Annotated in this window: 61 protein-coding genes (2 of these 61 cut by a window edge); 26 read left to right on the top strand and 35 right to left on the bottom strand. The window is 63.1% G+C overall.

Annotated elements, in window-relative coordinates; all coding sequences use genetic code 11:
* The 7 genes from NXT3_RS05305 to feuN form a co-directional block, all read right to left on the bottom strand.
* Positions 1–214 carry the beginning of a heme lyase CcmF/NrfE family subunit gene (locus NXT3_RS05305; protein ID WP_104838895.1) on the bottom strand. Its footprint begins 1,772 nt before the window's first position, so only the first 214 of its 1,986 coding nucleotides appear in the window; the start codon lies at positions 212–214; its stop codon lies off the left edge, out of view.
* Entirely contained in the window at positions 211–663 is a 453-nt protein-coding gene (ccmE, locus tag NXT3_RS05300) for a cytochrome c maturation protein CcmE (RefSeq protein ID WP_037413594.1), read from the bottom strand. The genes NXT3_RS05305 and ccmE overlap by 4 nt, the downstream gene beginning before the upstream one ends.
* Positions 660–1,799 (bottom strand): c-type cytochrome biogenesis protein CcmI, encoded by a 1,140-nt coding sequence (gene ccmI, locus NXT3_RS05295; protein WP_037413584.1) that lies wholly within the window; start codon positions 1,797–1,799, stop codon positions 660–662. Before ccmI ends, ccmE begins: the two co-directional genes overlap by 4 nt.
* Positions 1,800–1,931: 132 nt before the next feature.
* On the bottom strand, positions 1,932–2,372 hold the full coding sequence (locus NXT3_RS05290) for an RT0821/Lpp0805 family surface protein (RefSeq protein WP_097526238.1): 441 nt from the start codon (positions 2,370–2,372) through the stop codon (positions 1,932–1,934).
* Positions 2,373–2,585: 213 nt separating this feature from the next.
* Positions 2,586–3,971, bottom strand: a complete 1,386-nt coding sequence (locus NXT3_RS05285) for an ATP-binding protein (protein ID WP_037413579.1) — start codon at positions 3,969–3,971, stop codon at positions 2,586–2,588.
* Positions 3,961–4,632, bottom strand: a complete 672-nt coding sequence (gene feuP / locus NXT3_RS05280; RefSeq protein ID WP_064241031.1) for a two-component system response regulator FeuP — start codon at positions 4,630–4,632, stop codon at positions 3,961–3,963. The genes NXT3_RS05285 and feuP overlap by 11 nt, the downstream gene beginning before the upstream one ends.
* Before the next feature lie 40 nt (positions 4,633–4,672).
* A complete protein-coding gene (gene feuN / locus NXT3_RS05275) occupies positions 4,673–4,924 on the bottom strand; it encodes a two-component system FeuPQ modulator FeuN (RefSeq protein ID WP_037379546.1) in 252 nt (83 codons plus the stop codon).
* Positions 4,925–5,547: 623 nt separating this feature from the next.
* Between feuN and NXT3_RS31900 the strand changes: the two genes are divergently transcribed.
* Complete coding sequence (locus tag NXT3_RS31900; RefSeq protein ID WP_162843174.1) at positions 5,548–5,688, top strand: hypothetical protein; 141 nt, start codon at positions 5,548–5,550, stop codon at positions 5,686–5,688.
* A 126-nt stretch (positions 5,689–5,814) separates the two neighbouring features.
* Positions 5,815–6,150, top strand: coding sequence for an MmcQ/YjbR family DNA-binding protein (locus NXT3_RS05270; protein ID WP_037413576.1), 336 nt, complete (start codon positions 5,815–5,817; stop codon positions 6,148–6,150).
* Positions 6,151–6,156: 6 nt separating this feature from the next.
* Here the strand turns inward: NXT3_RS05270 and NXT3_RS05265 are convergent, their stop codons facing one another.
* Positions 6,157–6,624, bottom strand: a complete 468-nt coding sequence (locus NXT3_RS05265; protein ID WP_037413573.1) for a YcgN family cysteine cluster protein — start codon at positions 6,622–6,624, stop codon at positions 6,157–6,159.
* 151 nt (positions 6,625–6,775) lie between these two features.
* Here NXT3_RS05265 and NXT3_RS05260 point away from each other — a divergent pair, with 151 nt between their 5' ends.
* From NXT3_RS05260 to NXT3_RS05250, 3 genes are all read left to right on the top strand, one after another.
* Entirely contained in the window at positions 6,776–8,977 is a 2,202-nt protein-coding gene (locus NXT3_RS05260) for a transglycosylase domain-containing protein (protein WP_097526239.1), read from the top strand.
* Positions 8,978–9,074: 97 nt separating this feature from the next.
* A complete protein-coding gene (locus NXT3_RS05255; protein ID WP_037413569.1) occupies positions 9,075–9,662 on the top strand; it encodes a DUF1214 domain-containing protein in 588 nt (195 codons plus the stop codon).
* Positions 9,655–10,203 carry a DUF1254 domain-containing protein gene (locus NXT3_RS05250; RefSeq protein WP_097526240.1) on the top strand — a complete coding sequence of 183 codons (549 nt, stop codon included), beginning with the start codon at positions 9,655–9,657 and terminating at the stop codon, positions 10,201–10,203. Before NXT3_RS05255 ends, NXT3_RS05250 begins: the two co-directional genes overlap by 8 nt.
* Before the next feature lie 88 nt (positions 10,204–10,291).
* On the opposite strand, the gene NXT3_RS05245 is transcribed toward NXT3_RS05250, so the two are convergent.
* The 3 genes from NXT3_RS05245 to NXT3_RS05235 all read right to left on the bottom strand — a co-directional run bounded on the left by NXT3_RS05245 (position 10,292) and on the right by NXT3_RS05235 (position 11,972).
* Positions 10,292–10,462, bottom strand: a complete 171-nt coding sequence (locus NXT3_RS05245; protein ID WP_172900164.1) for a hypothetical protein — start codon at positions 10,460–10,462, stop codon at positions 10,292–10,294.
* A 287-nt stretch (positions 10,463–10,749) separates the two neighbouring features.
* On the bottom strand, positions 10,750–11,034 hold the full coding sequence (locus NXT3_RS05240) for a hypothetical protein (protein WP_037379535.1): 285 nt from the start codon (positions 11,032–11,034) through the stop codon (positions 10,750–10,752).
* 149 nt (positions 11,035–11,183) lie between these two features.
* On the bottom strand, positions 11,184–11,972 hold the full coding sequence (locus NXT3_RS05235) for an SH3 domain-containing protein (protein WP_037413558.1): 789 nt from the start codon (positions 11,970–11,972) through the stop codon (positions 11,184–11,186).
* A gap of 261 nt (positions 11,973–12,233) precedes the next feature.
* On the opposite strand from NXT3_RS05235, the gene NXT3_RS05230 reads away from it, so the two are divergent.
* Positions 12,234–13,310 carry a DUF2336 domain-containing protein gene (locus NXT3_RS05230; RefSeq protein ID WP_179864770.1) on the top strand — a complete coding sequence of 359 codons (1,077 nt, stop codon included), beginning with the start codon at positions 12,234–12,236 and terminating at the stop codon, positions 13,308–13,310.
* Positions 13,311–13,333: 23 nt separating this feature from the next.
* On the opposite strand, the gene NXT3_RS05225 is transcribed toward NXT3_RS05230, so the two are convergent.
* The 3 genes from NXT3_RS05225 to NXT3_RS05215 all read right to left on the bottom strand — a co-directional run bounded on the left by NXT3_RS05225 (position 13,334) and on the right by NXT3_RS05215 (position 16,268).
* Positions 13,334–13,681 carry a DUF1491 family protein gene (locus NXT3_RS05225; RefSeq protein WP_037413778.1) on the bottom strand — a complete coding sequence of 116 codons (348 nt, stop codon included), beginning with the start codon at positions 13,679–13,681 and terminating at the stop codon, positions 13,334–13,336.
* A 69-nt stretch (positions 13,682–13,750) separates the two neighbouring features.
* Positions 13,751–14,734, bottom strand: coding sequence for a peptidoglycan-binding domain-containing protein (locus NXT3_RS05220; RefSeq protein ID WP_104838894.1), 984 nt, complete (start codon positions 14,732–14,734; stop codon positions 13,751–13,753).
* The gene (locus tag NXT3_RS05215; protein WP_199773342.1) at positions 14,706–16,268 is read right to left on the bottom strand and encodes a sensor histidine kinase; all 1,563 of its coding nucleotides are present in this window, start codon (positions 16,266–16,268) and stop codon (positions 14,706–14,708) included. Before NXT3_RS05215 ends, NXT3_RS05220 begins: the two co-directional genes overlap by 29 nt.
* 593 nt (positions 16,269–16,861) lie before the next feature.
* Between NXT3_RS05215 and NXT3_RS05210 the strand changes: the two genes are divergently transcribed.
* Together NXT3_RS05210 and NXT3_RS05205 are read left to right on the top strand one after the other, a co-directional pair.
* The gene (locus NXT3_RS05210; protein ID WP_097526242.1) at positions 16,862–17,293 is read left to right on the top strand and encodes a DUF5330 domain-containing protein; all 432 of its coding nucleotides are present in this window, start codon (positions 16,862–16,864) and stop codon (positions 17,291–17,293) included.
* Positions 17,294–17,459: 166 nt separating this feature from the next.
* Positions 17,460–17,882 carry a SufE family protein gene (locus NXT3_RS05205; protein ID WP_037413549.1) on the top strand — a complete coding sequence of 141 codons (423 nt, stop codon included), beginning with the start codon at positions 17,460–17,462 and terminating at the stop codon, positions 17,880–17,882.
* 162 nt (positions 17,883–18,044) lie between these two features.
* Here the strand turns inward: NXT3_RS05205 and mucR are convergent, their stop codons facing one another.
* From mucR to NXT3_RS05160, 8 genes are all read right to left on the bottom strand, one after another.
* On the bottom strand, positions 18,045–18,476 hold the full coding sequence (mucR, locus tag NXT3_RS05200) for an exopolysaccharide biosynthesis transcriptional regulator MucR (RefSeq protein WP_037379521.1): 432 nt from the start codon (positions 18,474–18,476) through the stop codon (positions 18,045–18,047).
* Positions 18,477–18,882: 406 nt separating this feature from the next.
* Complete coding sequence (gene mnhG, locus NXT3_RS05190) at positions 18,883–19,242, bottom strand: monovalent cation/H(+) antiporter subunit G (RefSeq protein ID WP_104838893.1); 360 nt, start codon at positions 19,240–19,242, stop codon at positions 18,883–18,885.
* A complete protein-coding gene (locus NXT3_RS05185; RefSeq protein WP_037413545.1) occupies positions 19,242–19,613 on the bottom strand; it encodes a cation:proton antiporter in 372 nt (123 codons plus the stop codon). The genes mnhG and NXT3_RS05185 overlap by 1 nt, the downstream gene beginning before the upstream one ends.
* Positions 19,610–20,086: a Na+/H+ antiporter subunit E gene (locus NXT3_RS05180; RefSeq protein WP_104838892.1), complete on the bottom strand. Its 477-nt coding sequence runs from the start codon at positions 20,084–20,086 to the stop codon at positions 19,610–19,612. Before NXT3_RS05180 ends, NXT3_RS05185 begins: the two co-directional genes overlap by 4 nt.
* Positions 20,083–21,642, bottom strand: a complete 1,560-nt coding sequence (locus tag NXT3_RS05175; protein WP_104838891.1) for a Na+/H+ antiporter subunit D — start codon at positions 21,640–21,642, stop codon at positions 20,083–20,085. The genes NXT3_RS05180 and NXT3_RS05175 overlap by 4 nt, the downstream gene beginning before the upstream one ends.
* A 5-nt stretch (positions 21,643–21,647) precedes the next feature.
* A complete protein-coding gene (locus NXT3_RS05170) occupies positions 21,648–22,025 on the bottom strand; it encodes a Na+/H+ antiporter subunit C (RefSeq protein ID WP_097539328.1) in 378 nt (125 codons plus the stop codon).
* Positions 22,025–22,444 carry a Na(+)/H(+) antiporter subunit B gene (locus NXT3_RS05165; protein ID WP_037413541.1) on the bottom strand — a complete coding sequence of 140 codons (420 nt, stop codon included), beginning with the start codon at positions 22,442–22,444 and terminating at the stop codon, positions 22,025–22,027. Before NXT3_RS05165 ends, NXT3_RS05170 begins: the two co-directional genes overlap by 1 nt.
* Positions 22,441–24,810, bottom strand: coding sequence for a putative monovalent cation/H+ antiporter subunit A (locus tag NXT3_RS05160; RefSeq protein ID WP_104838890.1), 2,370 nt, complete (start codon positions 24,808–24,810; stop codon positions 22,441–22,443). Before NXT3_RS05160 ends, NXT3_RS05165 begins: the two co-directional genes overlap by 4 nt.
* A gap of 493 nt (positions 24,811–25,303) precedes the next feature.
* Here NXT3_RS05160 and NXT3_RS05155 point away from each other — a divergent pair, with 493 nt between their 5' ends.
* Complete coding sequence (locus NXT3_RS05155; RefSeq protein ID WP_097526246.1) at positions 25,304–25,798, top strand: hypothetical protein; 495 nt, start codon at positions 25,304–25,306, stop codon at positions 25,796–25,798.
* Here NXT3_RS05155 and trhA read toward each other — a convergent pair whose 3' ends face one another.
* The 3 genes from trhA to NXT3_RS05140 form a co-directional block, all read right to left on the bottom strand.
* On the bottom strand, positions 25,799–26,461 hold the full coding sequence (gene trhA / locus NXT3_RS05150; protein WP_097526247.1) for a PAQR family membrane homeostasis protein TrhA: 663 nt from the start codon (positions 26,459–26,461) through the stop codon (positions 25,799–25,801).
* Between the two features lie 349 nt (positions 26,462–26,810).
* Entirely contained in the window at positions 26,811–27,155 is a 345-nt protein-coding gene (locus tag NXT3_RS05145) for a TraR/DksA family transcriptional regulator (RefSeq protein WP_097526248.1), read from the bottom strand.
* Positions 27,156–27,211: 56 nt separating this feature from the next.
* Positions 27,212–27,634 carry a universal stress protein gene (locus tag NXT3_RS05140; protein WP_104838889.1) on the bottom strand — a complete coding sequence of 141 codons (423 nt, stop codon included), beginning with the start codon at positions 27,632–27,634 and terminating at the stop codon, positions 27,212–27,214.
* Between the two features lie 351 nt (positions 27,635–27,985).
* Here NXT3_RS05140 and NXT3_RS05135 point away from each other — a divergent pair, with 351 nt between their 5' ends.
* The 3 genes from NXT3_RS05135 (at position 27,986) to NXT3_RS05125 (ending at position 31,637) form a co-directional block, all read left to right on the top strand.
* Positions 27,986–28,873: a VOC family protein gene (locus NXT3_RS05135; RefSeq protein WP_104838888.1), complete on the top strand. Its 888-nt coding sequence runs from the start codon at positions 27,986–27,988 to the stop codon at positions 28,871–28,873.
* A gap of 116 nt (positions 28,874–28,989) precedes the next feature.
* Entirely contained in the window at positions 28,990–31,098 is a 2,109-nt protein-coding gene (locus tag NXT3_RS05130; RefSeq protein ID WP_104838887.1) for a S9 family peptidase, read from the top strand.
* Positions 31,099–31,109: 11 nt separating this feature from the next.
* Positions 31,110–31,637, top strand: a complete 528-nt coding sequence (locus tag NXT3_RS05125; RefSeq protein ID WP_104838886.1) for a DUF1697 domain-containing protein — start codon at positions 31,110–31,112, stop codon at positions 31,635–31,637.
* Between the two features lie 14 nt (positions 31,638–31,651).
* On the opposite strand, the gene NXT3_RS05120 is transcribed toward NXT3_RS05125, so the two are convergent.
* Complete coding sequence (locus NXT3_RS05120) at positions 31,652–32,266, bottom strand: TetR/AcrR family transcriptional regulator (protein WP_037413529.1); 615 nt, start codon at positions 32,264–32,266, stop codon at positions 31,652–31,654.
* Between the two features lie 225 nt (positions 32,267–32,491).
* Between NXT3_RS05120 and NXT3_RS05115 the strand changes: the two genes are divergently transcribed.
* The 3 genes from NXT3_RS05115 to NXT3_RS05105 all read left to right on the top strand — a co-directional run bounded on the left by NXT3_RS05115 (position 32,492) and on the right by NXT3_RS05105 (position 37,724).
* Complete coding sequence (locus tag NXT3_RS05115) at positions 32,492–33,448, top strand: homocysteine S-methyltransferase family protein (RefSeq protein WP_037413773.1); 957 nt, start codon at positions 32,492–32,494, stop codon at positions 33,446–33,448.
* A gap of 136 nt (positions 33,449–33,584) precedes the next feature.
* The gene (locus tag NXT3_RS05110) at positions 33,585–35,090 is read left to right on the top strand and encodes a protein adenylyltransferase SelO (RefSeq protein ID WP_050988154.1); all 1,506 of its coding nucleotides are present in this window, start codon (positions 33,585–33,587) and stop codon (positions 35,088–35,090) included.
* A gap of 297 nt (positions 35,091–35,387) precedes the next feature.
* On the top strand, positions 35,388–37,724 hold the full coding sequence (locus NXT3_RS05105) for a glucose/quinate/shikimate family membrane-bound PQQ-dependent dehydrogenase (protein WP_097526378.1): 2,337 nt from the start codon (positions 35,388–35,390) through the stop codon (positions 37,722–37,724).
* A 30-nt stretch (positions 37,725–37,754) separates the two neighbouring features.
* On the opposite strand, the gene bla is transcribed toward NXT3_RS05105, so the two are convergent.
* Complete coding sequence (bla, locus tag NXT3_RS05100) at positions 37,755–38,645, bottom strand: class A beta-lactamase (RefSeq protein WP_097526252.1); 891 nt, start codon at positions 38,643–38,645, stop codon at positions 37,755–37,757.
* Between the two features lie 170 nt (positions 38,646–38,815).
* On the opposite strand from bla, the gene NXT3_RS05095 reads away from it, so the two are divergent.
* Both NXT3_RS05095 and NXT3_RS05090 read left to right on the top strand, forming a co-directional pair.
* Positions 38,816–39,229 carry a MerR family transcriptional regulator gene (locus NXT3_RS05095; protein WP_097526253.1) on the top strand — a complete coding sequence of 138 codons (414 nt, stop codon included), beginning with the start codon at positions 38,816–38,818 and terminating at the stop codon, positions 39,227–39,229.
* A gap of 202 nt (positions 39,230–39,431) precedes the next feature.
* Entirely contained in the window at positions 39,432–39,935 is a 504-nt protein-coding gene (locus NXT3_RS05090) for a GNAT family N-acetyltransferase (RefSeq protein WP_037379478.1), read from the top strand.
* 17 nt (positions 39,936–39,952) lie between these two features.
* Here the strand turns inward: NXT3_RS05090 and NXT3_RS05085 are convergent, their stop codons facing one another.
* The 3 genes from NXT3_RS05085 to NXT3_RS05075 form a co-directional block, all read right to left on the bottom strand.
* Complete coding sequence (locus NXT3_RS05085; protein ID WP_104839937.1) at positions 39,953–40,867, bottom strand: cytochrome c; 915 nt, start codon at positions 40,865–40,867, stop codon at positions 39,953–39,955.
* 78 nt (positions 40,868–40,945) lie between these two features.
* A complete protein-coding gene (locus NXT3_RS05080) occupies positions 40,946–41,392 on the bottom strand; it encodes a c-type cytochrome (RefSeq protein WP_037379476.1) in 447 nt (148 codons plus the stop codon).
* Positions 41,393–41,606: 214 nt separating this feature from the next.
* On the bottom strand, positions 41,607–42,245 hold the full coding sequence (locus tag NXT3_RS05075) for a LysE family translocator (RefSeq protein WP_097539319.1): 639 nt from the start codon (positions 42,243–42,245) through the stop codon (positions 41,607–41,609).
* A gap of 132 nt (positions 42,246–42,377) precedes the next feature.
* Here NXT3_RS05075 and NXT3_RS05070 point away from each other — a divergent pair, with 132 nt between their 5' ends.
* The gene (locus NXT3_RS05070; RefSeq protein ID WP_104838885.1) at positions 42,378–43,094 is read left to right on the top strand and encodes a helix-turn-helix transcriptional regulator; all 717 of its coding nucleotides are present in this window, start codon (positions 42,378–42,380) and stop codon (positions 43,092–43,094) included.
* Between the two features lie 96 nt (positions 43,095–43,190).
* Here NXT3_RS05070 and NXT3_RS05065 read toward each other — a convergent pair whose 3' ends face one another.
* Complete coding sequence (locus NXT3_RS05065) at positions 43,191–43,793, bottom strand: superoxide dismutase (protein WP_037413517.1); 603 nt, start codon at positions 43,791–43,793, stop codon at positions 43,191–43,193.
* Positions 43,794–44,022: 229 nt separating this feature from the next.
* Here NXT3_RS05065 and NXT3_RS05060 point away from each other — a divergent pair, with 229 nt between their 5' ends.
* Positions 44,023–44,433: a VOC family protein gene (locus tag NXT3_RS05060; protein ID WP_037413516.1), complete on the top strand. Its 411-nt coding sequence runs from the start codon at positions 44,023–44,025 to the stop codon at positions 44,431–44,433.
* A gap of 88 nt (positions 44,434–44,521) precedes the next feature.
* Here the strand turns inward: NXT3_RS05060 and NXT3_RS05055 are convergent, their stop codons facing one another.
* Together NXT3_RS05055 and NXT3_RS05050 are read right to left on the bottom strand one after the other, a co-directional pair.
* A complete protein-coding gene (locus tag NXT3_RS05055; RefSeq protein WP_097526257.1) occupies positions 44,522–45,070 on the bottom strand; it encodes a glyoxalase superfamily protein in 549 nt (182 codons plus the stop codon).
* A gap of 202 nt (positions 45,071–45,272) precedes the next feature.
* Positions 45,273–46,154 (bottom strand): branched-chain amino acid aminotransferase, encoded by an 882-nt coding sequence (locus tag NXT3_RS05050; protein ID WP_097526258.1) that lies wholly within the window; start codon positions 46,152–46,154, stop codon positions 45,273–45,275.
* 160 nt (positions 46,155–46,314) lie between these two features.
* Here NXT3_RS05050 and NXT3_RS05045 point away from each other — a divergent pair, with 160 nt between their 5' ends.
* The 5 genes from NXT3_RS05045 (at position 46,315) to NXT3_RS05025 (ending at position 50,516) form a co-directional block, all read left to right on the top strand.
* Positions 46,315–47,355 (top strand): zinc-dependent alcohol dehydrogenase family protein, encoded by a 1,041-nt coding sequence (locus NXT3_RS05045; protein ID WP_104838884.1) that lies wholly within the window; start codon positions 46,315–46,317, stop codon positions 47,353–47,355.
* Between the two features lie 69 nt (positions 47,356–47,424).
* On the top strand, positions 47,425–47,976 hold the full coding sequence (locus NXT3_RS05040; protein ID WP_097526260.1) for a phosphatase: 552 nt from the start codon (positions 47,425–47,427) through the stop codon (positions 47,974–47,976).
* Positions 47,977–48,135: 159 nt separating this feature from the next.
* Entirely contained in the window at positions 48,136–48,798 is a 663-nt protein-coding gene (locus tag NXT3_RS05035) for a haloacid dehalogenase type II (protein WP_037379455.1), read from the top strand.
* 12 nt (positions 48,799–48,810) lie between these two features.
* Positions 48,811–49,584, top strand: coding sequence for a trans-aconitate 2-methyltransferase (gene tam, locus NXT3_RS05030; protein WP_097526261.1), 774 nt, complete (start codon positions 48,811–48,813; stop codon positions 49,582–49,584).
* Positions 49,585–49,685: 101 nt separating this feature from the next.
* The gene (locus NXT3_RS05025) at positions 49,686–50,516 is read left to right on the top strand and encodes an aldo/keto reductase (RefSeq protein WP_037413501.1); all 831 of its coding nucleotides are present in this window, start codon (positions 49,686–49,688) and stop codon (positions 50,514–50,516) included.
* A 51-nt stretch (positions 50,517–50,567) separates the two neighbouring features.
* Here the strand turns inward: NXT3_RS05025 and NXT3_RS05020 are convergent, their stop codons facing one another.
* The gene (locus NXT3_RS05020; RefSeq protein ID WP_037379449.1) at positions 50,568–50,960 is read right to left on the bottom strand and encodes a hypothetical protein; all 393 of its coding nucleotides are present in this window, start codon (positions 50,958–50,960) and stop codon (positions 50,568–50,570) included.
* Between the two features lie 263 nt (positions 50,961–51,223).
* On the opposite strand from NXT3_RS05020, the gene NXT3_RS05015 reads away from it, so the two are divergent.
* Positions 51,224–52,777 (top strand): helicase HerA-like C-terminal domain-containing protein, encoded by a 1,554-nt coding sequence (locus NXT3_RS05015; RefSeq protein WP_037413760.1) that lies wholly within the window; start codon positions 51,224–51,226, stop codon positions 52,775–52,777.
* Between the two features lie 72 nt (positions 52,778–52,849).
* On the opposite strand, the gene NXT3_RS05010 is transcribed toward NXT3_RS05015, so the two are convergent.
* Positions 52,850–53,272, bottom strand: coding sequence for an organic hydroperoxide resistance protein (locus NXT3_RS05010; protein WP_037413500.1), 423 nt, complete (start codon positions 53,270–53,272; stop codon positions 52,850–52,852).
* Positions 53,273–53,387: 115 nt separating this feature from the next.
* Here NXT3_RS05010 and NXT3_RS05005 point away from each other — a divergent pair, with 115 nt between their 5' ends.
* A protein-coding gene (locus tag NXT3_RS05005; protein ID WP_104838883.1) for a MarR family winged helix-turn-helix transcriptional regulator crosses the window boundary here: on the top strand, positions 53,388–53,554 show its 5' portion. Its footprint extends 325 nt past the window's final position; 167 of the gene's 492 nt are visible here — the first part of the coding sequence; its start codon is at positions 53,388–53,390; the stop codon falls past the right edge of the window.

Below are 53,554 nucleotides of genomic sequence, written 5' to 3'. Positions count from 1 at the left end.
AGACGTTCCTGACGGAGAAGTCGGAGGTCACATAGGCTAAGGTCAGCACCGCAAAGGAGAAGGCGACGAGCAGGAAGGAGACGATGGCGGCACTGCCCGCGAGGTCGACCAGGGCCCGATCGCCGCGCCGCACGCCGAGGAGCGGCAGCACCGACTGGATGAGCGCGGTCGCGAGCGCCAGCACCAGCGCATAATGTCCGAGCTCGATGATCATTGAATGTTTTCCTTCCCGCCGAGCGTGACGCCCTGAGCCTTCAGGCGGTCGGCCACGTCCTTCGGCATGTAGGTCTCGTCATGCTTGGCAAGCACCGTATCGGCAACGAAAACTGAACTTCCAGCGGCGAAGCTCCCCTCCGCCACGACACCCTGGCCCTCGCGAAAGAGGTCCGGAAGTATGCCTGTGTAGGTCACCGGCACCGTCGCGAGCGTGTCGGTGACGCTGAAGGTGACGGTCTTGCCGTCGCCGCGCTTGACCGAGCCCGCTTCCACCAGCCCGCCGAGGCGGATGCGCGTGCCCGGCGCGAGATCCGCCTTGGCAAGGTCGCCGGGGACATAGAAATAAGCCACGGCCTGGCTGAAGGCGAACATGACCAGAAGGACGGCGGCCGTCAGGAAGCCGACCCCGCCGCCGATGATCGCCAGGCGTTTCTGCTTACGCGTCATTCTTTCGCTCCGCCGCCATCGATGCCGAGTTCGCGCCCGAGAGCCAGCAATTGCTGGCCCTCATCGCCGCTGGCCGGAAAGGCCTGCAAGCCGTCGCGTAGAGCATTCTCGGCCTTATCTCTTTGATCGAGGACAACATAGGCCCGGATCAGCCGCATCCAGCCCTCGAAGTTGTCCGGGTCTTCCTTCAGCCGGCCGGCGAGACCGTCGACCATGCCGCGGATCATCTCCTGACGATCGCCGGCGCTCATTCCCTCGGCGGCGGCGATATCCTCGGAGGTCGGGTTTCCCGGCGCTGCACCGCCGGCAACGGGCGTGTCGGCGGAGAGCTCGGCGATATGCTGGTTGACGAGCGGCAACCACGGCGCCCCCGCGGGCGACGTGTCGGCAAGCTTGCGGAAGGCCGCGAGCGCGTCGCCGCGCCTTCCCTCCTGCTTGAGGCCGAGGGCGAGATAGAATTCCGAGCGCGGATCATTGGCATCGAGAGCCAGCGCCTTCTTCAGGGCATCCTGCGCCGCTGCCGTCACAAGGCCGCCGGACTGCACGATGAGGGCCTCTGCATAGCCGCCAAACCTGGCTGCCGTCGGCCCGAGCAGGCGGAGGGCGCGGTCATAGGCGGCAACCGCGTCGTCGACGCGGCCGTTGCGCATGTAGATCGGCGCAAGCAGGTCCCACCCTGCCCCGTCGTCCGGGTTGAGGGCCAGGTGATTTTCCGCCTTGGCGATCAGGATGTTGACGTCTTCACCGGGATTGGCGAGCCGCGCCGCAAGCGGCTGCGCCGGCACGCCGGGATTGCCCGTCGTTAAGTAAAGACAGAGCCCGACGGTCGGCAGACAGAGGAGGATGAACACCTGCGCCAGGCGTTTCGAGCCAAGCCGCCTGGACGCCGCAGTGGAGGTGTCGGCGGCGTGGGCGGCGATCAGGCGGCGGCCGATTTCGGCCCTGGCGAGTTCCGCGTCTTCGTCGCTGATCAGCCCGGCCTCACGGTCCCGCGTCAGTTCCTCGAGTTGGTCGCGGTAGACCTCGATGTCATGGCTGTGAGGAGACGGGAGGGGCGGCGCCGCCCGCATCAGCGGGAGGACAAGTGCGACAGCTACAGCCGCCGTCAAGATGGCGACGAGGATCCAGAACAACATGGATGCGAAATACTATGAGGCTCCCGGCTTTCCAACTCGAAAACCGAGAATGACGGAGATTTGAGGCGTTTCGCCGCAAGCCGTGCCGGTCCTGCAAGGCAGTCCGCCTACGGGCAACGCGCCGCGTCCGGCTCAGGTCAGCGGCGACCAGGTGCCATTGCTGTTGCGGCATGCAGCACCACGGGCCGTCGAGGACTGACCCTTCACGACCACCGTGTGGCTGTACTGACGGCAATTCTGTGAGCCGACCTGATAGGGGGCGGCAGCAACAACCGAGCCGCTGACGCCGCGGCCTTCCCATGCCACCGGCTGGCCGCCGGGAGCCGCCTCGAGCGCACGATACTCCGCCTCGAGTGCGCGCTGCTGGTCGGATTTGCCGAGGTCGATCGTGCCGAGGCGCGCGATGACGCCGCCTTGCAGGGCCTCGATATAGGCGGCCGATGACGCTCCACCCGCACCCAGACTCGCAACGGCCACGCCCCCGCGCTGACCGCCCGAAGTCCCGCAGCCGGCAAGAGCGACGGTCGACGCGACGACCACGATTCTGCCGCTCAAGGCGACGGCTCGCCCCATATCTGCGTTAATCCTCATGATACGCGACAACTTAACCCTCGTTGACCGGTTGCCGCCCCGCGATCCGATCGATCGCGTCAAAGCGGCGGCGCTTTCGATTTTCTTTTTGCACCCCCAGCCTCGCTAGGCAACCGCGCGCCGTGGACGACGGGGTATTTTCGACTGCCGGTGTGACCGTCGGATCACGGCTTGAACGGAGGCACCCCACTCCCGCTAGACGGCCGCCGGCAGAACGAGTTTGGCCCTCAAGCCTCCCTCCTCGCGTCGGCTGAGTTCGACGCTGCCCTGATATTCGCCGACGATTTCGCTGACGATCGACAGTCCCAGGCCGGTGCCGGGCTTGCTTTCGTCGAGCCGCTTGCCGCGCTTCATCGCCAAAGCGATCTGATCCGGATCAAGCCCGGGGCCGTCATCGTCGATCTTGAGCACGATCCATTCGCGGCCGGACTCCTTGCTGCGCTCCTGGTCGGTGGCGGGCTCGACGCTGAGGACGACGTGATCCCGTGCGTAGCGCGCGGCATTTTCGAGCAGGTTGCCGACGGTTTCCTCGACATCCTGCTGTTCCATCGCCAGCACCAGCCCCGGCGGAATGATCGACAGGCTGAACTGTTTTTCCGGATTGAGCCGCCGCATCACCCGGACGATCCTTTCCAGAGCCGGCTGAGCCTCGGTCCTCGCCAGAATGGAACCGCGCTGCGCCGCAATGCGGGCACGGCTGAGATAGGACTGGACCTGCGTCTGCATCGCGTCGGCCTGGGTCCTGATCAGTTCGCCGTGGGGGACCTCGAGAACCCGCGCTTCGTTGAGCAGCACGGCGATGGGGGTCTTCAGAGAGTGGGCGAGATTGCCGACCTGCATGCGCGCGCGTTCGATGATGCGGCGGTTGCTGTCGATCAACGCATTCACCTCGTTGGCAAGCGGCTGAATCTCGCGCGGAAAGGCACCGTCCAGGCGCTCGCTCTGGCCCGTACGGATTTTTTCGAGCGAGCGGCGCACCTGGTCCAGCGGCCTGAGGCCGAAGAGAATGGTCAAGGCGTTCACCCCGAGCCCGCCGAGACCGAATATGGAGAGCGCGATCGTCAGGTTGCGGGTGAAGCGGTCGATGTCCGCCTCCAGGACGTCGCGGTTGCCGGCAACCCGGAAACGCGCCGTATGCCCCTGGATGTCGAGCACGACTTCCGTCTCGGCCACCTCGACCTCGTTTCCGAACGGATCCTCGGTGGTGTAGAAGCGCTCGTAGCGGATGTCGAAGGGAACCTCGTCGACGCTGACGATCGGCAATTTGGCGGATCCGAGAGACGTCGACAGCAAGGGCGGCGTGTCGAATTCGCCGATCGGCTCGACGATCCAGTACCAACCGGTCTGCGGCTGGGAAAAGCGGAGGTCGCCGAGTTGCGGGCTGCCGGTCAGGGCTGCCTTCTCGTCGACCGAGATGGAGTTGATGACGTTATAAAGCTGGGCGCGCAAGAGGTCCTGGAAGCCGCGTTCGGAGCCCTGCCGGTAGAGCGCCGAGATCACCACTCCGATCACGACGAGGGCGACGACGGCCCAGACGGTCGAAACCGCCAGAACGCGCGCCGTAAGGGATCTAATGGCCATTGCCGGGTGCTTGCATCCGATATCCGAGACCACGCACCGTCTCGATCAGGTCGTTGCCGATCTTCTTGCGGAGCCGGCCGATGAAGACCTCGATCGTATTGGAATCGCGGTCGAAGTCCTGATCATACATGTGCTCGACAAGTTCCGTGCGAGAAACTACCTGCCCCATGTGATGCATGAGGTAGGAGAGCAGCCGGAATTCGTGCGAGGTCAGCTTCAGCGCAACACCGCCGACCGTCGCCTTCGAGCCTTTCGTGTCGAGGCGGACCGGGCCGCAGACGATTTCGGAACTCGCATGCCCGGCGGCGCGGCGGATCAGCGCCCGGATGCGGGCGAGCACCTCCTGGACGTGGAAGGGCTTCGCAACATAATCGTCGGCGCCGGCATCGATCCCCGCCACCTTGTCGCTCCAGCGATCGCGAGCGGTCAAGATCAGCACCGGCATCGTCTTGCCGTCCGCCCGCCACTTTTCCAGCACCGTGATGCCGTCCATTTCCGGAAGGCCGATGTCCAGAATGATCGCGTCATAGGGCTCCGCATCGCCGAGATAGTGGCCCTCCTCGCCGTCATAGGCCTGGTCGACGACGTAACCGGCTTCCTTCAGCGCTTCGGCGAGCTGCCTGTTCAGATTGACGTCGTCCTCGACTATCAGGATGCGCATCTTGCTCTTACTTCCCTTCGCTGACGGGCGCTGCCGATGCCTACATCGGCACCTTGACCGTCACCTTCTTCGGCCGCCCGCCATTGCCCGGGATTAGCACGGTCACGACGCACTTGCCATCGGCTGTCGGCTGGGCGGAGAGCAATTCGCCGCCTGTCTCCGCCACGACTTGCGCCGCCGCGGCGCTGCAGTCACCCGCCACGCGAACAACAACCCTAGGCACGTCAACGGCAGGCAGCGAAAAACCTGCGAGGCCTGCGGCGAGCGCGACTATGGTCACTGATGAAGACATGAACGCACTTTCGACTTGGGAAGATCATGGCGACTTGGGAAGATCATGGCAAAATCATTAGCCGATGGAGGCTGAATGGCAAATGAATGTCGGCCGCCGGGTCCCGCGGCATCGCGCAGCAGGCATCGGCACTACAGACCCTAAAATCCACCGGAAATTGCAATGCCCGCGCAGCCGCGGCGCCCCCATCAGCGATCCGTTAAGACCTTTGCGTCACACTCTTGGGAGGACGGCAGGCCGTACTGAAGACGTGCGCCGAACTCCGGCTCGGCAGCGCCGTTTCGCGAGTCGGCCCGAATCCCTTGCGGCGTTTTCTTCAGAATTCGATTCCGGTTCTTCGGACGCCTCGTGAGAGAGCTCGGAAGGCGAATGCGGACAAGCTCGCAAATCTTTGGAGCAGCCTGCCTTTTTGGCTCTCAAATGGTTCTTCGGCCGATAGTTTCAAAAGCCAACGCGATTGTGAAGGCATCCGCGCCGGGAGGACACGAGCGGCTGTGGACGAGCGCGAAGTTAATCGATTTAAAGATTTTTCAATCGTTTAAATAGTTTAAGGCCCTGATTTACAAAGTATTTGCCATATGAAATGGTCCGCCTGACCCAATCGTCTTGCACAGGAGGACCGGATGCAGACACTCGCGAAGAAGCCGCTCGTAGCGCCGCAATCCAGGATTCCGCAATCGCTGCTCGATCGTTTCGAAAGCGAATGGCGCGAAATGCGTGTGGCCAGCGAAACTGCTCAGAAGCCCGTTCCGCCTGCAGAATAGCGCTCGCGCTCGGCGATCATTCGCCTCGATATAGCAGTCCCCACCCCATCCCAGCATCGTATCGCGCCCGCCCCAACGGCGGGCGCGAGTTTTTGTCAATTGGCGATTTCGTGCTACTCTTTTCGGATGCTAACCGAAGAGATCGAAAAGCTGGCGCTCAGCCTCCCCGGGACGCAGGAAAACGCCCATTTCGGCACGCGCGACTTCCGCGTGGGCAAGCGCATATTCATGACCCTGCCGGAAGCGGGGCGTGCCGTCTTCAAGCTGACCCCCGATCAACAGCGCATGCTGCTCGAAATGGAACCCGGCGTCTGTGCCGCCGTGCCCGGCGGATGGGGCGCCCGCGGCTGGACGTCGCTCTATTTCGTCGAGGCCGACGAGGAGCTCATTCGCCAATCGCTGGAGACCGCCTGGAGAAATGCCGCCCCGAAGAGCCTTGTCCGGAGAAACGGCGGCCACTGACGACAACTACTCGGCCGGTTCCAGTCCGACTTCCAGGGGCCAAGTAACCAGATAGTCTTCGTAATCTTCGATGTCGATGCCGTCCTCGGCGATGGTGCGCCCGCGCACCGAGATGCCGGCCGCGTGAACCGTTTCCGGATCGCCCGAGACGAGCGGGTGCCACCAGTACAAATCCCTTCCCTCGGCAACCAGCCGATAGCCGCAGGTCGGCGGCAGCCAGCTGATCTCCCGCACCGCCTTCGGCGTCAGTTGGACACAGTCGGGAACCGTCGCCTGCCGATTGTCGTAGTCCTTGCAGCGGCAGTTCTCGCCATCGAGCAGCGTGCAGCGGATCGAGGTCCAGGCGATCTCGCCCGTGTCCCAATCCTCCAGCTTGTTGAGACAACAGAGTCCGCAGCCGTCGCAGAGGCTTTCCCATTCGGCGTTGGTCATCTCGTCCAGGGTTTTCGTTGTCCAGAAAGGCATTTCGCCCATTGCGTCACACTTTCGTCACTTCCACGCCAACATCGGAAGTTTGCAGAAAATTGCCGGTTTTTTAAGGCCGACGGCGCGATATGCAAGTAGATTGGAACGTCGCGCCGTGCAAATATCATAAGGTGGCAGAAAGCTTCGGGACAGGAAAACCGTGCAGGACCCGCTAAAAGACGAAAACCGGCCGAAGAAGCGACACATCTTTCTGCGGATCGATTCCTGGATCGATTCCACCGTGTGGAATGCCGGGTTTCGCCTGGCGGAGTGGTGGGAGGACACCACCATCTTCTTTCGCCGCTTTCGTATGCGCGGCTGGAAAAGAGCGGTTTTCGAAGTCCTCGGCGAAGGGATGACCTGGGGCACGGCCGGCTCCGTGCTGATGCTTGCGCTGGCGCTCCCGGCCTTCGAGGAGACCAAGGGCAACTGGCGGGCGCAAAGCGATTTCGCCGTGACCTTTCTCGACCGCTATGGCAACGAAATCGGCCATCGCGGCATCATCCATGAGGATTCGGTTCCGATCGACGAGCTGCCGGATCACCTGATCAAGGCGGTCCTGGCGACGGAGGACCGTCGTTTCTTCGACCACTGGGGGATCGACTTCCTCGGCCTCTCGCGGGCCATGACGGAGAACGCCCGCGCCGGCGGCGTGGTCCAGGGCGGCTCGACGCTGACGCAGCAGCTTGCCAAGAACCTGTTCCTCACCAACGAGCGGACGATCGAGCGCAAGATCAAGGAAGCATTCCTCGCCGTCTGGCTCGAGTCCAATCTGTCGAAGAAGGAAATCCTCCGCCTCTACCTCGACCGCGCCTATATGGGCGGCGGCACCTTCGGCGCTGCGGCGGCGGCTCAGTTCTATTTTGGCAAGTCGATCACCGACATCGATCTCGCCGAGTCCGCCATGCTGGCCGGGCTGTTCAAGGCGCCGGCGCGATACGCGCCGCATGTCAACCTGCCGGCGGCACGCGCCCGCGCCAACGAGGTGCTGTCCAATCTCGTCCAGGGCGGGCTGATGACGGAGGGCCAGGTGCTCGCCGCCCGCCTCAATCCGGCGACCGTCATCGATCGCGCCCAGGTCAAGGCACCGGACTTCTTCCTCGACTGGGCCTTCGAGGAGGTCCAGCGCATCGCCGCCCCCTTCGCACAGCATTCGCTGATCGTCAGGACGACGATCGACATGGGGCTGCAGCAGGCGGCCGAAGATTCGGTCGAATCGAGCCTCCGGCAATATGGCGAGAGCTACAAGGTGAAGCAGGGCGCCCTGGTCATGATCGAAAACGGCGGTGCGTTGCGCGCCATGGTCGGCGGCCGCGACTACGGCGAGAGCCAGTTCAATCGCGCCACCCGGGCGCTTCGCCAGCCCGGCTCGTCCTTCAAGGTCTATACCTATGCGGCAGCGATGGAGAAGGGCATGACGCCCGAGACGGTGGTCGTCGACGCGCCGATCACCTGGCGCGGCTGGTCGCCGCAGAACTACGCCCGAAAATATGCGGGCCGGGTCACGCTGATGAATGCGCTGGCGAGATCGATCAATACCGTTCCGGTGCGCCTCGCCAAGGACAAGCTCGGCACGGAGATCATCGCCCAAACAGCCAAGAGAATGGGCGTCGAAACGCCGATCCGCACAGACAAGACCATGCCGCTTGGGACGTCGGAGGTGACCGTGCTCGACCAGGCAACCGCCTATGCCGTGTTTCCCGCCGGCGGATTGGAATCCCGCCGCCACGGCATCAGCCAGATTCTGAATTACGACGGCGATATCCTCTACGACTTCGGCCGCGACGCGCCGCCGGCTCGACGGGTCCTGAGCGAGCAGGCCACCTTGTCGATGAACAGAATACTCACCCAGATCCCGGTCATCGGCACCGGCCGCAGGGCCGCGTTGAGCAACGGGCTCGTGACAGGCGGCAAGACGGGAACGACGCAAGCCTATCGCGATGCCTGGTTCGTAGGCTTCACCGGCGATTACACGACGGCGGTCTGGTTCGGCAATGACGACTACACCTCCACCGAGGAAATGACCGGCGGCTCCCTGCCGGCGATGACCTTCAAGCGGCTGATGGATTACGCCGAACAGGGCATCGAACATCGCGCAATCCCGGGCATCGATGCTCCGCCGGCCGAAACGCCGAAGGAGCCGGAGGCCGCCGCTGAGCCGGATGAGAACGCCTTGCCGCCGCTTGTCCGGCCGCGCTCCCTGTCTGCCGACGTGACCCGGCTCTTGAAGTCGATCGGCAATACGTTCGAGCAGGCGCCACCGCTTAAGCCCAAGGAAAAAGACGGCGGCCGGGTTGCAGCGCTCGAGGGGCCTGAGGGAACGCCAGCCACGCCTCGGGTGACAAATGCCGCGAAGAATTGACTTCGCCACGACAAGTCCGTTTTCTGGCGGCCTGCAGCGCCGCACAATCGACTCACTGCCGGCAGGATAAACAAGACATCATTCGATAGAGCCCCCCTTGTTCCGCGTTCCCCTCCTCGTCGCCCTTGCACTTCTCGTCGCCTTCGGCGGCGGCATTACCTCAGCCATATGGGCGCTGAAGGCGACCGTCGGCTTCGGATCGATCGCAATCGGCCCTTGGGTGGCCTTCCCCGAGGCGCAGACCGTCGCGGCCGACCCTTATGCAAAGGCGCACCGCGCCCGGGTCGGGGAACTGCTCTATGGCGGTGCGGAAGGCTTGAAGTTCACGGCTGCCACCGACGATAGCGGTGCGCGCCTATCGGCCGCATGCTCCTATGACATTTCCGGGATCACACCGCCCGCCCGGTTCTGGACGCTCCACACGGCGAACACCGACGGTGCGACGCTGCGACCGGGCTCCGATCTACCTTCGGCGATCAATTCGTGGACGGTGCTGCGCGCCAAGGACAGCAGTTTCGTCATTCACGTCTCGCCGGTCGCCCAGCCGGACAATTGGCTCGCCATCCGCCACACGGGAAATTTTCAGCTCGTGCTGACGTTGCTCGATACACCGACGGCCGGCTCCTCCGGACTGATCGACCTCGCAATGCCGAAGATCGTCAAGACGGGGTGCGGAAATGCGTAGGGCCCTGTTCGCGTTTCTCGTCGGGCTGGTCGGTGCCGCGCTCCTGCATATCGTCCTCGTCCTCGCCCTGCCGCGGTTCACCGGCCGCGACGCCTATACGCGCGTCCTCGGTCTTCTCGAGATGGACAGTTTCTTTCCGCTCACCGCCGAGCCGGGCCCGACCGGACTGGACAATAGCGACCCGTTTCTGCGCACCGCCGTCTGCAGCTTCTCGATCGCGGACGCGCCGGCGCGTTTCATTGCGCGCGGTGCCGTGCCGTTCTGGTCGCTGTCGATCTTCGACAGCGGCTCGAACGAAGTCTTCAGCATGAACGACCAGACCGCCGTCAATGGGGATCTCGATCTCGTCGTCGCCACACCGATCCAGCTCGTGGAGCTTCGCAAGACGCCCCCGGAGGCGCTCGCCCAGTCGATCATGATCGAGATGAAGGATGAGGAGGGCTACGCGGTCCTGCGCGCCCTGGCGCCGCTCGACAGTTTCGAGGAGCAGGTCCGCGAATTCCTCACCGATTCGAGTTGCGCGCCGTTCCGACGCCAGTGACGAGTGTATAGGGGGAATTAGAGAGGCGAACGAGCCACGCAGCGATGTCAGCGGACCCGCGGCATCAGAGCCGATCACGCCGGACCGGCTACTGCTTCTTGACCTGCCGTCCTGTCGGAGCGCTTGGCTGCGGGCCGCGCCCGTCGAGCCGCTCGTAACGGATGCCCGTGAAGAACAGCACTTTGGCACTGCCCGCGGTGACGGGACGCCTCCGCGGCATCTTTACCTTGCGGTCCTGCAATCTGATTACGTCTGCCATGCTCGTCTCCATACTTGCATGAGACGGATGAACACAGATTTCACCCTGCCCGATGGCGGGCTGGCGCATTCCCGGCATCCCCGGGCAGACGCGCCGTTCTCAACTCACTCCTTCTTCCGGTCACCCGGATCTCGTCCGTTTCAATGCAAATCAGATGCGAACCAATAATAGCCCGCCTCCTCGGATTGAGCCATAGCCCGGTTAACCATATCTTAATCCAGACCACGTCGCCTTAACCAAGTGCAATTGCCATTTCTGGTGGTATTTTAGTTCGCGCCGAAATGCCTTCAGCGTCTCGCGAAGAGGCCGACCAGGAAGGCTACTCCCGCAACGGTCAGCAGCGTCGAGATCGGATCGTCGCGGACACGCTCCCTGAGCCGTTCCGTCATCAGTTCCGCTTCCCCCTGCACGACCGCCTTGGCACCGCTGCCGATGGCCGAAACCGTTTCCGTCAGGCGCACGATCTCCGCTCTCAACTCAGCGACCTGGGCCTGCAATTCCATCTGTGTGTCGGCCGCGGTCTTTTCCGTTTCCATATCGGCGCCCACCGCTGCCAGCTTCTTTTCCGCCATTGTCTCCGCTCCTTACCTTTCGCGCGAAATCAACGCGTCGAATAGGGATTGGTTCCCGCAAAGCGCCGCCAAATGCGGACAAGAAAAAAGCGGGCGGATGGTCGCCGCCCGCCTTCGCCACCATGATCGGAGCGGAACGTGCGGCTCAGTCAGTCGTTCTCACAGGCGAAATCGTTGAACACGCACTTCGGAACCGTTCTGACTTCGCCATCCCGGCGCAGTTCGCGGAGCTGACGCGCCCGCTCTTCCTTGCGAGCTCCTTGGTAGTTTTCGGCGGAACCGTTTTCCCGTCGCTCTTCGTCGCGGCCACGGTCCCGCCACTCGCGACGCTCGCGTTCCCGCTCGCGCTGCCACTGTTGGCGCTCTCTCGCCTCCTGCCGATCTCTCGCCTGCTCACGCTCCCTGGTCCGTTGGCGCTCCCAGTCGCGCCGATCCTGCTCACGCTCCCATTCGCGCCGTTCCGCCTGCTGCCGGCGCTGCCGATCCCGGCGCTCCTCTTCGCGCCGCCACTGCCAGTCGCCTTCTTCGATCCAGTCGGGCCCGCGGCGCCAGCGATCCCGGTCGCGATAGAAATCGCGTCCTCGATAGTTGCGATCCCAGTAGCGATCGAATTCGAAGACGACCGTCGGGATCCCGAGTGGCCGATAGTATTCCGGCTCCACATAGACCCGATTGCTGCGATAGAGCGCCTGGACGTATTGGCCGGCCACCCATCCGCGGCCGCCATAGAAGGAAACGTCGCACCAGGGGCGATCGGCCAGACAGCCATGGATTTCCACGGATTCGCCCGAGGGAATAACGGTGACGGCGGGATAGCGAGTACTCGGACCCGATCGCATGTTGACATTGGCGGTGGCAAAGCCTTCTGCGGCCTCGGCTACGACTGGCATGAGCGAAAGCGCACAGAGTGCCGCCGCCCCCAAGAACGTACTCTTCACAGATACTACTCCCATAAGGAGGCCATATGGCCTTCTGCTTCGGCGGGCGAAAACCGCCCTTCCGTCCAGGCAAGGAAATAGGCCTGCATGTGGAGTTTTTATGGCTGGGCTCGACGCTTCGGCGGTGGCCGCCCCGGCGGCCGCCGACACGCGGATGCCGCAAGCCTGAATAAAGCCTCAAGGTCCATAGTTAATTCTACGCTAACGATTTCGATCTATTTTTTGAGACGTGTGCCGTTCCGAGCCATCGGCAATGGTGTCATGCTTTTGCATCTGGGATTTGTCGTGACGAACCGGTTTCGTGAGTTGGAAAGGCCGCAGACGGGCCGGCTGAAGGACGTCGTGCTGATGGCGACCGTCACCGGCTTCGAAAGCCTTCGCATCCCGCGCAAGTCCGACCTGAAGCAGTTTGCCGAACTCTTCGAACCGCTCTTCCTCGGTTCCAGCAACGAAGCGCGCCGGCAGGCGGCAGCGGCGTTGTCGCAGTGCCCGCACGTGCCCGAATCGGTCGCACTGCTCATCGGCAGCATGCCGATCTCGATCGCCGCGATCTTTCTCACCCGCTCGAAAGCGATCCCCGACCGGACGCTGATCTCGATCATCCGCCAGCAGGGCTCAGCCCATGCGAACGCGATCGCGCACCGGGAGGATATCTCGCCGTCGATCGTCGACGCGCTGGTCGAACACCATCAGTTCAGCGCCGCCGCACCCCGCGCCGCCGATATGCCTCCAGCCGCAACGGCTGCGCCGCCTGCAGCTGCAGGAGAGGATCGCCTTTCCTCCGACCGCGTAACCCGCGAAGAAGAGCTGCGCGACGCAATCCGGGCGCTGGCGCGCGCCGGATCCAGGTCTCTCCAAGAAGTCGGCCGTCTTCAGCCCATCGACGAGCTGCATCAGGCGCTGCTCATGCGGTTTGCCCGCAGCGGCGAGGCAGTCCTTTTCGCGACGGCGCTTGCCGCCACCCTTTCCGCGAGCCGCGCGCTCGCCGAGAGAATCCTGCTGGATGTTTCCGGTCAGCAGCTTGCCGTCACGCTCATGGCGCTCGACTTCCCGGACGGGGAACTGCCCCCCCTGCTTCTGGCGCTCTATCCACATCTCTCCGAAAGGCTCGGCTCATGCAACCGTGCGGAGGCTCTGATCAGGAGCATCGACCGGAAGGCCGGCCTCGAACGGGTCGAATCTTGGCTGCGCGCCGACCGCGATGGAGCTGCCAAGCCGGCGCGCCACGAAAGCCACCTCGCCGAGAATCGCGCCGCCGATCCGCGTCGGCAGGAGAGCCGGACGGCGTCCGCCCCGCCGGCCGCGGCACAGCCGAAGCGCACCGTCGGGCGAAAATAGGGCACCGCCTAATCTTCGCGGGCTCAGCGGCCGGCCTCGACAACCTGTAAAAGATCGCCGACGTCGTCGAGTTCGATCTCGACGATCCAGCAATCTGGGTCGAAGCGGACTTCAGACGACAGCGCGCCGTCGATATTTTCCCCATCCATGTTCCGCAGGCGGACTTCGAACTTGCGGAGATCATCGCCTTCGTCTTCGAAAAAGCTCTGCGGCGCCGGCGCATAGAGCGTTTCGGTGCCGAGGCGGGTGCGGTGGCGGATGAAAATCGCGCCGGCCTCTTCCGCTCCCTTGCGTAGCACCGCCGCATAGCCGCCGCTCGCGAACACGCGGCGCAGGAGCGAAGTGACGAAGATATGGGTTTTCACGCGCATTTGCGGCAGATACACGCGTGATGGTGTATATGCAATGACCTTCCGCGGCGCCGCTTTTCGGTCCGCAGTTCAGAGCGCGCCGATTTCCTTGAGCTTCTCAAGAACCTTGCCGTTCGGTTCGCCGGTCTGCGGGAGCCGGTAGTGCTTCTCGAAATGGCGGATCGCCGCCCGCGTCTGATCGCCGGCGACGCCGTCGACGACGATATCGGCGTAAGCGAGATTGCTCAGCCCCTTCTGGATATTCATGACCAGTTCGTTCGATACCGGTATTTCGGCGGGCGGCATAAGCGTCGCGTCCCCTTCCGCGGTGCGGATCGCAGCGGCGACGGGATCGACTTCGGCGGCAGTCGATTTGGAATCGGCGTAGGGGCGGTTGCCAGGCGCTGCAACGGCCACTTCGGAACGCTGGGTTGCCAGGAGCGCCTGAAGGAGATCGGGGCTCGCCACACCCGATTCCGCGCGCCCGGCTCCTTTTTCGAAGCGAAGGATGGCCGATACGGTCTTTGGACCGCTGCGGCCGTCCGGCGTGCCGTCGTAAAGGCCGAGCCGGGCAAGTTCCTTCTGGACATCGGCGACAAGGGCCGACGGCAAGGCGTTGTCCGGATCCAGCACGGATTCCGCCGGCCGCGGCAAGCGTTGCGTGGAGGAATCGTCTTGCGCGGCGACCGCGTCGTCGTCGGCCTTTACCGGAGCCGCTTCACCTTCGCGCTCGATGACGAAGGTCGTTACCTTGCGCGGCTCGACGGGCTCGCCGTTGGCGGCCGCCAAACGCTCGGCAACCTCGGACCCGACCAGCGGAACTCGGGTGCGCAACAGCGGCGAAGGATGGCTGCCGTGCTGATACCACATGGCGTTCGCCGCCACGAAGCTGAATACAACGGCGAAGGTCGCCAACCCGCCGGCTCCCACCGGATGGTGCGCGATCACTCGCCCGGCAAGGACGGCACAGCGTCCGACGCCCAGGCCCGCCAGCGCCAGTCCGCGCAACGCGATGCCCTGCCGCGGCCGTCCGCCACGTTTCCGCTCAGGCTGTTTTCGCTTGCGCGGCGCCATGTCGCCTTTCCTTGACTGTTCCTTCGGAAGCCTCTGCCTGCAATCGCAACTCGCTCGCCTTTTCGTCGCGCAGTTTCAGTCGCGGCGGAAACTCCACAGTCCCGCCTATGCTCACCTGCTGACGCTCGCAAATTCCGGTACCGTCCCGCGGTATGGTGACCACGACCACTGTCCCCTCGCCTTCCGAACTGCGGATCGAAATCCTGCCGCCATGCAATTCGACGAGCCCCCTGACCAGCGACAGGCCGAGACCGGTGCCCTCGTAGCGGCGGGTATAGTCATTCTGAATCTGGACGAAAGGTTGGCCGAGCATGTCCAGCTTATCTTCAGCAATACCGATGCCGGTATCGCTGACAGTCAGCTTCAGCATCACGCCTTCGACCTCCGCATCGACGGTGACGAGCCCGCCCTTCTCCGTGAACTTCACGGCGTTGCCGACGAGATTGATGAGGATCTGCTGGACGGCGCGCTGATCCGCGTTGATTTCGCCCACCGACCGCATCACGCGGCTTGTCAGCCTCACACCCTTTTCGCGCGCCTGATGCGACAGCATCGCTTCACAGGCGTCAATCGCGTCGGCGACCCGGAAAGGCTCCGGCACCAGTTCGTAGCGGCCGGCCTCGATCTTGCTCACGTCGAGCATGGTATTGACGACGGAAAGCAGATGCGTGCCGGACCGGTGAATCAGGGAAACATACTCGCGCTGACGGTCGTTCTCCAGCCTGCCGAAATACTCCCCGGAAAGAACGTCCGAAAAGCCGAGAATGGCATTGAGCGGGGTGCGCAATTCATGACTGACGGCCGCAAGGAAACGCGTCTTGGCATCGTTGGCCGATTCGGCATGCGCCGCCTTGGCGGCAACTTCCGCCCGCAGGCGGGCCTCGTTCGAAACGTCTCGGGATTGCGCGATGATCGCCATCAGATGCCCTTCGGCATCGCGAAGGGGCGTCAACTCGCAGCGCATATGCACGAATTGCGCTCCATCGGCAGGGGCCGACGGACGCTCGAGGCGGATATCGACCGCCGAGCATTCGCCGTCCTGGCGCAGAGCATCGACCGCCTTCAGGAAGCTGATGCGGTCGGATACGTGGATCTGCTCGATGAAGCCGCGTCCGTGCGGATCGCGCATCGACTTCAAATAGTCGGCGGCATCGCGGCCGTGAACGGACAGCACCTGCCCACGCGGATCGTGAACGGTGACGAGACCGGCAAAGAGATCGTAGGCGGCAGCGAGATCGGGCAGGTCGGTCACGCCGGGCGGCTGCGCCGCCGGCACTAGGCGGCGCGCTGCGAGACTTGCGGCGGCGGCCAGCAAAGAGGCCGACGCCCAGAGCGCCGTCCCCGCCGGCAGGGCCACGGAAATGGGCAGGACCGTCGACAGGGCGAGCGGCACGATCGGCAGCACCGCCAGCGAAACGGCAGCCATGGCGCGCAGTCGTTTGAAATCATGGCGTCCTGCAACGGGCCCATCCGGACGGCGCGGCAACCATGCTGCGGCGGCTTCATCCACACGGGATGCCCATTTGCCAGCCATGTTACGCAATACACTCACGCCTTGCCCTGCCACCATTATTGTTTTTGCGAGGCGGGCGCAGCCCTCCTGCCGGCGTAAACCGAGCCACCTCGTAGTGGTTCGAATCTCGCATTCCCGACTTAATGAAAGAATAAGCGCGGTCCCTCCGCGGGCTGGCGAAACGGGCGAAAATTCCCATTTCGAAGCAAATCCGGCGGGCTTCGTCTCTTGTGGTTAACGGGGCGTAAGCAGCGGATTTTGGTGGATTTTCTGCTTTCCATTAACGATTTGGGCAGCGCCCGCCGGCGGCGGTGTCGAGCCGCTCGGGCGTGGCGGCGGCAGGGCTGCCACGATCCTTAACGCCGATCGTTAAAATGCCGGATAGTCGCCCTCCGGCAATGCCACAATCGGCCAGTTCGCTAAGATTTGAAGCAAATCCCCGCATTTCTGGAAAAGCAGTCTTGTGATTCCCGCTCTAGCGTTGCTCACGTCAAATGGCCCGAGGCGCAACAATTCGGCCACTGGGCAAAGCGTAACTAAAGGCGTAGGCAGTAGAGGGCTGAAGATCCATCCGGCGAAAACCGGGGCGGCGGCCTGACAGAGGATGGCAGACCATGTGGTTTCTCGTAAAGGCGGCGTTCTGGTTCTCGCTCGTGCTCGTGCTGCTGCCCTTCCTTGATCCGTCGAGCGGCGCCAAGCTGGAAAACGGACCGAAGGTGGAGATCGGCGACACCTTCTCCGCCGCCAATGAGGCCTTCCAGTACATCAGTGCGATCTGCATCCAGAAGCCGGACGTCTGCACGAAAGGTGCCGAAACCTTTGTCGCTCTCGGCCATCGCGCCCGTGAGGGTGCGCGCATCGCCTATGAATTCCTCGACAGCCAGTTCGCGGAGGCCGAGGCGCCCGACGCCAAGGTCATGACCGGCACTGTGGCGCCTGCCGAAAGCCTCTTGGCCGTGGAGCCGGCGAACGAAGCCATGCCGGTTTTCAAGCGCACGCCCGTCCCGGAAAAGCGCCTCGACCCCAAGGCGACGTCTGCCAAGTAAAGTCGGTCCCAAGGAACGAAATCGTCCCGGAAGCCATAGGGCTGTTCTCTTTGCAGCCCGTATCCCCTATATGAATGGGTGTACGGGACCCCGCCCTTGGGCACGGGACGGAAGCAGAGCGCAGGCGAGCGGCAGTCGATCGCAAGGCGCCACATTCGGATCAGCCATGGTTTCACTTGACCAGATCATCGACGACTTCGCCTTTCTCGACGAGTGGGAAGATCGCTACCGCTATGTCATCGAATTGGGCAAGAGCCTGCCGGAGATGCCGGAAGCCTGGAGGACCAGCGAGAACAAGGTTCAGGGCTGTGCCAGTCAGGTGTGGCTGGTAACGCATACGTCCGGCGATCCCGATGATCCGGTCCTGACCTTCGAGGGCGAGTCGGACGCGCACATCGTCCGCGGCCTGGTGGCAATCGCGCTTGCGATCTTTTCGGGCAAGCGCGCCTCGGAGATCGCCAGAACCGATGCTCTCGATATCTTCGGCAAGATCGGCCTTATCGAGCACCTCTCGTCGCAGCGTGCCAACGGTCTGCGGTCGATGATCCGGAGAATCAAGGGCGAGGCCGAGACGCGCCTGCCCGCGTAAGACCGCTCTGCAGCGGCGACCCGTCGGTCGGAGAGAGGCGGCGGCACCAAAAAGCCGGACTGAGACAGCCCGGCTTCCACCAAACACCAGATATTCTGCTGCCGTTCAGGCATCGGACTTCCGTACCTGAGACTTGCCCGGACGGTTGCCGGGCGAACCCGCTTATTTGCCGCGGCGCTTGCGACGCTGACCCAGCCCCATCTCCTTGGCAAGACGCGATCGGGCTTCCGCATAAGCCGGCGCCACCATCGGATAATCCGCAGGCAAATCCCACTTCTCGCGATACTCTTCCGGAGAGAGATTGTGGTGGGTCATCAAATGGCGCTTCAGCGACTTGAACGTGCCGCCGCATTCGAGGCAGGTGATCTGGTCATCCTGCACGGACTTGCGCACGGAGACCGCCGGCTTCGGCTTCTCGACCGGCACGATGACCGGCGCGGGAGCGGTCGTATTGTTGAGCGCCGAATGAACGTCGGCTATCAGCGTCGGCAGCTCGGCAACCGGAACGACGTGGTTGCTCACATAGGCGGCAACGATTTCCGCCGTCAGTTCAACCAGGAGTTCGTTGCTCGCACCGAGCGTATTTTCACTCATTTTTTTCTCCTATGGGAATCCAGCAACAAGTCCTGAAACGGTGTTTCAGGAGGGAGGAAATGCCAAAATGCCGCCGAACAGCGCTTTCCGCCTTGGAACTGAGCGATAACCGCGCAACGGGGGCATCGCCCCGCCGCAACATTAAGGCTCGATTCGCGACAGCGAAATCCGTTACCAAGGTGCCGCACCGTTTGGCACCTCAAAGCAACGGATAAGAATCACAACTCAAGCTGGAATTCCAGTTCAAAGTATTGATCACAACGACACTTTGCGGATACTGGCTTAACACTGATCCGCAAAATGTCAAAACATAATTTTTGGCAAAGAGCAGCATATCTATTTCAGGTCACTAAAACTGTCCGGAGTGGCGGAATTGTCCCGAAATAGAGAGTCAGATATGACGCCATCAATGCCGCCGTGGCTCTTCCTTTTGTGGGAGCTGATCTATAACCGATTGTTTCGTCATCCTGTAACCCGCCTGATGAGCGGCTTTCGCCAGCAAATGGGCCGAGATCGGCGCCGTCAGCACCAGGAATACGAAACCGGCAAGCGCGCGAACGAAAATGGCGGGATCGAGCGAGTGCAACCCGGAGGCGACGAGCAGCAGGCCGGAACCGACGGTACCCGCTTTGGAAGCTGCGTGCATGCGCGTGTAGAGATCCGGGAAGCGCAGGAGGCCAAGCGCCGCGAGCAGCGAAAAGCCTGCGCCTGCGACGATGAGGATGGCGACCAGAATTGTGATCCCAGCGACGAAAAACGTGTCCATCAGCGCCCTCCCCGGCGTTTGCGACGGGCCGTCTCGGGAGCCCGGCCCCTCTTCAAGACTGGTTTCGCGAAGGCGGCGCCTTGTTCCGCTTCCGGCGCGAGGCCACGTGTCAGGATGAAGCGCGCGAAGGCGACGGTTGCCAGGAAGCCGACCAGGCCGAGGGCGATCCCTATGTCGATATAGAGATTGAAGCGGGTCTTGATTGCTAGGACCGCAATGAACCCGATCGCGATCGCGACCAGCATGTCGAGGCCGAGCACCCGATCCGGCAATGTCGGACCGCGGATGATGCGCAGCATGGTCATCAGCAGCGCGAGCGAGAGGAGCAGAAGCGCAAGGCTGGTCGCCCCCGCCAGGATCGCGGAAATCATCGTTCGAAAGCCTCCCGAATGCGCCGCTCGAAGCCGCGTGCAATATCCTGGCGCAACGCACCCGGATCGGCACAATCGAGCGCGTGCACATAAAGGGTCTTGCGGTCCTCGGATATGTCGACGGAAAGCGTGCCGGGCGTCAGCGTGATGAGATTGGCAAGCAGAGTAATCTCGAAATCGCTCTTGGCGGTCAGCGGATAGGCGAGGATCCCGGGCTTCAGGCCCATCCGGGAGCGCAGGACGAGAATGGCCACCTTGACCGCCGATACGGCCAGCTCCTTGAAGAACAGAGCCGCCAACAGCGTCAGCCGCAATGGTCTCAGCGGATAGGTGACGGGCTGCAGCTCGCGGCGGATCAGCCACAGGGACACAGCGCCGACAGCAAAGCCGAGCGCGAGGTTCGCTGGCGTGAAACTGGCGCTGATGGCACCCCAAATAACGGTGAAAATCAGGTTGATCTGCAGGAATTTCATTGCGGCCCACCTTCCGGGAAGACCGAGTTCACATAGGCCGACGGCTCTGCGAGCCCCGCCGCCGCGTCCTGGATTACCGCCAGCAGCGGCTCGGGATAAAGGCCGATCAACAAAGTGAGCCCGGTGAGCACGGCTAGCGGGCCGAATGCCGCGGGCGACAGCGATACCGCCTCGCCGTCCGCAGGTGGAGCCTCGCGCCAAAACGCCAGAAGGAAAAGGCGGCCGGTGACGATCATTGTCAGGAACCCGGCAAGGAGAAGCGCGGCGGCGAGCCACCAGGCGCCGATATCGAGAGCTGCCTTTACGAGCATGACCTTCGGCCAAAAACCGGAAAAGGGAGGCAGGCCAGAGACGGCGAAACACAGCATCAGGGTAAGAGCGGCAAATCCGACATGCCGGCGATAGAGACCGGCGAGCGCCGCAATCGAGGAACTCGCGCCGAGGCGCATGGCGATCCCCGAGGCGAAGTAAAGGCCGGTCATCACGAGCATGGAATGCAGCGCATAAAAGATGACACCCCCAATGCCGCCCGGTCCGCCGACGGCGATACCGGCGAGCATCGAGCCGATGCCGGAGACAATGAGGTAGCCGAGAATGCGGCGGAAATCCGTCTGCGCCAAAGCGCCGAGCACGCCGACGATCATCGTCAGCGCCCCGGCGACCGCGAGGATGAAGCTCAGCTCCTCCCTTTCGACCGGGAAAAGCATGACCATCACCCGCACCAGCGCATAGATCCCGACCTTCGTCAGCAGGCCTGCAAAGAGCGCGGAGACGGCGACGCGGGGGGTATGGTAGGAAGCCGGCAGCCAGAAATTCACCGGGAAGGCGGCCGCTTTCATGGCAAAGGCGAGCATGAACAGCCCGGTGAGCGTCATCAGCGGCGCGCGGTCGCGCAATGCCTCGGCCTTCGTAGCGACGTCAGCCATGTTGAGCGTGCCGAAAACGGCGTAGAGATAGCCGGTCGCTATCAGGAACAGCGTCGTGGCGACGAGATTGAGGAAGCCGTATTTCACCGTGCCGTCTATCTGCTCAGGCTCGGAGCCCAGGACGAGAAGGCCGAAGGACGAGATCAGCAGCACCTCGAACCAGACGTAAAGATTGAAGATGTCGCCGGTCAGAAAGGCGCCCGAGACGCCGGCCATCAGCAACATCAGCAACGGATAAAAGCCGTAGCGGCGGCCGCTGTCGTTGATATCGGCAAGCGAGAAGACGCCGGCGACCAGCGCTACAAGCGCCGCGGCAAAGGCGAACAAGGCCCCGGTCAGGTCGGCAGTGAAGGCGATGCCGAAGGGAGGCAGCCAGCGCCCCATAACCATGGTCAGCGGACCGTTCTCGGCGATCTCCCTGAGCAGCAGCCCATCGATCAGCAAGAGCCCGGCGAGACCGCTCATGGCAATGGTCGGATGGAGGCCGATCGGGCGGCGCAGCATGACCAGCAGCGCACCGATCGCGAGGCACCAGGCGACCGGCAGGATCACCAACCATTCGGCAAGCGTGGGCGGCGCGGCAACGAGCGCAGCGGAAAGATCGACGGAAGGGGAGATCGTAGCGGCCATGCGGGTCAGTATCCAAGCGGAGGGAGCGGCTCGTCCGCCGGTTCGGCAACGCGCATTTCGTCCGTGTTGTCGGTCGCAAGGTCGCTATAGGCGCGCCAGGAGAGGACGAGCAGGAAGGCGAAGAAGGAAAAGGAAATGACGATCGCCGTCAGGATCAACGCCTGGGGAAGCGCGTTGGCCGCCGGCGCAGCCAGCGACTTGGCCCCTTCGGGTATGATCGGCGGCACCTCCCGCGTCAGCCGACCTCCGGTGAAGATCAGCAAATTCACCGCATTGCCGAGCACTGCGACACCCAAGAGCACGCGGATGATGAATTTCGAGAGCATCAGGTAGACGGCAACAGTGAAGAAGACGCCGACCAGTAAGGCAAACCAAGCCTCCATCACTCCCCTCCCCGCTCTTCGAGCGACAGCGCGATCGAACTGATGGCGCCCACGACGACCAGGTAAACGCCGCTGTCGAAGAGCAGCACGGTCGAAAGCGGGACCTCGAGGCCGAAAACGGCCGGATAGATCCAAAGTCCGGTCATGAACGGGACGCCTGCGAAGATCGCGATCAGGCCGGCAGAGGTGGCAGCGAGGAGCCCGGCCCCGGCGATTGCCATCGGGTGGAAGAAGATGGCCCGCCTGACCGTCTCGACACCGTGCGCCATGCCATAGATCGCCAAGGCCGAAACGGCGATTAAACCGCCGATGAAACCGCCGCCCGGCTCGTTGTGGCCGCGCAGCAGCACGAAGATGGAAAAGAGCATCATCAAGCTCGTCAGGACCGGGGCGAGCGTGCGGAAGATCACCGACTTCATGCCCGTTCCTCCACCGCCGTCTCATCGGCCTCCGCGACGACGGCGCGCTTCAGCGAACCGGCCCTCAGCCGCACGAGCGCCAGGATCGCAAGGCCGGTAATCATCACCACGGCAATTTCCCCGAGCGTGTCGGTGCCGCGGAAATCGACGATAATGACGTTGACGACATTCGCCCCGTGCGCAACCGACTTCGAATAGAGGTTGAAGAAGTCCGTGAGCGACCGGTCGAAGGGTACGGCCGTGGCCCGCAGCAGAAACAGGGCGAAGCCGAGGCCGCAGGCAAGCGCGATCGTCGCGTCGCGCGCTTTCTCGGGGAGTGGCCGATGGTCGGCAGGCGAGAGCCGCAGCCGGGTCATCACCAGCGCCAACACGACGACCGACAGCGTTTCGACCATGAATTGGGTGAAAGACAGGTCCGGCGCCCCATAGAGCAGGTAGATGACGGCGACTGCGAAGCCTTGAATGCCGAGCGAGACGATCGCGGTGAGGCGGTCGGAAGCAACCACGACGGCGAAGAGACCGCCGACGGCGATCGCGATGATCGCAAGCTCGTGCAGCGGAACGTCCGCGGAGAAGAACGGGGCGCGCGGGAACTCACCGTATCGCAGCGGCATTGCCAAGAGAATGACCGCAACCAGCGAGAAGGTGGCGGTCATATAGACGTCGAGGCGGCCGCCCTGCAGGCGCCGAGTGACGGCGACGGCAAGGCGCACGAGACCACGCATGAATTGGTCGAAGCCCCGATCGGGCCCCCAGCCGATGTCGACGAGGATCGCCGCCATCGCGGCGCGCAAGCGGGCGAGATTGAGGTAGAAGGCGACGCCGAGCGCCACCGTCAAGGCCGAAAGCACGAGCGGCAGACCAAGATGCGGCACGAGCGATATGTCGACCGTCCTTGGCTCGCCGGCGATCGCCGAGGCGGTGGGCGATGAGACGAACCGATGGGCGAGACCCGACAGGAGCGCGATGGAGAGCCCCTTGAGTGCGAGAACGGCCGGGCCTATCCATAGTAGCGGCGGCGCCTCATGGGCATGCTTCGGCGTGTTCACGCGCGGTCCCAGGAAAGGCTTCAGGACGACAGCGAAGGCTACGGCAAACATCAGGGCGTTGCCGAGGACAGCCAGTATCGCAAAGAGCGCGGAGCGCAAATTCGGCGCGGAGAAGGCGGAATAGAGCTCCTCCTTGGCGAGGAATCCGAAAAAGGGCGGCAGGCCACCCATGGAGAGCGCAGCGGCAAGGGCAATGGCAAAGGTGAGCGGCATGACCGAACGCAGGCCGCCGAGCTTCGTGAAGTCGCGCAATCCGGTTTCATGATCGAGGATGCCGGCCACCATGAACAGGGCGCCCTTGAAGAGCGCGTGTGCCACGAGATAGAGCGCGGCCGCCTCGATCGCGCGGGGCGAGCCGAGCCCGATCGACATCACCAGCAGACCGAGCGAGGCCACCGTGGTATAGGCCAGCATCAGCTTCATATCGGTCTGGCGCACCGCGAGCGCCGCGCCGATCACCAGCGTCGTCACACCGAAGAGCGGCAGAAGGAGCTGCCATTCCGGTGTTCCGCCGAGGACTGGATTGAGACGCATCAACAGATAGACGCCTGCCTTCACCATCGTCGCCGAATGCAAATAGGCGGAAACCGGTGTCGGCGCCTCCATCGCATTCGGCAGCCAGAAGTGAAATGGAAACTGGGCCGATTTGGTGAAGGCACCGCCGAGGACCAACAGCAGTGCAGCGAGATAAAAGGGGCTCTCCTTCACCTCGGAGCCGAAGGAAAGCAGCAGCGAAAGCTGCGCAACGCCGCTGACGTTCCAAAGGATCAGCAGCCCGGCGAGCAGCAGAAGACCGCCTCCGCCGGTGACGACCAGCGCCTGCAGCGCGGCGCGGCGCGTGGCCTCGCGGGCGTGGTCGAAGCCGATCAGCAGGAAGGAGGTAATCGACGTCAATTCCCAGAAGACGAACAGCATCAGGAAACTGTCGGAGACGACGAGTCCCTGCATCGATCCCATGAACAGGAGGATGAAGGCGAAGAAACGGCCCTGTTGCGGGTGCCCTTTCAAATAGCCGCCCGAATAGAGAACGATGAGCGCTCCGATACCGGAAATCAGCAGCATGAAGGTCAGCGACAAACCGTCGATCAGCCAGGAAAAGCTGACATTGAAAGACGGTATCCACGCATAGCCGCCTGTCACGATTTCGCCGCTCGCGACGTCCGGAAGGAAGCGCAGGAAATGCAAAAAGATTGCCGCGGGAGCAAGGGCCAGGACCCAGGCGGCATTGTGCCCGAGGAGCCTGGTCAGGCCGGGTGCGACAAGGGCCGCAGCGAAGGGAAGGCCGAGCGCCAGAAATGTTAGTGCCGTGACTTCCATCGCTTGGCGTGCTCCTTCGCCGTTGATCATCTGGTCAATTGATACCGGACATAGAAGAAGGGCTGGCTCGTCTCAAGAGAAATCGGTTGGAAGCTCAGTCAAGTGGACGGTTATACTGTGCAAAGGCAGCAAAGCCTCTGCCAAGCACCGCGCATCTACGCCGGCCGACAGCACGCGGCTGCGGTTCACTGTTCCCACAGGGGCTGCGTGGTCATGTTCCGCGGGGAACAGATAAGGAGTGGCGGCGGGACTATCGAATACGTGGTAATCCGGAGCGGCCGGGAAAGGCCAATGCGGCTGCCTCCGACCCGCAAGAGCCCTTTACGCGTCCAGCGAAAAGCGCCACTCTCCTACAGCGCCGCGCGTCTTATGAGACGCGCAATGTCGCTATAGGATTTTGAAATGCCGCATGTTTTGTCCTAAATCGGCTACGATTTAACGACACGTGCAGAAGGCAAAGCGGCAGGTAAATAACCGAAGGAATGCTCTGCGCATGCGCCGCGTCATATATGCATTCGCTCTCCTCTTTGGGCCCGCCCTGCCCGCTGCCGCGCAGGACGATTGGCATCCCTATTCCAACCCCCGTTTTGGCTACACGGTGGAGATTCCGCCGGGTTTCGAGATGCACCAGCAGGCCGACAACAACGACGGCGCGAGTTTTCATGCCGACGACAATGGCGCGACGCTGATCGTGTTCGGCACGCACCCGCCGGCCGGCGATTTCGAGACCGACGTCACCGACCGGATCGGCTACGAGAAAGACGACGATTGGAGAATCCTCTACTCGCGCGTCACGCCCGCCTGGGCGAGCTTCTCCGGCGCTCGAGGCCGAGAGGTCTTTTACACACGGGCGATCGCGCTCTGCGACGGCAGCGCCGCCTATTTCCGGCTGCAATATCGCAAATCGAAGCTGACAAGCTTCGATGGCGTCATCTCGCGGATGGCGTCGGCATTGCGTCCCTCGGACGATTGCCGGCCTCCGGAGTGATCAGGCGACGGCTGAAGCGCTGATGCAGTTGAGGACGGCGGAATAGTGAACGGCCGATCCGGCGACCACGAAGCCGTGCCAGATGGCGTTCTGAAAGCGAAGCCGCTCCCAGACATGGAAGATGATACCGATCGAATAGATGATGCCGCCAATTAGGACCAGAACTAGCGTCGTCGCAGTGAGGGCTGCGAAAAGCGACTTGGCGGCAAGAACGCCGCCCCAGCCCATGGCGAGATAGAGAAAGATCGCCAGCCGATCGAACCGTCCCGGCAGCAGGCATTTGATCGAGATGCCGAGAAGTGCGACGGCCCATATGCCGATGAGCATCCAAAACAGGAACGGATCATCCCAACCGCGCTGGAGAAAGGGCGTATAGGTTGCGGCGATCAGCACGAAAATGGCCGAATGGTCCAGGCGGCGCAGCAACCACTTCGTCCGGCAAATGGGATAGAGATTGTAAAGAAACGACACCGACAGGGTGAGGATCAGGCCCGCACCGTAGATCCACGCAGCGGCAAGCTGTCCTGAGGTGCTCCAGACCGTCGCATAGAATATGAGGGCTGTGACGCCGACGAGCGCGGCACAAAGGCCGATGCCGTGAACAATTCCGTCGGCAATCAGCTCCGACCGGTCATAGGTCCATTTAAACTCGCTGATATCCACGCGGCCCCTCCAGATCCCGCATCGATTCCGACATCGGCACCGTGTCCCCGAACCGCAGTGATCTGGTCGAACAGACTCGCCCCAACACCGTGGCCCCTTCCGACGGATCGATTTATCGTGCCACAGAGTTCTTTGACGGCAAAGCGCCTGTTTGGGGCGAAAGGATCAAATTCCGCAACGCATTACAACAGTCGAAAGGCGCCCCGCGACCGCGTCGCGTGGCAAGGCTGATCGCGACACTGCATGTTGGATTGGATCCGCGCCGAGGCCACGGCGCGCCCTGTTCGTCGGGTAGGTCCGGGGGCACGGGAGTATCAAAGCCCGCTCGGGCGGCGGCAATGCGCCGCCCTCATCGCGTGCGCGAGGCGACTTCGGCGGCGCAAGTCTGGCAGAGCGGAGCGTGGGGCACCGCATGCAATCTCTCCTGAGAAATCGGGTCTCCGCAGCGGGTGCAGATTCCGTAGGTTCCGGCCGCGATCCGGTCGAGCGCCGCATCGATGGCGCGGATCTCGCCCTGGCCGGCGAGCCCCAGCCCTTCGAGCACTTCATCGTTTTCCCGTTCTGTGACGCGATCCGGCACGTCGGCATTCATCGGCTGGTCCAGATCTTCCTCGATCTTCACCAGACGGCCGTAGAGCTCGTCCTTGCGGCGCAGAAGCTTGTCGCGGAAATCATCAAGCGCGTATTTGTCCATCATGGGGCTCCCTTGGGTCGCGGCGCGGCATGGCCGCACCGCATTCTTCTTGTTGATTAGCGGTCGACGAGAACGGCGCAGGGGCAGTGGCTGACGACGCGGCTGGCGGTCGATCCGATGAAATAGTCGATCAGCCCCGGACGGTGCGACGCAATGATCACCAGGTCCGCGTTCTCTTCCTTGGCGAGCGCATTGATGGTGCCGGCCGCCCCGCCGGTGCGGATCTCGATCCGTCCCTTGATGCCATGCTTGGTCTTCAGCGCGTCGAGCGTCTTGACCGCATGCTTGCGCGATTCCTCGATCATCTCGAGCGGGAAATCGACGATCATGTAGCCTTGAGCGTAGGCGTTGAGGTCCTCGACGACGTTGAGGAGGATGATCTCTCCACCCTCATCGATCAGCTTTTCGGCGATGCCGAGAACGGATTCACCGTGTTCGAGCTGATCCATCGCGATCGGGACGATAATCTTCCTGTACATACAGATACGCTCCTTCTGTTGCGTTCCGGTCGCCGGCTGGAAATCGGGCGATTCTTCGGATCCGAGGGCGGCACTCCGGCGTAACTTTCTTCCGCCTTTTCCCGCCATGCAGATCGAATTGAGCGGAGGCGGCGACTCCGACCATGATCGAGATCAATCGGCCACCGCTCCCGCGCTCGCACCATCTATGATGAGGTAGCGCGACAGCCGCGACCGTCAACGTTCGTCGAACACAACATCAAGTAATATAATGGCTTTCCCGAACGCCTTCACGTGCTCATATTGGGCTACGGTTCCGGCGCCCCGGCAGCCCGGAGCGCCTCCCGAAAGGCGTAGCTCAAGGAAAAGACGATGAAATCGCAGCTCGTGACCAACCTTCCCGCCGACCACGCGGTGGCGATGCCCGCCTATGTCGACCGGGCGCATCTCGTCGTTCAGGACCTGCCAATGGTGTCGAGCTGGTATCAAAAAGTGCTCGGTCTCGCTTCGATCGAAGCGAGCGCCAGCGGCGAGACGCTCGGGGTCGCCGGAAGGCCTCTGTTGACGCTGACAACCGATGCGCAAGCGACAAGGGCACCGCGCAGCGCGCCCGGTCTGTTCCACACGGCGTTCCTGGTGCCCGATCGCCGGGAGCTGGGACGCTGGCTTGCCCACGCGGCGAACAACGGCGTTCGCCTCCAGGGCGCCTCCGACCACCTCGTCAGCGAAGCGATCTATCTCGCCGACCCGGAGGGCAACGGCATCGAGGTTTATCGCGATCGGGCGCGCAGCGAATGGCGCTACGAGGTGGACGGTACGGTGGCGATGAACACCTTGCCGCTCGACCTGCAGTCGCTCTATGACGAGACGCCGGAGGAAGCTTGGAGCGGCCTTGCCGACGGCACCGTGATCGGCCACATTCATCTGCAGGTCTCCGCCATTCCACAGGCGGATGCCTTCTTCCGCGACGTCCTCGGCCTCGATCTGATGGCGCGCTATCCGGGAGCAAGCTTTTTCGCTACTGGCAAATATCATCATCACGTGGCCGCGAATATCTGGAATTCGCGAGGAGCGGCGAAACGCCAGGCCAAGATGACCGGTCTCTCAGACTACACGATCCGCTTTCGGGACACCGACAGGCTCGCGACGGCAATTCGCAAGCTCGACGAGCTCCAGATCCCCGTGCGCGAGGAAGGCGGCATCCATCATCTCACCGATCCGTGGGGCATCGGCCTCAATCTCGCGGCTTCGGCAGCCTGAGCTTAGCTGGCAATCCGTCGCTCTGTCCGCCGGCGCCCGGTGGCGCTTTCCGCTTGATCGCCGCCCGGACGCTCTCTATCTCATGATCTCCCACCGAAGAGATCCCGGAGAGACCCTTGTCCGTTTTCAGAAACCTGCCCGCCGCGCCCGTCGCTCGTAAGAAGCCGCTCACGGATACGCGCCACGGCATCAGCCGGACCGATGACTACGCCTGGCTGAGGGCCGACAACTGGCAGGCTATGTTCAAGAACCCGTCGACCCTCGATCCGGAAATTCGCCGGCACCTCGAGGCGGAAAATGACTACATGAACGCCGCGATGGCGGACACCAAGGATCTGCAGAAGGCGCTGTTTGCCGAAATGCGCGGCCGCATCAAGGAGGACGATTCCTCCGTACCGATGAAGGACGGCGCCTTTGCCTATGGCACGTTCTATGTGAAGGGCGGCGAGCATCCGCGCTATTTTCGCATCCCGCGCGACGGAGCGGCGGGCGACGAGACGATCCGCCAGGTGCTGCTCGACGGCGACAAGGAAGCTGAGGGCAAGGCTTACTTCCGCATCGCCGGCCTCGACCATTCGAGCGATCATGCCCGCGGCATCTGGGGTTACGACGACAAGGGATCGGAATATTTCACGCTGAAGGTGCGCGATCTTTCGAGCGGCGAGGACCTGGCCGACATAGTCGAGAATACCGGCGGCGGCGGTGCCTGGGCACCGGACGGCCAGAGCTTCTTCTACACCGTGCTTGACGAGAACCACCGGCCGTCGCGAATCTACCACCACGTCGTCGGCACGCCGCAGTCCGAGGATCGGCTCGTCTACGAGGAAACGGACCCCGGCTTCTTCATGTCTGTCGGAGGATCGCTGCTCGACGACTTCATCTATATCGACATCCATGATCATGAGACGAGCGAATACCGGCTGCTTTCGACCAAGAACCTGACGGCCGAGCCGCAGATCGTGGCGAAACGCGTCATCGGTCTCGAATATTCCATGACCGAGGGCGGCGAGGTCTTCTACATCCTCACCAATGCCGACGGTGCCAAGGATTTCAAGATCATGGAAGCGCCGGTGGAAGCGCCGCAGAAGGAAAACTGGCGTGAGGTGGTGGCGCACCGCCCGGGTACGCTGATCCTCAGCCACATGGCCTATGCCCGTCACCTCGTTTGGCTGCAGCGCCGCGAGGGGCTGCCGGAGATCGTCATCCGCGACCGGAAGACAGGTGAAGAACATGCGATCGCCTTTGCCGAGGAAGCCTATTCATTGGGGCTCTCGGGGGCGGCCGAATACGACACCGACGTCATCCGCTTCTCCTATTCGTCGATGACGACGCCCTCGCAGCTCTTCGACTACAACATGGCGACGCGCGAGCGCACGCTCCTGAAGACCCAGGAAGTGCCCTCCGGCCACGATCCGGACGATTACGTCACGCGCCGCGTCTTCGCCCCGGCTGAGGATGGTGCGTCGGTTCCGCTGACGCTCCTCTATCGCAAGGACACACCGCTCGACGGTTCGGCGCCGTGCCTGCTCTACGGTTATGGTGCTTACGGCATCACCATCCCGGCCGGCTTCAACACCAATTGCCTGTCGCTCGTCGACCGCGGCTTCGTCTATGCCATTGCCCATATCCGCGGCGGCAAGGACAAGGGCTTTCAATGGTACGAAGACGGAAAAATGGCGAAGAAGTCCAACACTTTCAAGGACTTCATCGCCGCGGCTGACCATCTGAATCAGCAGAAGTTCACATCCTACGCAAACATCGTCGCCGAGGGCGGCTCGGCGGGCGGTATGCTGATGGGCGCAATCGCCAATATGGCACCGGAGAAATTCCGGGGCATCATCGCGGCAGTCCCCTTCGTCGACGTCCTGAATACCATGCTGGACGACACGCTGCCGCTGACGCCGCCGGAATGGCCGGAGTGGGGCAATCCGATCGAGAGCGCCGAGTTCTACAACATCATTGCCGGCTACTCGCCCTACGACAATGTGGAAGCTAAGCCTTACCCGGCAATCCTGGCGCTCGGCGGCCTGACCGATCCGCGCGTCACCTATTGGGAGCCGGCGAAATGGGTCGCCAGGCTCCGCGAGAAGACGACCGGCAGCGAGCCGATCCTGTTGAAGACCAACATGGATGCCGGGCATGGCGGCGCCTCGGGCCGTTTTCAGCGGCTGGAGGAAATCGCGTTCGAATACGCTTTCGCCATCAAGGTCGCCGGCAGGATGTAGGAGGACCGCCTGTGCCGGTCTATGTCGCACTGCTGAGGGCGGTCAATGTCGGCGGCACCGCTACGCTTCCCATGGCGGAGCTGAAGGCCCTCTGCGAGGGCCTCGGCTTTGCCGATGTCAAGACCTACATCCAGAGCGGCAACGTGCTCTTCCGCTCCGAGCTTGCCGAAGGCGAGGTTCAAACGAGACTCGAGGAAGCGCTGACGGTAAAGATGGGCAAGACGCCGGGCGTCATTCTGCGCAGCCGCGGTGACCTGGAGGCGATTGTCGCAAAGGCGCCGTTTCCAGACGCGAAGCCGAATTTCCTGCTCGTCACATTCCTGCCGGAAGCACCCGCCGCGGACGCGTTCGACAAGCTCGTCGCACCGGACGGAGAAGAAGTGAAGATCGACGGGCGGGAGATCTATATCCACTATCCGAATGGATCGGGTCGGTCGAAGCTCAAACTGCCGGCGCTAAAATCGGGTACGGCACGCAACCTCAACACCGTATGCAAGCTGGCGGAACTCGCCGCGGTTCTCGAGGATGAAGGCGCGTGACCCGCCCCGCGGCCTTACGCGGCGGGCTGGAACAGCAAGCGCACGAAACTGCGGAAGACAAGGAGCTGGTCGGGCAGGCTTTTCGGCTCCTTCAAGGCTTTTGAGAGTACGATACCGCCTTCGAGGACGGTCGAGACCATGTCGGCGAGCTGATCCGCATCCAGCGCTTCCCGCGGCCGATAGACCTGCATGATGTCCCGGAACATGGCGGCGAAGCGCCGGCGCCACATCAGCGCCGCCTGGCGGTTCATCTCCTGGATCTCGCGGTCGAAGGCGCGCTCCTGGGTGCACATCGTGGCGACCAGGCAGCCCGGATGGCCGTTCGGCAAGTCGGAGAGCAATTCTGCAAGCAGCTTCAATCCGATCAGGAACGCCTGCAGCGGGTCGTCGGCAAGTTCGCGCGCCCGGCCGAAAATCTCGTCGTAGATGCGCTCGTCATTGTCGATGTAGCGCTCGAGCAGCGCCTTGGCGAGCTCGTTCTTGTCGCGAAAATGATAGAAGAACCCGCTCTTGGTGATGCCTGTCTCGACGATCAGTTCGTCGATCGAGGTGCCACCGAAACCCTTTGCCAGCACTGCGGCTTCGGCAGCATCCAGGATCTTGGCACGCGTTTCCTCGCCCTTTCGCATGGTGCACTCCTGTACCGCCGGTAAAGTTTTCTCTCTGGAAAGGACGGCGAGCCATTCGCCTGTCGCCTCGAATCTTACGGCAAGTTCCTGATGTAACATCGCTATGCGGCTTATTGGGTCATAGTGTACCGCAAGCCGGCTAGTTTAGCAGATGATAAAACGGCAGAAATTCCTCAGACCTCGCGCCGGAGCGTCCGCAAAAGGGAGGGAACGATGCAATACGAAATCGCCAAGTATCGACATGACCTGCCGCTTTTACGGGGTGGCACATTCCTCAGCGACGGCGGCATGGAGACGGCGCTGATCTTTCATGAAGGAGCCGAGCTGCCGCACTTCGCCTCTTTCGTCCTGCTGTCGACCCCGGAGGGCCGCCGGCAGCTGTTGCGCTATTACACGCGCTATCTCGAGATCGCGCGGCTCCACGACACCGGTTTCGTGCTCGACACGGCTACGTGGCGCGCCAATGCCGACTGGGGCGCGAAACTTGGCTACGACGCCGAGGCGCTCAGGCAGGTCAACCAGGACGCCGCCCACCTGCTTGCCGAACTGCGGGCGCAGTACGAGCGGCCGCAGGTCCCGATCGTGTTCAACGGCGTTATCGGTCCGCGCGGCGACGGCTACAAGGCCGGCCTGATGAATGCGAAGGAAGCTGAGGAATATCACAGCGCCCAGGTCGCGGCCTTTGCCGGCAGCGAAGCCGACATAGTATCGGCGGTGACCATGACGAATGTCGACGAGGCGATCGGCGTCGCAAGAGCGGCCAGGAAACACGGCATGCCCTGCGCCATCTCCTTCACCGTCGAGACCGACGGTCGTCTGGTAACGGGCGGCTCTCTCCAGGAAGCCGTCGAAACGGTGGACGCAGAGACGGAAGGCTATCCGCATTACTACATGGTCAATTGCGCCCATCCGAGCCATTTCGAAAGCAGCCTCGATCAGCGCCAGCCATGGGTGCGGCGGATCGGCGGCATTCGCGCCAACGCCTCGACCAAGAGCCATGCCGAACTCGACGAAAGCGAGACCTTGGACATAGGAGACATCGGCGATCTCGCCCGGCGCTATCGTTCGCTCACAGGCCGCATGCCGCATTTGCGTGTGCTGGGCGGCTGCTGCGGCACCGACCATCGCCACATCGCGGCGATCTGCGAGGTCTGCCTGCCCGCGACCGCACTGAGCGCTTGACCACCGGAAGAGCTCCTTCCGCCGTAGTGGCAGCAGGAGCTCCCAGTATTCCCGACGCTCGCGAAAACCGGATCGCTCGTGTAGACTTGTCGGGAAAGGGCGGCCGGTATTTGCTAGGCAGGGCCGCTGGAGTGTGATGAATTCCATACCGCCGCAACCGGGCTCGGCGACAGCCCCGTTTCCCTTCGACAACAGCTATGCGCGACTGCCTGGGAATTTCTACGCCCGGGTCGAGCCGACACCTGTTGCCGAGCCCTGGCTGATCAAGTTCAATCGGCCGCTCGCGGAAGAGCTGTGTCTCGATCTCGAAGCGCTCGAGCGCGACGGCGCCGCGATCTTCTCCGGCAGCATGGTCCCGGCGGGCGCGGAGCCGCTCGCCATGGCCTATGCCGGGCACCAGTTCGGCACCTTCGTCCCGCAACTCGGCGACGGCCGCGCCATCCTGCTGGGCGAAGTCGTCGACCGTGATGGAAAACGCCGCGACATCCAGCTCAAGGGACCCGGCCAGACCCCATATTCGCGCCGCGGCGACGGCCGGGCAGCGCTCGGGCCTGTGCTGCGCGAATATATCGTCAGCGAGGCGATGCATGCGCTCGGCGTGCCGACCACCCGCGCGCTTGCCGCGACGGTGACCGGCCAGCCGGTCTATCGCGAGCAGATCCTCCCCGGCGCCGTCTTTACCCGGGTGGCGGCGAGCCATATCCGGGTCGGTACGTTCCAGTTCTTCGCCGCACGCGGCGACATGGACTCGGTCAAGGCACTGGCCGACTACGTGATCGACCGCCACTACCCCGAACTGAAGGCAGACGAGAACCCTTATCTGGGCCTTCTCAGGGCAGTCTCGGAGCGGCAGGCAGCGTTGATCGCGCGCTGGCTGCACATCGGCTTCATTCACGGCGTGATGAACACCGACAACATGACGATTTCCGGCGAAACGATCGACTTCGGTCCCTGCGCCTTCATGGATGCCTACGATCCGAAAAAGGTCTTCAGTTCAATCGACCAGTTCGGCCGCTACGCCTATGCCAACCAGCCGGCCATCGGCCAGTGGAATCTCGCCCGGCTCGCCGAAACACTCGTGACGCTCTTCGATCCGACGGCAGACGTGGCGGTGAACCTCGCCAATGACGCCCTCGGCGAGTATGGCGCTATCTTCCAGAACCAATGGCTCGACGGCATGCGCCGCAAGATCGGGCTCTCAACGGCGGAAGAGGGTGACCTGGAGCTGGTGCAGGCTTTGCTGGCGCTGATGCACAAAGGGGGCGCGGATTTCACCCTCACCTTCAGAAGGCTCGCTGCGTCGGCGGAAGACGCAGGCGCCGATGCCGAGCTTGCCAAGCTCTTCCAGGCGCCCGAGGCACTGTCGCCATGGCTTGGGGACTGGCGCCGCCGTCTCGAGCGCGAAGCTCCCGGGCCGGTCGAAAGAGCGGCAGCGATGCGCGCCGTCAATCCGGCCTTCATTCCGCGCAACCACCGCATCGAGCAGGCGATCGAAGCGGCGACCGAACATGCGGATTTCTCGCTTTTCGAAGCGATTCTCGAGGTGACCTCCAAACCTTACGATGATCAGCCGGCACATGCCGCCTTTGCCGAGCCGCCGCAACCTGGCGAAGAAGTGCTGCAAACCTTCTGCGGCACCTGACAAGCCGCAGCCCCGCCTCGGCCTCCGCGGCCCAATGGGCCGCCAATTTGAAATACTCCCGGGGAATCAAAGTCCTGCCGCGACGTCTGGCGTATGCAAAAGGCGCTTGCGCCGAAGGCGGCAACATTGAAAGGCACCTGCGTCGCGTTACCTTCGCAAATGATGCTGTGGATGAGGCGCACAATTTGCGAGGGAGAATTGTCGCGAAATCCGCGCTCGTTCTTCGTCTGCCGTTCCGTGCGGCCCGGCGGGCCGAAGGTGCCGCCGTATCGTTCTTCAATTTGGGAGTTCGAATTCATGCCGATTGTCCTGACCGCCCTTTTCTTCGCACTGATAGGTCTCGTGCTCGGTGCGGGAGGGACAAGGCTCGTCCTGCTCGGCGGCAGTCCATACTACATCATCACCGGCTTGGCGTTCCTGCTCACCGCATTGCTGCTCTACCGCAAGAGCGCGGCGGCGATCTGGGTCTATACGCTGATGGTCCTCGGCTCGCTTACCTGGGCCGTCTGGGAGGTCGGGCTTGACTGGTGGCAGCTTGGTCCGCGCGGCGGTGTGATCATCCTGCTGGGCCTCTGGCTGCTTACGCCATGGATCCGGCGGCCGCTCGGTTTCATCAGCCCGTCGGGCGAACACTACAGCGCAGCCGCCTGGCCACTTGCGCTCGCCAGCCTCGTCGCGATCGGCGTCGCGCTCTATTCGATGACGCAGGACGTCCATGACATTCGCGGCGACCTGCCGGCTGACGTCGCGGCGGGCAACCCCAACCTCGGCGGCAATGTGCCGGCCGGCGAGTGGCATCACTACGGCCGCACGCTGTTCGGCCAGCGCTATTCGCCGCTCGCCCAGATCCACCGGGAGAACGTCGCGACTCTGAAGGTCGCGTGGCAGTACCAGACAGGAGACGTCAAGCTGCCGGAGGATATCGGCGAAACCACCTATCAGGTGACGCCGCTGAAGGTGAAGGACACGCTCTATCTCTGCACGCCGCATAATTGGGCGATCGCGGTCGATGCTGCGACCGGCCGGCAGAAATGGAAATATGATTCGAACTCGGGTCTGAACCCGGACCGCCAGCACCAGACCTGCCGCGGCGTCACCTATTGGGCCGATCCGGCGGCGGCCGCCGGCAGCGCCTGTGCCGAACGCGTCTATCTGCCGACATCGGACGCCCGCCTGATCGCGCTCGATGCCGCGAACGGCACGGTCTGCACCGGTTTTGCCGACCAGGGCGTTCTGCACCTCGAACAGGGCATGCGCTACAATCCCGCCGGCTATTACTATTCGACATCGCCCCCGGTCGCCGTCGCCGGTAAGCTTATCGTCGGCGGCGCCGTCAACGACAATTACTCGACCCAGGAACAGTCCGGCGTCATCCGCGCCTTCGACATCAAGACCGGGGCGCTTATCTGGAACTGGGACAGCGGCAACCCCGATCAGACGGCGCCGCTGCCGCCCGGCCAGTTCTACACGACCAATTCGCCGAACAGCTGGTCGGTCTCCTCCGTCGACGAGGCTCTCGGGCTGATCTATGTCCCGCTCGGCAATCAGGTTCCCGATCAACTCGGCATGGGGCGGAGCGAGCATGTGGAGAAATACTCCTCCTCGATCGTCGCGCTGGACATCAACACGGGCGCGGTGCGCTGGGTCAGGCAGACGGTGCATCACGACCTCTGGGACATGGACGTGCCGGCGCAACCGGCCCTCCTCGACATCACCAGGGAAGACGGGAGCGTCGTGCCGGCGCTTGTCGGGCCGACCAAGCAGGGCGACATCTATGTGCTCGACCGGCGCAGCGGAGAACCGATCATTCCGGTGGAGGAGGTGCCCGCCCCCGGCGGCGCGATCGCGGAGGATTTCACCGCGCCGACCCAGCCGGTCTCCGGACTCACCTTTATGCCGCCGCCGCTTCAGGAGCGCGACATGTGGGGAATTACCATGTTCGACCAGCTCGCCTGCCGGATCGAGTTCCTCTCGTTGAAATACGAGGGCCGCTACACGCCCCCCTCGCTCGAAGGAACGCTCGTCTATCCGGGCAATTTCGGCACCTTCAACTGGGGCTCGGTCGCCGTCGACCCGGAGCGCCAGGTGATGTTCGGAATGCCAACCTATCTCGCATTCACCTCGCGGCTCGTGCCGCGCGAGGAAATCCCGCCGAAGGGCGAAGGCGAAAAGGGCAGCGAGCAAGGGCTGAACCGCAACGAGGGAGCACCCTACGGCGTCTATATGGGTCCGTTCCTCGGTCCCTTGCGGATTCCCTGCCAGGCGCCGCCCTGGGGCTATGTCGCGGGTGCCGACCTCCGGACCGGCAAGATCGCCTACAAGCACAAGAACGGCACGGTCTACGACATGACGCCGCTGCCGCTTCCCTTCAGGCTCGGCGTGCCGGGCATCGGCGGACCGATCATCACCAAGGGCGGCGTCGCCTTTCTCGGCGCCACGGTCGACAATTTCCTGAGAGCCTATGACGTCACCACCGGCGACCAGCTCTGGGAGGCGCGGCTGCCGGCCGGCGGCCAGGCGACGCCGATGACCTATATGGTCGGCGACAAGCAGTATCTGCTGATGGTCGCAGGCGGGCACGGCTCGGTCGGGACCAAGCCGGGCGACTATGTGATCGCCTATACGCTGCCCTGATGGTCATCGGCGGCCCGCCTGCTGAAGCGCTCAGACCATGCCGGCGACAATTTTGCCGACTTCGGCGAACAACGGATTGAGCTCTGCCGGCTCCACCTTCGCTTCGCCGGTATAGACGGTGATGAGGATCGGGCCGCGCCCCTTGGGCACCGCAAAGCCGATATCGGAGACTGCGCCGGTCGAACTCGTGCCGGTCTTGTCACCGATCTGCCAATCCTTCGGCAGTCCGGCACGAAGCCGCGCGTCGCCGGTCGTGTTGGCGACCATCCATTCGACGAGTTGTCGACGCGAGCTCTCCGCCAGGACCGATCCGAAGGCAAGCTTTCCGATGGTCTCGAGCATCGCGACCGGCGTCGTTGTATCGCGCGGATCGCCGAATTTGGCTTCGTTGAGATCCGGCTCGGTTCGGTCGAGGCGCGTCGTCCCGTCGCCGATCGACCGCAGCCAGGAGGTCAGCCCGGCCGGGCCGCCGAAGCTTTCGAGCATCAGGTTGGCGGCCGCATTATCGCTGATGGTGACCGCGGCGTCGCAGAGTTCGGCGACCGTCATGCCATTGCCGCCGACATGCTTTTCGGCGACCGGCGAATGGGGCAGCAGGACATCCTTGCCGAAGGTGATCCGCCGGTCGAGTTTTTCTTCGCCCCGATCGACGCGCGCGAGCACGCATGCGGCGGCGAGCGCCTTGAAGGTCGAGCACATGGCGAAGCGCTCGGTCTCACGGTGACCGAAGGAGATGTTGGTTTCGGTATCGAGCACGGCCACGCCGAGGCGCCCGCCGGTCCGCTTTTCGAGCTCCGCGAGCAGTTTCGTCACATCGTCACCGGTCGCAGTGGCGGCACGCGCCGCACCGGCAAGCGCCAGTGCCGGATAAAGCATTGCGGTGCCGATCAGCATGTTGCGGCGATTGATGAGCAGGGACATGTCTTTCCTCCTTTTGGCGAGCGAGCAGCCGCTGAGGTTAAATTACTGATCTCGAATATTAATTTCGTCCATGCGACGCTCTGACTCGCTAGGCAGGGAATGTGGCGGCCTTGTGCCCTGAGGGAGCGGTATCTATATAGCTCCAGAGACTATAGCTATGGAGCGCGCCTATGTACTCGATCGGAGACCTCTCCCGGCGGACCGGCGTGAAAATTCCGACGATCCGCTATTACGAGCAAATGGGTCTCATTGCGGCGCCGGAACGTTCGGAGGGCAACCAGCGGCGCTACGAGCGGCGCCAGCTCGAGCGGCTTGCCTTCATCCGTCACGCGCGCGATCTCGGGCTTTCGATCGAAGCGATCCGGGAATTGCTGGCGCTCAGCGAACATCCGGAACGGCCCTGCGGCGAGGCGGACCGCATTGCCAACGAACATCTCGCTTCGGTGCGGGAGAAGATCGCCCGCCTCACTAAGCTCGAGCAGGAACTGGAGCGGATCGTCGCCTGCCACGGCGATCACACGATCGGCGACTGCTATGTCATCCGGGCCCTTGCCGACCATTCGCTGTGCGACAGCGAGCACTGAGGCATGTTTGTACCAAGTATCCCCGTTGACAAATTCGCGGAAATGAACAATCTACGCGCATGATCAAAAACGCACCCATCTGCCGCGCGTATTTTTGGCTGTTCCGATAGGAGCGGCCTGCTGATCATTTTCAACAAGGCCGCCATCAGGCGGCTTTTGTTTTTCACGGCACCTGATGGCGGGAAACCCATAGGAGCCGAGAATGCTGCAGACTGCCACCCCCTCCCTTCATCCTATTCCGTCGGTCCGCGCTCCGATGGTGACGATCCGCTGCGCCAAGTTGCGCGACCTCGCCGAACTGCGTGAGATGATCGCGGAGCTTTCCGCCCATCACGGCGATGCCGCCCCGCTTACCTCGGAGCAGCTCGAACGCGACCTCTTCGGCCGCACCCCCTGGATCACCGCCCTTGTCGCCGAGGCCGGCGGCCAGCTGATCGGCTACGCAATTCTCGTTCCCCAATACCGGGCAGCCGAAGGCGCGCGTGGCATGGAGCTGCATCACCTCTTCGTGCGCCCCGGCCATCGCGGCACAGGCATCGGCCGCCATCTCGTCGCCAAGGCGCGGGAACAGGCGAAGATGGCCGGCTGCGATTACCTTGCCGTCAGCGCTGCAACCGGCAATTTCCAGGCGCATCGTTTCTACGAGTCGGAGCGCTTCGTGCCGCGGCCGGTGACCGGCATGCGCTATATGCAGAAGCTAGGCTGAGCGAAGGAGGCGATAGCCTATGACGGGGGCAGCGCCTTCAGGTAGGCGGCAATCGCCTCGCGCTCGGAGGCCGGAAGCTTTGCCATGTTCTTCTGCACCTCGACCATAGAACCGCCGACTGAATCGAATTCGGGCGTGAAACCCGTCTCCAGATAGGAGGCGATGTCCGATGCGCTCCAGCTGCCGATGCTCCTGGAGCCCGGGGTGATGTCGGGAATCCGACCCTCGCCTTCCGGGTTCGGGGCGCCGGCTAGCCAGCGGCCCGCTTCGAAGCCGCCGAGTGCGTCGCGCGGCGTGTGACACTCGCCGCAATGGCCCGGGCCTTCCACGAGATACTGTCCGCGGGCGAGCTTCGGGTCGGCGCTGTCGACCTGAACCCGCGGCTCGTCAGTGAGATACATCAATTTCCAACCGCCGAGCGCCAGACGGACATTATAGGGAAAAGACAGATCATGCGGCGGCACCACATTGGCGCTCTTCGGCAAGGTCCGCATATAGCCATAAAGGTCGTTGATGTCCTTGGCGGTCATCCGCGCATAGGAACCGAAGGGAAAGGACGGGTAGAGATGCTCGCCATTCCTCCCCACCCCGCGCGTCATGGCGTTGCCGAACTCGGCGAGCGTCCAGCCCCCGATGCCGGCTGTCTCGTCCGGCGAGATATTCGGGGGAAAGAAGGTGCCGAAGGGGCTCTTCAGCGGCCGGCCCCCCGACAGCACCAGTCGGGCATCATCCTCGGCACGGGGTGCTGCATGGCAGCTGGTGCAGCCGCCCGCCCAGAAGACCCGCTCGCCATTGGCGAGATCCGGCTCGCCCAGGCCCTCCCAATGGGCGGCATCCCAGGGGGCGGGCTTCGTCAGCCACCAGAAGGCGCCGGCGCCGACCGCTGCAAGTAGAACCAGACCGGACAAAAGCCGCCCCGCGCGCGCCCTCATCATCTCTCCTTCGTCTTCAACACAGAAATAAATGCGCCGGTAGACCGGCGCATTGAACTGACCAAGTAGTGGCGTCCGCTACTCTTTCTTCAGACGATAGCTCTCATGACAGCTGGCGCAATCCTTGCCGAGGACGCCGAGTGCGGCGCCGACGCCGGCCTGGTCGGCGGGCAGCTCGGCAAGAATCTTCTCGGCATCGCCACCGAGCTTGGCGGCCTTCGCCTTGAAGTCATCCATGTTCTGCCAGATCTTCGGGCTCGCCTCCGTTTCCATACCGGTCTCGGAGCCGGCCGGGAAATGATTCGGGAAGACTTTCACCGTCTCGCTGATCGTCGACAGCGACGCTTTGACGATTTCGGCATCATAAGGCTTTTCGCCCTTGGCGATCCCGCTCAGCGCGCCGGCAGCCTGGCCCACCTTCTTCATCAGTTGCTGGCGGACCGCCTGAGGTTCACCGGCGGCGGTGACGGCGGTCACACCCAAGCCTGCGAGGACGGCTGCAAGCATAAGAGCTCGTATCTTCATCATGTTCTCCGGTCGTTCGAACCCGCTCGCGCGGCTTCCTGTTGAAGGCGCCGGCATGATGGCATCTTGGCTTTTCGACGGAAGTAACATTTTCTTGATGTGCTTGTCATTTCAGCACAATTCGCCGCGCTATACCTGAAGGCGCGGCAGAACTTGTGCGAACAATAACATGAATTCCTTGTTCATGTTTAATACTTGAAGGGAGCACAGCAAATCACCGGGCGGCGCTCCAACCCTGCCATACGGTGAAGACGGCGATTGCGACAAGCAGCAGGCCGGCACCGCGGCCGATGGCAACTGTCGCTACCGGACTGCCGACCAGCAGGTCGCGGCCGCGGCCGGCGGCGAGCGCCAGCCCGCCATAGACGGCAAGCTGCGTCACGGCGATCATCAGCGCCATGACCGCGGCCTGCGACCAGACTGGACCGAATTGCGGCTTCAGGAACTGCGGATAGACGGCGAGCATGAAGAGATAGGCCTTGGGATTCATCAGGCTCGTCAGTGCCCCCTGCCGGAAGCTTGCCCAGCGCGACAGCCGCCTGCCCTCCTCGACACCGCCGATGGTGATCGAACTGCGCAACAGCGCGACGCCGATCCAGGCGATATAGGCGGCGCCGGCGACAAGGAGCACATTGAAGAGCTCCGGCACGAGATGCAGCACGACGCTGACGCCGAGCGCGGCATAGAGCGTATGCAGCACGCCGCCCGCCATGATGCCCGCCGTCGCGGCCAGCCCGGACGTCCGGCCGCCGGTTATCGCATTGGCCAGCACGAAGACCATGTCCATGCCCGGGACGATGATGATGCCGAACAGAAGGGTGAAGAAAAGCCAGAGATTTTCAGCGTAGGTCATGTCAGTTGCTCATTGTCGTTGTATGGGAGTTCAGGTCCGAATTGCCGATTTATCAATCCGTTGACGCTTGCTATAGCGCCGCGCAACTGACAAGGTTCTGTCAGGAGCGTTCGGACTTCCGGAGTTTTCGCCATGCGCAAGGCGGCGCGTCTTTTCGAGATCATCCAGATATTGCGGCTTGCCCGTAAGCCGATCACGGCCGCCGAGATTGCCGAGAAACTCGAGGTCACGCCGCGCTCGATCTATCGCGATATCGTCGCCTTGCAGGCGATGCGCGTGCCGGTCGAAGGGGAGCGCGGTCTCGGCTATATCTTGAGGCCCGGCTTCGATCTGCCGCCGCTGATGTTTTCGATCGAGGAGACGGAAGCGATCGTCCTGGCGCTGGCGCTGCTGGCGCGTACCGGCGACGAGGAATTGAAGACCGCAGCCCAGCGCGTCAACCGCAAGATCACCGGCGCCGTGCCCCAACCGCTGCGCCAGGCGTTCCACTCGCAAGCGCTGCATGCCTGGGGCACGATCGCCGCCCCGCCGCCTGCGGTCGACCTCGCCATGATCCGCCGCGCGATCCGCGACGAGCAAAAACTCGCGCTCGACTACCGCGACGAACTCGGGCGGACAACGGAACGCACGGTGCGGCCGCTGGCGCTGATCTACTATTCGGAGCATGCGATGATGGTCGCCTGGTGCGAATTGCGCCAGGACATCCGCAACTTCCGCGCCGACCGGGTGGAGCATTGCGAGCCGATCGGCGCCTTCTTCCGCGGTGAAGGCGAGAAGCTTCGGCAAGCGTGGATCGCCGGCTGGAAGATAAATGCCGTTCGATCTTTCGCTTCTTCGGGCACAGTGTAAATGATCGCGAAGCAAATATCAGTCTCGCCGGCGGACCGACAACGAAAAGGCCCGACGCAAGCGCCGGGCCTAATTTCGTGCATAAGAACCAAATGGTTACTTCGCCGCTGCCTCGTACATTTCGAGGACGTAATCCCAGTTGATGAGGTTGTCGACGAAAGCCTCGAGGTATTTCGGACGGGCATTGCGGTAATCGATGTAATAGGAATGCTCCCAGACGTCGACGCCGAGGATTGGCGAGGCGCCGTGCACGAGCGGGTTTTCGCCGTTCGGGGTCTTGGAGATTTCGAGCTTGCCGTTCTTGACCGAGAGCCAGGCCCAACCGGAACCGAATTGGGCGGTGCCGGCGGCGATGAAGTCGGCGCGGAACTTGTCGTAGCCGCCGAGATCGGACTTGATGGCCGCGTCGAGCTTGCCCGGCAGGCTGGTGCCGCCGCCGCCCTTCTTCATCCACTTCCAGAAGTGGACGTGGTTGTAGTGCTGGCCGGCATTGTTGAACAGCGGCTGATTGGTGCCGTAGGACTTCTTGACGATTTCCTCCACCGAAAGGTTCGACAGACCGGCTTCCTCGGCGAGCTTGTTGCCGTTCGTCACATAGGCGAGGTGATGCTTGTCGTGGTGGTATTCGAGCGTCTCGCGCGACATGTAGGGCGCGAGCGCATCGTAGTCATAGGGAAGGTTCGGCAATTCGAAAGCCATTGTGGCATCTCCTCTTGGCATTAGATTTCGTGACGGAAATCAGTGAGCGGGAACATAGGCACCGCCTTGGCGGGAGGCAACCGATGCGGTGCCAAAAATTCCCTGAGCCGCGCAAAATACTTTCATTCGGCGCTGGGTGCGCGTTTGACGCGAATGTCGACGCTGAGGATTCCTGTCCTACCTTACGGAGACGAGCCAACTGACTTCGCCATCGGCACAGGAGGAAAGAATGGAGTTCCATCAGGGCCGTCTCATTGACCACGTACATCTGCGCGTCGAGGATCTCGCCGTCAGCAAGCGCTTCTATCAGGCAGTGCTTGGCGCCCTCGGCCATCGACCAACCCACGAGACCGACGCGTTTTTCGCCTTCGACGAGTTCTTCGTCGACCAGGCGGACGACTATCGTACCCGCGTCCATATCGCCTTCCAGGCCTCCGGGCCGGACGCGGTGCAGCGCTTTTACGATGTCGGTCTCGCCAATGGCGGCACGGACAATGGCGCACCCGGCGAGCGTCCCTATCACCCGGGCTACTTCGCCGCCTTTCTGCTGGATCCCGACGGCAACAATATCGAGGCGGTTCATCATGGGCCGACGACGCGATCGGCCGCCGATGTCGTCGTCCGGCCGGTCGAGACTTGAGGTCGGAGTGCGGTTCATAGTCGGGAGACCGTTCGATCCGGCTAGCGCCGGGCATCGCTGCGGCCTCCCGATCAGATAGGCGGCCGACCTATCCCTCCTTCAGCTCCATGAAGCGGATGCGGTTGTTGAACGGGTCGATGACTGTCACCTCGAGCCGCGTTCCTTCATCCTCGAGACCCGGCCGCATGTAGCGGTAGTTCTTGGCGATGAGTTCCTTGTGGAACGCGCGGATGCCCGTCATGTAGACGCACATGTTGCCGCCGGGCGTCGCGTCTCCCGCATGCTCGGATAGATGCAGCTTCAGTCCGCCTCGCGAGATCTGCGTGTAAAGCGGGAAATCGTCGCCATAGCGGTGTTCCCAGTCGACCGTGAAGCCCAGGAACCCAAGATAGAATTCGTGGGCCTTTGCCACGTCGAAGATCCGAACGATCGGCACGGCCTGCTCGAACGCGATCTCGGCGCTCTCTCGAGCGGCTGCCGCGGCTTCGAGTTTCGCCGACAGGATGTTCCAGGTGGCAAGCCCGAACTGGCGGGCGACGATCTCAAGCGCCTCGCTGTGGGCGATCGTCATTTGATGGTCGGCAAGGGCCTCACGCAGGGCCTTCGCCATGGCCTTGGCATCGCGATAGTCGCGCATTTCCGTTCCTCGTCACGGCGAAGCCTTCGTCAGCGCCCGCATTACCAACGTCTTCGCCCGACTGTCGAACGGGTGAGCAAGGATCAGTGGAGGCGTTCGCCATGCCCTTGTCGGACGCGGGCTGCCGGCCGCCTCCGGCCGAGCATCAACCTATCCGGTTCACACCGCCTTTGTCAGTCGGAATATCCCGTCTTGAACCCTCCTAGACGTCGCCGCTCGAATGCGCCCAGTCCATGTAGAGATCGCGCGCCTTGGCGGTGATCGGACCGGCCTGCAGATCGCGGTCGTCAAGGCGGGTCACCGGCAGCACCTTCGAATAGTTGCCGGTGGTGAAAATCTCGTCGGCAGCCTCGAAATCGGTCATCGTCAGCGTCGTTTCGATCACCTCGAAGCCAGCTTCGCGCAACAGGCTCATGACGCGCGAGCGGGTGATGCCGGCGAGGAAGGTGCGGTTGGCGGCCGGGGTGAAGACGACGCCGTCCCGGACCATGAAGATATTGGAAGAGCCGGTCTCGGCGATGTTGCCGAGCATGTCGCGCACCAGCGCATTGTCGAAACCGCGCGAGCGCGCTTCCTGGAGGATGCGGGCGTTGTTGGGATAGAGACAGCCGGCCTTGGCGTCCGTCGGCATGCATTCGAGCGTCGGGCGGCGGAAGGGCGAGAGCGTCAGCGCCGAACCGGCATGGGCGTTGCCCATCGGCGCCTCGAACAGGCACAGCGCAAAGCGGGTCGATTCCGGATCGACCGCCACGACGCTCCAGGACCCATGCTCGCCCCAATACATCGGCTTCACGTAGATAGCCGTCTTGCCGTCGAATTTCTTCACGCCCTCGAAGGTCAAAGCCTCGATCTCCTCGGCGGCCATGGTGGGCTTCAGGCCGAGCGCCTCCGCGGAACGATTGACGCGCTGGCAATGGAGGTCGAGGTCCGGGGCGATGCCGTCGAACCAGCGGGCGCCGTCGAACACCGTCGAGCCAAGCCACATCGCGTGCGACGTCGGGCCGATCAGCGGCGGGTTGCCGGAAAGCCATTCGCCGTCGACATAGGTCCAGGTCGTGGATCGGGGGGATGTATCGACGGCCATCGGACTCTCCTCTCGTCTCGCTGTGCGCTCCTCCTGCTCTAGCCGGAAAAAGCAGCATCAGGGTGAATGGGTACATCAAAAAATGTCATGGCGTCCATTCTGGAGCCTCCCCGAACTGCGTGCCAGAATGGCGAAAATAGAAAATGGAGACCGATCGCCGATGAAAGCGATGTATTACGATGCCTTCGAGAAGACGCCGGAAATCCGGACGCTGCCCGATCCGACGCCCAGCGAATACGGCGTCGTCGTCGAGGTCGAGGCGACCGGGCTCTGCCGCAGCGACTGGCACGGCTGGATGGGGCACGACCCGGACATCCGCCTGCCGCATGTGCCCGGCCACGAACTGGCCGGAACGATCGCCGCCGCCGGGCGCGGCGTCCTCAACTACAAGATCGGCGACCGGGTGACCGTGCCCTTCGTTTCCGGCTGCGGCCGCTGCGGCGAATGCCGCTCCGGCAACCAGCAGGTCTGCGAGGCGCAGTTCCAGCCGGGCTTCACCCATTGGGGTTCCTTCGCCGAATATGTCGCACTCGACTTCGCCGACCAGAACCTCGTGCACCTGCCGGAGAGCATGGATTTTGCGACCGCCGCCAGCCTCGGCTGCCGCTTCGCCACATCCTTCCGGGCGATCGCCGACCAGGCCCGCGTCCGAGGCGGTGAATGGGTGGCGGTGCACGGCTGCGGCGGCGTCGGTCTTTCGGCGATCATGATCGCCGCGGCGCTCGGCGCCAATCCCATCGCCATCGACATTTCCGAGGAGAAGCTCGCATTCGCGCGGACGCTCGGCGCCGTCGCCGCGATCAATGCGCGGGGGACGGAGAATGTCGCCGACGCGGTCAAGGAGATCACCGGAGGCGGCGCGCATGTCTCGATCGACGCGCTCGGCTCGCCCGTCACCTGCTTCAACTCGATCAGGAACCTCCGCCGCCGCGGCCGCCATGTCCAGGTCGGGCTGATGCTGGCGGAACAGGCAACACCGCAGATCCCGATGGCGCAGGTGATCGGCCACGAGCTCGAAATCTACGGCAGCCACGGCATGCAGGCCTGGCGCTACGACGCAATGCTGTCGATGATCACCAGCGGCAAGCTCGTTCCGAAGCGGCTGATCGGCCGCGAGATATCGCTGGAGGAGGCGGTGCCGGCGCTTACGACGATGGACCGGGCGACGGACCTCGGCATCAGCGTGATCACGGGGTTCTGATCGGGGATTCCGATCGTTGCGGCGCGCTGTTATTCTCAGCCTAGCAAGACGAATCAGGGAGGTGTCGTCATGGCGCTTGCGGCTCGGGCCACGGAAGACGAACTCTATCGGCCGGTTCTTAACACGAACCCGGCCCATCCGAGCGGCTGGCCGGTGCGGGTGATCGTGAGCTCGCAGACGGAGGCGCGGCACAACCGCCAGCACTGGGCGCCGACGCATCTCGTCTCGATCCGGGCGCCCGCAACCCGTCTGCTTTCGATGATCGACCTGCCGCCGGAGCGGCATCTGGAGCTCTATTTCGGCGATACGACCGACCCGGATGCGCCGGATGCGGCGCGCGCCGAGGCGATCCAGGCGACCTTCGCCTTCATCGACGGGCTGCCAAAGGACGCGCATCTGCTGGTCCACTGTCTGAGGGGCATCGGCCGCTCGACGGCGCTGACGCTCGGCATATTGGCGCGCTACATGGAACCAGAAAGGGCGGCGGCAGCCCTGCACGCGCTTCGCCCCGAGGCCAAGCCGAACCGTCATGTGGTCGGCCTCTGCGACGCGACGCTGGGGCTCAAGGGGAAGCTTGCCAAGCAGGCACTGCGGTTTCCTGCAAAGCTCTGGAAAGGCTGAACAATCACGGCGAGGATGAGACGCATTGTGCGGCGCACAAAAATTTGACATGATCCCCTAAAAACAAATGGAGAAGCGGCGCGTTCTTCGTCGCAAGAAGCCTTCGCTGCGGGCACCGATCGGAAAGCGCCGCAGACGAGGTAAAGACGGGAGAGTTCGATGTCTCATGCGGCCTATGTCTTCGATGCCTATGGCACTCTTTTCGATGTCCATGCGGCCGTGCGCCGGCATGCCGAGGCGATCGGTCCGGACGGCCAGGCCTTCTCCGAACTCTGGCGCGCCAAGCAGCTCGAATATTCCTGGGTGCGCTCGCTGATGGGCGCCTATGTCGATTTCTGGCAACTGACCGAGCAATCGCTGGACTACGCCTTTGCCCGCTTTCCCTCCGCCGATCCCAAGCTCAGGAAGCAGTTGCTCGACGCCTATTGGGCGCTCGATTGCTACCCCGAGGTTCCGGCCGTGCTCAAGGGGCTGAAGGAGCGCGGCGCCCGTATCGCCATTCTCTCGAACGGCTCGCCGGCGATGCTTGCATCGGCCGTCAAGAATGCCGCGCTCGACATCATCATCGATGACGTCTTCTCGGTCGATGCGGTCAAGGCCTTCAAGACGGCACCAGCCGTCTACGACCTGGTGACGACGCAATACCGGCTCTATCCGCATGCGGTTTCGTTCCAGTCGTCCAACCGCTTCGACATTGCCGGCGCCACCAAGTTCGGCTTCCGCACGGTGTGGATCAACCGCGCCGACATGCCGGACGAATACCAGGACTATGGCCCGGCACTCATTCTCCCTTCGCTGGAAAGCCTGCAAGTCGGCATATGAAGGAGCGGCCCGATGGCCTGGTCGGCAGCGCAATATGTAAAGTTCGAGGATGAGCGAACCCGGCCGGCGCGCGATCTCCTGGCGCAGGTCCCCGATCTGCCGCCCGGCCCCGCCTTCGACCTCGGCTGCGGACCGGGCAATTCGACGCAACTTATCCTCGAACGCTTCCCCAACAATCCGCTCGTCGGCATCGACAGCGACGAGGACATGCTGGAGGCCGCTCGCAAACGGCTGCTCGGCCTGCGCTTCGAGAGGGTCGATCTTGCCGGCTGGACGCCGCCGCCAGGGGCCGCGCTTTTCTTCGCCAACGCCGTCTTCCAATGGCTGCCGAAGCACATCGATATCCTCGAGCGTCTCGTCGAGGCGCTGCTGCCGGGCGGAACGCTTGCGGTGCAGATGCCCGACAACCTCGACGAGCCTTCGCATCTCCTGATGCAGGAGACGGCCGAGGAACGGACTTTCGCAGCGGCTTTTGCCGGCCGGACGATCCGGCGAATGCCGCTTCCCTCCCCGAGGACCTATGTCGAAAGGCTGGCCCCGAAGGCGGCGCGGGTCGAGGTCTGGCACACGGTCTATTATCACCCGCTGGCCAACGCGAATGCCATCGTCGAGTGGGTGAAGGGCACGGGCTTGCGCCCCTATCTCGATGCACTGCCTGCCAACCGGCGTAAGGACTACCTCGCCGCCTATGCTGAGAAGATCCGCAGGGAATATCCGGCCATGGCCGACGGGCGGGTGCTCCTGCGCTTTCCCCGCCTGTTCCTCGTCGCCGTAAAGGCGCCCTGAATCGACGGCGAAGGACGTGCTGGCCGGCTTGAAGCCGCGACCGGCAGCGACAAGTATAGGGGCATGTCCGTTATTTCTCCGCCGCGACCAAGGAGCCACCAATGCATGCAGTCATTTCGAACGGCGCCAACATCCCCGCCCTCGGCTTCGGCACTTTCCGCATGTCCGGCGCCGAGGTGTTTCGGATCTTGCCGAAAGCCCTGAAGATCGGCTTCCGCCACGTGGACACCGCGCAGGCCTATGGCAACGAGGCGGAGGTGGGGGAAGCGATCCACCGTTCAGGCATTCCGCGCGCCGACATCTTCCTGACGACCAAGGTCTGGGTCGATCGGTACCGCCATGACGACTTCCTCGCCTCAGTCGACGAGAGCCTCAGAAAGCTGAAGACGGACCACGTCGATCTGCTGCTCCTGCACTGGCCGGGCGGCAGCGAGGTGCCGATGGCCGAGCGCATCGGGGCGTTGAACGAGGTCCGGAAGGCGGGCAAGGTCCGCCATATCGGCGTCAGCAATTTCAACACGGCGCAGATGGAGGAGGCGGTCCGCCTCAGCGACGCGCCGATTGCGACCAACCAGGTCGAGTACCACCCCTATCTCGACCAGACGAAGGTGCTGCAGGCGGCGCGGCAACACGGCATGTCGCTCACCGCCTATTATGCCATGGCGAATGGCAAGGTGCCTTCCGACCAACTGCTGAACGACATCGGCGATCGCCACGGCAAGACAGCCGCGCAAGTGGTGCTCAGATGGCTGGTGCAGCAGCAGGATGTGATCGCACTGTCGAAAACCGCCACGGAGGCGCGGCTTGAAGAAAATTTCGCGATCTTCGATTTTGCGCTGACACGAGAAGAAATGGCGGCGATCCGCGGCCTCGCCCGCCCGGACGGGCGAATCGTCAACCCGGCGGACCTTGCGCCCGAGTGGGACGGATGAGAGGGATTGCTGCCCCTCTGGCCTGCCGGTCAGAGGGGATTGATCGCAGAATCAGACGAACTGGCTGAGACCCGGAACGGAGGCGACGACCTCGTCCACGACCTCGTCGCCGGCCTTTTCCTTGGCATAGGCAATGGTTTCCCTGGCGAGCGCGGTGATTTCGCCCATGCCCAATCCCTGGCTCATCAGCTGCTGGCCGAGCGCCATGACGCCGCCGCCGCCGATGGCCGACAGGAGGCCGCCGAGCAGGCCGCCGCCATTGCCGCCCTCGCCATTGTACTGAGCGACCAATTCCGGCGCACCGGGGATAGCCTCGATCATCCGGGCGACCGGGCCTTCGGCCGCTTCGCGCTGGAGAAAGCCGAGGATCATGCCCACTGCCTTCTCGGCCGTCGCGGGCTCGAGACCGACATTTTCCGCCACCCGCGTAACCAGTTCACTCATGGAAATCTCCTCGTGCAATTTTGACGTTGACGTCAAGGTAAAATATCGCTTCCGAAATGACAATAGCACCGGAACACATATCCGTCCTGCGTCAACATATGCGGCGTTGCAGCCCGGCGAGGCCTTGCCTCGCCTACAACCCGTGTTGCCGGGCCGCAGTGCACAGCCTATAACAGAACCGAGCAATATTTCGATGACGGACTTCGTACGACATCCGGCAAATGCCCGGTTCCATTGACAAAATCGATTCGGAGAAGAATGCCATGCAACAGGAAGGCAAGCTCTATATCGGGACCAGCCGCAAGCCGGACGATGCGATCAACAAGCCCGAGTATCTCGAACTGAAGTTCGGCAACCGCCATGGCCTGATCACCGGCGCCACCGGTACCGGCAAGACCGTAACGCTGCAAATCCTGGCGGAGGGTTTCTCGAACGCCGGCGTTCCGGTCTTCTGCGCCGACGTCAAGGGCGATCTTTCCGGCATCGGCGCCATCGGTGAGGCCAAGGACTTCCTCCTCAAGCGCGCCGAGCAGATCGGCCTCTCGCCCTATGACTTCCAGGAATTTCCGGTGATCTTCTGGGATCTGTACGGAGAGAAGGGCCACCGCGTCCGCACGACGCTGTCGGAAATGGGGCCGCTTCTCCTGTCGCGGCTGATGAACGCCAGCGATGCCCAGGAAGGAGTCTTGAACATCGCCTTCAAGATCGCCGACGAGGGCGGCCTGCCGCTCCTCGACCTCAAGGACCTGCAGTCGCTGCTGAATTACATGGGCGAGAATGCGAGCGAACTCTCCAATCAGTTCGGCTTCATCTCGAAATCCTCCGTCGGCTCCATCCAGCGCGAACTCCTGATCCTCGAACAACAGGGTGCCGAGCACTTCTTCGGCGAGCCGGCGCTGAAGATCACCGACATCATGCGCACGACGAATGACGGGCGCGGCGCAATCTCGGTGCTTGCCGCCGACAAGCTGATGATGAACCCGCGGCTCTATGCCACCTTCCTGCTCTGGCTTCTGTCGGAGCTTTTCGAGGAGCTGCCTGAGGTCGGCGATCCGGACAAGCCGAAACTGGTGTTCTTTTTCGACGAGGCGCACCTGCTCTTCAACGACGCGCCGAAGGTCCTCGTCGAGCGCGTCGAACAGGTGGTCCGGCTGATCCGTTCGAAGGGCGTCGGCGTCTATTTCGTCACCCAGAACCCGCTCGACGTGCCCGAAACCGTGCTCGCTCAGCTCGGCAATCGCGTCCAGCATGCGCTGCGCGCCTATTCGCCGCGCGAGCAGAAGGCGGTGAAGACCGCGGCCGACACGTTCCGCCCCAATCCGAATTTCGACTGCGCCGAGGTGATCACCAATCTCGGCACCGGCGAGGCGCTGGTCTCGACGCTCGAGGGCAAGGGGTCGCCGTCCATGGTCGAGCGGACCTTGATCCGGCCGCCGGCCTCGCGGCTCGGTCCGCTGACGGAGGCCGAGCGCCAGAATGTCATGAATGTCAGCCCGGTGCGTGGGCTCTATGACGAGGACTTCGATCGGGAATCCGCCTATGAGCTCCTCGCCAAACGGGCTGAAAAGGCCGCTGAGGCCGCCGAACGGGCCGAAGCGCAGGCCGCCGAAGACGAGGCCGGCCGCAGCCGCTGGACCCTCCCCGGCTTCGGGGACGACGACAAGGAGGCAGCGTCCGGCCGCCAGGCCCGGCCGCGCTCCACAGGCTATCAGCGCGAAACGATCATGGAGGCGGCGATGAAGTCTGTCGCCCGTACGGTCGCAACCCAGGTGGGACGGGCACTGGTCCGCGGCATTCTCGGCAGCCTGAAGCGATAGGTGAGCGGCAAAAGGCCGTAGCCTGAACTGAAGCCCGCAGCCGCGGACTTCAGTTCACAATGACGTTTCCTATCAGGCCACCGACAGTTTCACGTCGACATTGCCCCGCGTCGCATGGCTGTAGGGGCAAACGATATGCGCCTTCTGGACCAGGTCCTCGAGCACGGCCTTGTCGACGCCGGGTGAAGAGATCTCAAGCGCCGCATCGATGTAGAAGCCGGTGCCGTCGTCGCGCGGACCGATGCCGACCGTTCCTGTCACTTTCGTGTCTTCGGCAAGCTTTACCTTCTCCTTGCCGGCCACGAACTTGAGCGCGCCGAGGAAGCAGGCGGAATAACCGGCGGCAAAAAGCTGCTCCGGATTCGTGCCGCGTGCCCCATCGCCGCCCAGTTCCTTCGGCACGGTGAGGGTGACGTCGAGAACGCCGTCGGCGCTCTTGGCCTCGCCGGCGCGGCCCCCGGAGGCAGATGCGGTGGTGCGATAAAGAATGGGCATGGCAGTTCTCCTTGCTGGCTTCGTTGTGGATCGCATTTCAATAGCGCAATATTAAATTGGACGCAAATTAATTTTGCAAATTGCATTTGGGGCGTGAATTTGCGACAATCCGGGAATGACGACCAAAGCGGTGAAGACTGGAAACCCATTCCCCGACGAGGCGCTGGCGCTCGGCCAGCAACTTTGCTTTGCCGTCTATTCCGCGACGCACGCCTTCAACCGGGCCTACAAGCCGCTCCTCGACCGCTTCGGGCTCACCTATCCGCAGTATCTCGTGCTGCT

It is taken from the genome of Sinorhizobium fredii (assembly GCF_002944405.1).
In the GTDB taxonomy this organism is placed as follows: Bacteria; Pseudomonadota; Alphaproteobacteria; order Rhizobiales; family Rhizobiaceae; genus Sinorhizobium; species Sinorhizobium fredii_C.
Note: the sequence above shows the minus strand (reverse complement) of the source record. Positions and strands in the feature narration are given on the sequence as shown.

What these genes read in the sequence shown, in the direction of transcription:
- ccmE (WP_037413594.1), bottom strand. Translation starts at nt 663, where the DNA reads ATGACGCGTAAGCAGAAACGCCTGGCGATCATCGGCGGCGGGGTCGGC.
- ccmI (WP_037413584.1), bottom strand. Translation starts at nt 1,799, where the DNA reads ATGTTGTTCTGGATCCTCGTCGCCATCTTGACGGCGGCTGTAGCTGTC.
- NXT3_RS05290 (WP_097526238.1), bottom strand. Translation starts at nt 2,372, where the DNA reads ATGGGGCGAGCCGTCGCCTTGAGCGGCAGAATCGTGGTCGTCGCGTCG.
- NXT3_RS05285 (WP_037413579.1), bottom strand. Translation starts at nt 3,971, where the DNA reads ATGGCCATTAGATCCCTTACGGCGCGCGTTCTGGCGGTTTCGACCGTC.
- feuP (WP_064241031.1), bottom strand. Translation starts at nt 4,632, where the DNA reads ATGCGCATCCTGATAGTCGAGGACGACGTCAATCTGAACAGGCAGCTC.
- feuN (WP_037379546.1), bottom strand. Translation starts at nt 4,924, where the DNA reads ATGTCTTCATCAGTGACCATAGTCGCGCTCGCCGCAGGCCTCGCAGGT.
- NXT3_RS31900 (WP_162843174.1), top strand. Translation starts at nt 5,548, where the DNA reads ATGCAGACACTCGCGAAGAAGCCGCTCGTAGCGCCGCAATCCAGGATT.
- NXT3_RS05270 (WP_037413576.1), top strand. Translation starts at nt 5,815, where the DNA reads ATGCTAACCGAAGAGATCGAAAAGCTGGCGCTCAGCCTCCCCGGGACG.
- NXT3_RS05265 (WP_037413573.1), bottom strand. Translation starts at nt 6,624, where the DNA reads ATGGGCGAAATGCCTTTCTGGACAACGAAAACCCTGGACGAGATGACC.
- NXT3_RS05250 (WP_097526240.1), top strand. Translation starts at nt 9,655, where the DNA reads ATGCGTAGGGCCCTGTTCGCGTTTCTCGTCGGGCTGGTCGGTGCCGCG.
- NXT3_RS05245 (WP_172900164.1), bottom strand. Translation starts at nt 10,462, where the DNA reads ATGGCAGACGTAATCAGATTGCAGGACCGCAAGGTAAAGATGCCGCGG.
- NXT3_RS05240 (WP_037379535.1), bottom strand. Translation starts at nt 11,034, where the DNA reads ATGGCGGAAAAGAAGCTGGCAGCGGTGGGCGCCGATATGGAAACGGAA.
- NXT3_RS05230 (WP_179864770.1), top strand. Translation starts at nt 12,234, where the DNA reads ATGCTTTTGCATCTGGGATTTGTCGTGACGAACCGGTTTCGTGAGTTG.
- NXT3_RS05225 (WP_037413778.1), bottom strand. Translation starts at nt 13,681, where the DNA reads ATGCGCGTGAAAACCCATATCTTCGTCACTTCGCTCCTGCGCCGCGTG.
- NXT3_RS05220 (WP_104838894.1), bottom strand. Translation starts at nt 14,734, where the DNA reads ATGGCGCCGCGCAAGCGAAAACAGCCTGAGCGGAAACGTGGCGGACGG.
- NXT3_RS05215 (WP_199773342.1), bottom strand. Translation starts at nt 16,268, where the DNA reads ATGGCTGGCAAATGGGCATCCCGTGTGGATGAAGCCGCCGCAGCATGG.
- NXT3_RS05210 (WP_097526242.1), top strand. Translation starts at nt 16,862, where the DNA reads ATGTGGTTTCTCGTAAAGGCGGCGTTCTGGTTCTCGCTCGTGCTCGTG.
- NXT3_RS05205 (WP_037413549.1), top strand. Translation starts at nt 17,460, where the DNA reads ATGGTTTCACTTGACCAGATCATCGACGACTTCGCCTTTCTCGACGAG.
- mucR (WP_037379521.1), bottom strand. Translation starts at nt 18,476, where the DNA reads ATGAGTGAAAATACGCTCGGTGCGAGCAACGAACTCCTGGTTGAACTG.
- mnhG (WP_104838893.1), bottom strand. Translation starts at nt 19,242, where the DNA reads ATGGACACGTTTTTCGTCGCTGGGATCACAATTCTGGTCGCCATCCTC.
- NXT3_RS05185 (WP_037413545.1), bottom strand. Translation starts at nt 19,613, where the DNA reads ATGATTTCCGCGATCCTGGCGGGGGCGACCAGCCTTGCGCTTCTGCTC.
- NXT3_RS05180 (WP_104838892.1), bottom strand. Translation starts at nt 20,086, where the DNA reads ATGAAATTCCTGCAGATCAACCTGATTTTCACCGTTATTTGGGGTGCC.
- NXT3_RS05175 (WP_104838891.1), bottom strand. Translation starts at nt 21,642, where the DNA reads ATGGCCGCTACGATCTCCCCTTCCGTCGATCTTTCCGCTGCGCTCGTT.
- NXT3_RS05170 (WP_097539328.1), bottom strand. Translation starts at nt 22,025, where the DNA reads ATGGAGGCTTGGTTTGCCTTACTGGTCGGCGTCTTCTTCACTGTTGCC.
- NXT3_RS05165 (WP_037413541.1), bottom strand. Translation starts at nt 22,444, where the DNA reads ATGAAGTCGGTGATCTTCCGCACGCTCGCCCCGGTCCTGACGAGCTTG.
- NXT3_RS05160 (WP_104838890.1), bottom strand. Translation starts at nt 24,810, where the DNA reads ATGGAAGTCACGGCACTAACATTTCTGGCGCTCGGCCTTCCCTTCGCT.
- NXT3_RS05155 (WP_097526246.1), top strand. Translation starts at nt 25,304, where the DNA reads ATGCGCCGCGTCATATATGCATTCGCTCTCCTCTTTGGGCCCGCCCTG.
- NXT3_RS05145 (WP_097526248.1), bottom strand. Translation starts at nt 27,155, where the DNA reads ATGGACAAATACGCGCTTGATGATTTCCGCGACAAGCTTCTGCGCCGC.
- NXT3_RS05140 (WP_104838889.1), bottom strand. Translation starts at nt 27,634, where the DNA reads ATGTACAGGAAGATTATCGTCCCGATCGCGATGGATCAGCTCGAACAC.
- NXT3_RS05135 (WP_104838888.1), top strand. Translation starts at nt 27,986, where the DNA reads ATGAAATCGCAGCTCGTGACCAACCTTCCCGCCGACCACGCGGTGGCG.
- NXT3_RS05120 (WP_037413529.1), bottom strand. Translation starts at nt 32,266, where the DNA reads ATGCGAAAGGGCGAGGAAACGCGTGCCAAGATCCTGGATGCTGCCGAA.
- NXT3_RS05110 (WP_050988154.1), top strand. Translation starts at nt 33,585, where the DNA reads ATGAATTCCATACCGCCGCAACCGGGCTCGGCGACAGCCCCGTTTCCC.
- NXT3_RS05105 (WP_097526378.1), top strand. Translation starts at nt 35,388, where the DNA reads ATGCCGATTGTCCTGACCGCCCTTTTCTTCGCACTGATAGGTCTCGTG.
- bla (WP_097526252.1), bottom strand. Translation starts at nt 38,645, where the DNA reads ATGTCCCTGCTCATCAATCGCCGCAACATGCTGATCGGCACCGCAATG.
- NXT3_RS05095 (WP_097526253.1), top strand. Translation starts at nt 38,816, where the DNA reads ATGTACTCGATCGGAGACCTCTCCCGGCGGACCGGCGTGAAAATTCCG.
- NXT3_RS05090 (WP_037379478.1), top strand. Translation starts at nt 39,432, where the DNA reads ATGCTGCAGACTGCCACCCCCTCCCTTCATCCTATTCCGTCGGTCCGC.
- NXT3_RS05085 (WP_104839937.1), bottom strand. Translation starts at nt 40,867, where the DNA reads ATGAGGGCGCGCGCGGGGCGGCTTTTGTCCGGTCTGGTTCTACTTGCA.
- NXT3_RS05080 (WP_037379476.1), bottom strand. Translation starts at nt 41,392, where the DNA reads ATGAAGATACGAGCTCTTATGCTTGCAGCCGTCCTCGCAGGCTTGGGT.
- NXT3_RS05075 (WP_097539319.1), bottom strand. Translation starts at nt 42,245, where the DNA reads ATGACCTACGCTGAAAATCTCTGGCTTTTCTTCACCCTTCTGTTCGGC.
- NXT3_RS05070 (WP_104838885.1), top strand. Translation starts at nt 42,378, where the DNA reads ATGCGCAAGGCGGCGCGTCTTTTCGAGATCATCCAGATATTGCGGCTT.
- NXT3_RS05065 (WP_037413517.1), bottom strand. Translation starts at nt 43,793, where the DNA reads ATGGCTTTCGAATTGCCGAACCTTCCCTATGACTACGATGCGCTCGCG.
- NXT3_RS05060 (WP_037413516.1), top strand. Translation starts at nt 44,023, where the DNA reads ATGGAGTTCCATCAGGGCCGTCTCATTGACCACGTACATCTGCGCGTC.
- NXT3_RS05055 (WP_097526257.1), bottom strand. Translation starts at nt 45,070, where the DNA reads ATGCGCGACTATCGCGATGCCAAGGCCATGGCGAAGGCCCTGCGTGAG.
- NXT3_RS05050 (WP_097526258.1), bottom strand. Translation starts at nt 46,154, where the DNA reads ATGGCCGTCGATACATCCCCCCGATCCACGACCTGGACCTATGTCGAC.
- NXT3_RS05045 (WP_104838884.1), top strand. Translation starts at nt 46,315, where the DNA reads ATGAAAGCGATGTATTACGATGCCTTCGAGAAGACGCCGGAAATCCGG.
- NXT3_RS05040 (WP_097526260.1), top strand. Translation starts at nt 47,425, where the DNA reads ATGGCGCTTGCGGCTCGGGCCACGGAAGACGAACTCTATCGGCCGGTT.
- NXT3_RS05035 (WP_037379455.1), top strand. Translation starts at nt 48,136, where the DNA reads ATGTCTCATGCGGCCTATGTCTTCGATGCCTATGGCACTCTTTTCGAT.
- tam (WP_097526261.1), top strand. Translation starts at nt 48,811, where the DNA reads ATGGCCTGGTCGGCAGCGCAATATGTAAAGTTCGAGGATGAGCGAACC.
- NXT3_RS05025 (WP_037413501.1), top strand. Translation starts at nt 49,686, where the DNA reads ATGCATGCAGTCATTTCGAACGGCGCCAACATCCCCGCCCTCGGCTTC.
- NXT3_RS05020 (WP_037379449.1), bottom strand. Translation starts at nt 50,960, where the DNA reads ATGAGTGAACTGGTTACGCGGGTGGCGGAAAATGTCGGTCTCGAGCCC.
- NXT3_RS05015 (WP_037413760.1), top strand. Translation starts at nt 51,224, where the DNA reads ATGCAACAGGAAGGCAAGCTCTATATCGGGACCAGCCGCAAGCCGGAC.
- NXT3_RS05010 (WP_037413500.1), bottom strand. Translation starts at nt 53,272, where the DNA reads ATGCCCATTCTTTATCGCACCACCGCATCTGCCTCCGGGGGCCGCGCC.